25 protein-coding genes and 1 tRNA gene are annotated in these 52,401 nt (G+C 71.7%); 12 read left to right on the forward strand and 14 right to left on the reverse strand.

Annotated elements, in window-relative coordinates:
• The 4 genes from ACFV6I_RS02210 to ACFV6I_RS02225 all read right to left on the reverse strand — a co-directional run.
• The coding region (locus ACFV6I_RS02210) for an amino acid adenylation domain-containing protein (protein WP_380423299.1) at positions 1-11,055 on the reverse strand (11,055 nt) is incomplete at its 3' end.
• An 11-nt stretch (positions 11,056-11,066) separates the two neighbouring features.
• Entirely contained in the window at positions 11,067-20,735 is a 9,669-nt protein-coding gene (locus ACFV6I_RS02215) for an amino acid adenylation domain-containing protein (RefSeq protein WP_380423300.1), read from the reverse strand.
• Between the two features lie 124 nt (positions 20,736-20,859).
• A complete protein-coding gene (locus ACFV6I_RS02220) occupies positions 20,860-22,233 on the reverse strand; it encodes a serine hydrolase domain-containing protein (protein ID WP_380423301.1) in 1,374 nt (457 codons plus the stop codon).
• Between the two features lie 10 nt (positions 22,234-22,243).
• Positions 22,244-23,251 (reverse strand): SAM-dependent methyltransferase, encoded by a 1,008-nt coding sequence (locus tag ACFV6I_RS02225; protein ID WP_380423302.1) that lies wholly within the window; start codon positions 23,249-23,251, stop codon positions 22,244-22,246.
• A gap of 254 nt (positions 23,252-23,505) precedes the next feature.
• Here ACFV6I_RS02225 and ACFV6I_RS02230 point away from each other — a divergent pair, with 254 nt between their 5' ends.
• From ACFV6I_RS02230 to ACFV6I_RS02275, 10 genes are all read left to right on the forward strand, one after another.
• Positions 23,506-23,703, forward strand: coding sequence for an MbtH family protein (locus ACFV6I_RS02230; RefSeq protein ID WP_063348711.1), 198 nt, complete (start codon positions 23,506-23,508; stop codon positions 23,701-23,703).
• 43 nt (positions 23,704-23,746) lie between these two features.
• Entirely contained in the window at positions 23,747-24,709 is a 963-nt protein-coding gene (locus ACFV6I_RS02235; protein ID WP_380423303.1) for a TauD/TfdA family dioxygenase, read from the forward strand.
• Positions 24,710-24,973: 264 nt separating this feature from the next.
• Positions 24,974-25,738 (forward strand): DUF4097 family beta strand repeat-containing protein, encoded by a 765-nt coding sequence (locus ACFV6I_RS02240; protein ID WP_159398483.1) that lies wholly within the window; start codon positions 24,974-24,976, stop codon positions 25,736-25,738.
• Between the two features lie 3 nt (positions 25,739-25,741).
• A complete protein-coding gene (locus tag ACFV6I_RS02245) occupies positions 25,742-26,638 on the forward strand; it encodes an ABC transporter ATP-binding protein (RefSeq protein WP_063348709.1) in 897 nt (298 codons plus the stop codon).
• A complete protein-coding gene (locus tag ACFV6I_RS02250) occupies positions 26,638-28,242 on the forward strand; it encodes an ABC transporter permease (protein WP_380423304.1) in 1,605 nt (534 codons plus the stop codon). The genes ACFV6I_RS02245 and ACFV6I_RS02250 overlap by 1 nt, the downstream gene beginning before the upstream one ends.
• 207 nt (positions 28,243-28,449) lie before the next feature.
• Positions 28,450-29,703, forward strand: coding sequence for a sensor histidine kinase (locus ACFV6I_RS02255; protein WP_063348707.1), 1,254 nt, complete (start codon positions 28,450-28,452; stop codon positions 29,701-29,703).
• Positions 29,700-30,377 carry a response regulator transcription factor gene (locus ACFV6I_RS02260; RefSeq protein WP_063348706.1) on the forward strand — a complete coding sequence of 226 codons (678 nt, stop codon included), beginning with the start codon at positions 29,700-29,702 and terminating at the stop codon, positions 30,375-30,377. Before ACFV6I_RS02255 ends, ACFV6I_RS02260 begins: the two co-directional genes overlap by 4 nt.
• Before the next feature lie 242 nt (positions 30,378-30,619).
• Positions 30,620-31,615 carry an ArsR/SmtB family transcription factor gene (locus ACFV6I_RS02265; protein ID WP_380423305.1) on the forward strand — a complete coding sequence of 332 codons (996 nt, stop codon included), beginning with the start codon at positions 30,620-30,622 and terminating at the stop codon, positions 31,613-31,615.
• A 203-nt stretch (positions 31,616-31,818) separates the two neighbouring features.
• Complete coding sequence (locus ACFV6I_RS02270; RefSeq protein ID WP_380423306.1) at positions 31,819-32,775, forward strand: TauD/TfdA family dioxygenase; 957 nt, start codon at positions 31,819-31,821, stop codon at positions 32,773-32,775.
• Positions 32,776-33,375: 600 nt separating this feature from the next.
• Complete coding sequence (locus ACFV6I_RS02275) at positions 33,376-34,806, forward strand: hypothetical protein (protein ID WP_380423307.1); 1,431 nt, start codon at positions 33,376-33,378, stop codon at positions 34,804-34,806.
• A gap of 130 nt (positions 34,807-34,936) precedes the next feature.
• On the opposite strand, the gene ACFV6I_RS02280 is transcribed toward ACFV6I_RS02275, so the two are convergent.
• The 5 genes from ACFV6I_RS02280 to ACFV6I_RS02300 form a co-directional block, all read right to left on the reverse strand.
• On the reverse strand, positions 34,937-36,577 hold the full coding sequence (locus tag ACFV6I_RS02280) for a protein kinase (protein ID WP_380423308.1): 1,641 nt from the start codon (positions 36,575-36,577) through the stop codon (positions 34,937-34,939).
• A gap of 75 nt (positions 36,578-36,652) precedes the next feature.
• Positions 36,653-39,874, reverse strand: coding sequence for a type I restriction endonuclease subunit R (locus ACFV6I_RS02285; RefSeq protein WP_380423309.1), 3,222 nt, complete (start codon positions 39,872-39,874; stop codon positions 36,653-36,655).
• Positions 39,875-39,885: 11 nt separating this feature from the next.
• Positions 39,886-41,010, reverse strand: a complete 1,125-nt coding sequence (locus ACFV6I_RS02290) for a restriction endonuclease subunit S (RefSeq protein ID WP_380423310.1) — start codon at positions 41,008-41,010, stop codon at positions 39,886-39,888.
• 215 nt (positions 41,011-41,225) lie between these two features.
• Positions 41,226-43,256: an N-6 DNA methylase gene (locus ACFV6I_RS02295; RefSeq protein ID WP_380423311.1), complete on the reverse strand. Its 2,031-nt coding sequence runs from the start codon at positions 43,254-43,256 to the stop codon at positions 41,226-41,228.
• Positions 43,253-44,986, reverse strand: coding sequence for an N-6 DNA methylase (locus ACFV6I_RS02300; RefSeq protein ID WP_380423312.1), 1,734 nt, complete (start codon positions 44,984-44,986; stop codon positions 43,253-43,255). Before ACFV6I_RS02300 ends, ACFV6I_RS02295 begins: the two co-directional genes overlap by 4 nt.
• Before the next feature lie 169 nt (positions 44,987-45,155).
• Here ACFV6I_RS02300 and ACFV6I_RS02305 point away from each other — a divergent pair, with 169 nt between their 5' ends.
• Complete coding sequence (locus tag ACFV6I_RS02305) at positions 45,156-46,844, forward strand: DUF6119 family protein (protein ID WP_380423313.1); 1,689 nt, start codon at positions 45,156-45,158, stop codon at positions 46,842-46,844.
• 554 nt (positions 46,845-47,398) lie between these two features.
• On the opposite strand, the gene ACFV6I_RS02310 is transcribed toward ACFV6I_RS02305, so the two are convergent.
• Complete coding sequence (locus ACFV6I_RS02310; protein ID WP_380423314.1) at positions 47,399-48,208, reverse strand: hypothetical protein; 810 nt, start codon at positions 48,206-48,208, stop codon at positions 47,399-47,401.
• A 3-nt stretch (positions 48,209-48,211) separates the two neighbouring features.
• Complete coding sequence (locus ACFV6I_RS02315; protein ID WP_380423315.1) at positions 48,212-49,057, reverse strand: sigma-70 family RNA polymerase sigma factor; 846 nt, start codon at positions 49,055-49,057, stop codon at positions 48,212-48,214.
• A 107-nt stretch (positions 49,058-49,164) separates the two neighbouring features.
• Here ACFV6I_RS02315 and ACFV6I_RS02320 point away from each other — a divergent pair, with 107 nt between their 5' ends.
• Positions 49,165-49,647 carry a tyrosine-type recombinase/integrase gene (locus ACFV6I_RS02320; RefSeq protein ID WP_380423318.1) on the forward strand — a complete coding sequence of 161 codons (483 nt, stop codon included), beginning with the start codon at positions 49,165-49,167 and terminating at the stop codon, positions 49,645-49,647.
• Positions 49,648-49,694: 47 nt separating this feature from the next.
• Here the strand turns inward: ACFV6I_RS02320 and ACFV6I_RS02325 are convergent.
• The 3 genes from ACFV6I_RS02325 to ACFV6I_RS02335 all read right to left on the reverse strand — a co-directional run bounded on the left by ACFV6I_RS02325 (position 49,695) and on the right by ACFV6I_RS02335 (position 52,253).
• Positions 49,695-49,768 (reverse strand) — tRNA-Thr (locus ACFV6I_RS02325).
• A gap of 82 nt (positions 49,769-49,850) precedes the next feature.
• Positions 49,851-50,516 (reverse strand): leucine efflux protein LeuE, encoded by a 666-nt coding sequence (gene leuE, locus ACFV6I_RS02330; protein ID WP_380423316.1) that lies wholly within the window; start codon positions 50,514-50,516, stop codon positions 49,851-49,853.
• 84 nt (positions 50,517-50,600) lie between these two features.
• A complete protein-coding gene (locus tag ACFV6I_RS02335; protein ID WP_380423317.1) occupies positions 50,601-52,253 on the reverse strand; it encodes an alpha/beta hydrolase in 1,653 nt (550 codons plus the stop codon).
• Positions 52,254-52,401: the final 148 nt, after the last annotated feature.

Here is a 52,401-nt window from a genome sequence, read left to right on the forward strand (position 1 = left end):
TATCAGGGGGGCGAGGGGCGCGAGTCCGGCCACGGTCTGGTGCAGGAAGACGTCCTGGGCGTCCAGCCGCAGCCCGGCCCGGCGGGCCCGGGCGACCACCTGGATGCTGAGGATGGAGTCGCCGCCGAGGTCGAAGAAGCTGTCTTCGACGCCGACCCGCTCGATGCCGAGCGTCTGTGCCCAGATCCGGGCGAGCAGTTCCTCCTTCCGGCCGCGCGGCGCCACCCGGGCCGCCACGGCGGTGTCCGGTCCGGTCGGCGCCGGGAGCCTGCGCCGGTCCACCTTCCCGTTGGTGCCGACCGGGAGCTGGTCGAGCACCTGGACGGCGGCCGGCACCATGTAGCCGGGCAGGGCGCGGGCCACCGCGTCCCTGAGCACCGCGGGCGAGAGCTCGGAGGCGCCCGACCGGGCGCCCGGGGCCACGTACGCGGCCAGCAGCTCGCGGCCGCCCTCCGGCTTGAAGACCACCACGGCGGCGTCCCCGACGCCGGGCTCGCGCAGCAGCACGGCCTCGATCTCGGAGGGCTCGACCCGGTGGCCACGAACCTTGAACTGCGTGTCGGTGCGGCTGACGAACTCCAGCTCGCCGCCGGCCACCCGGCGGACCAGGTCGCCGGTGCGGTACATCCGGCTCCCGGGCCCGCCGAACGGGTTGGCGACGAACCGCCCGGCGGTCAGGCCGGGCTGTCCGGCGTAGCCGCGGCCGAGCCCGGGGCCGTCGATGTAGAGCTCGCCGGGCACGCCGTCCGGCACCGGCCGCAGGTGGCGGTCGAGGATGTGCAGGCCGACGCCGTTGAGCTCGGTGCCGACCGGCACGGGGGCGCCCGCGGGCAGCTCGCCCGGACTCCACAGGGTGGAGACCAGCGTGGCCTCGCTCGGCCCGTACACGTTGAAGAACTCCCGGCCCTGTGACCAGGTGCGCACCAGGTCGGGCGGGCAGACGTCGCCGGCGGCGGCGACGGTGGGCAGCCGGCCGCGCAGCCGCTCGGCGTCCATCACCGCCAGCAGCGCCGGGGGCAGCACCGCCACGGTGGCGCCGGTCCGGATGATCTCCCCGGCCGGGTCGGGCGCGGGGCGCGGGCTGGTGAGGCAGAGCGCGCCGCCTGCGGTGAGGGTGCAGAACAGGTCGCACACCCCGCCGTCGAAGCTGGCCGGCGCGTACTGCAGCACCCGGCTGTCGGCGGTGATGTCCCAGGCCTCGCGCAGCACCCGGGCGGTCCGGGCGATCGCGCCGTGGCTGATCACCACGGCCTTGGGGCGGCCGGTGGAACCGGAGGTGTGCACCACGTAGGCGACGTGGTCGGCCTCCACCCGGTACGGGGAGCCCGGCTCGCCGGGCAGCGCGGGGCCGGCCGGGGCCACCTCGCCGTCCGACCCGTCCGACCCGTCCGACCCGTCCGACCCGTCCATCCGCAGGACGGTGAACGGCCCCTCGGGGAGCCGCTCTGCCAGGTGCGCCTGGGTGAGCAGCAGCGGGACCGCGGTGCCGCTGATCATCGCGCCGATCCGGTCGGCCGGGTACTGCGGGTCCAACGGCACGTAGCCGCCGCCGGCCTTGAGCACCGCGAGCGCCGCCACCACCATCTCCACCCCGCGGTCGGCGAACACGCCGACCAGGGTGTCCGGGGTGACGCCCCCGGCGACCAGGCGGCGGGCCAGGCCCCCGGCCCGGGCGTCGAGTTCGCCGTACGAAACCTCGGTGCCGTCGTCGGCGACCACGGCCACCGCGTGCGGGCGCTCCTCGGCCCGCCGGCCCACCAGCTCGTGGGCGAGCACGCCGGCTTCCCCGTCCGGATCCCGGTGCCAGCGCCGGGGCTCCAGCACGAGCTCCTCGGCCGGGACGTAGGGGAGTTCGCGCAGCGGGTCGCCCGGGCGCTCGGAAATGCCGCCGAGTAGCAGGACCAGGGCGTCGGCCATCCGGCGGGCGGTGCTCCGGTCGAACAGGCCGACGCTGTACTGCAGGGCGGCGTCCAGGCCGCGGTCGGTCTCCTGGAACTGGAAGGTGAGGTCGAACGCGGCGCCGCCGGTGGGCAGGCCGAACTCCTCGGTGCGGGCGCCGTCGAGGCGCACCGGGCCGCCCGGGGCGTCCTGCAGGACCACCATGGCCTGGAACAGCGGGGTGCGGCTCGGGTCGCGCTCCGGCCGCAGCGCCTCGACCAACCGGTCGAAGGGCACGTCGGCGTGGGCGAAGGCGCCGTTGACGGACTCCCGCACCCGGCCGAGGAAGCCGTCGAAGCCCTCCTCCCAGTCCACCTCGGAACGCAGCACCAGGGTGTCCACGAAGAAGCCGACCACCTGCTCCAGTTCGGGCCGGTCGCGACCGGCCGAGACGGTGCCCACCGCGATGTCGTCCTGGCCCGACCAGTGCGCGAGCAGCAGCTGGGTCGCCGCGACCAGCACGGTGAACAGCGTCGCGCCGCGGTCCTGGGCGATCCGCTTGAGCCGCTTGGCGGTCTCCGCGTCCACGGCGAACTCCAGCTGCGCCCCCTCGCGGCCGCGCACCGGCGGCCGGGGCCGGTCGGTGGGCAGCTCCAGCGGCTCCAGGCCGGCCAGCCGCTCCCGCCACCAGTCGAGCCGGCCGCTCCCCGCGCGCTCCCAACGGGCACGCTGCCAGGCCGCGAAGTCGGCGTACTGGATGGGGAGTTCCGGCAGGTCGGCGGTACCGCCGTGCCGCCGGACGCGGTACAGCTCGGCGAGGTCGCGGACCAGCACGCCGGCCGAGCGGCCATCGGTGACGATGTGGTGCAGGACCAGGGTCAGCACGTGCTCGTCCTCGGCCAGCCGGACCAGGTGGGCCCGGAACAGCGGACCGGTGCGCAGGTCGAAGGGGGTGGCGCCGTCGGCGCCGATGGCCTCCCGCAGCCGGTCCTCGCGCTCGTGCGCGGGGTGGCCGGCCAGGTCGGTGCGGGCCAGCGCGAAGGGCCGCCCGGCCGGGGCGATCAACTGCCGCCCCTCGCCGTCGACCTGGCCGAAGAGCGTGCGCAACGACTCGTGCCGGTCCACCAGGTCGGCCAGCGCCAGTTCCAGTGCGTCGGCGTCCAACGGGCCGTGCACCCGCAGGCCCAGCGGCGAGTTGTACTCGGCACCGGTCCCGCCGAACTGCCCGAGGAACCAGAGCCGTTGCTGGCCGAAGGAGAGCGGCGGGGCACTTTCCCGGCCGACCGGCGCCAGCGCGTCGGCGGGCGCCTCCCGCTCGGCGGCGAGCAGCGCGGCCAGCGACCGGACGGTCGGCGCGCTGAACAGGGCGCGCGGGGAGATCCCGGAGGCCACGTGCTGCCGCAGCCGGGACACCACCCGGATGCTCAGCAGCGAATCGCCGCCCAGCTCGAAGAAGTTGTCCTCGGCCCCGATCCGCTCGACGCCCAGCACCTCCGCCCAGATCCCGGCCAGCAGGATTTCCGACGCGCCCTCGGGGGCCAGGTACTCGCCGCCGAGGGCGAGGTCCTCGGGCGGCTCGGGCAGCGCCCGGCGGTCGGTCTTGCCGTTGGGCAGCAGGGGGACGCGGTCCAGTCCGACGAAGGCCGAGGGCACCATCGCCTCGGTGAGGCCGACGGCCAGTCGGGCCCGCAGCCCGGCCGGGTCGATCCCGGCGCCGGGCACGGCGGGCACCACGTACGCCACCAGCCGGTCCCGGCCGCGGTCTCGGCGGGCCACCACGACCGCCTCGGCCACGTCGTCCAGCGCGGTGAGCGCCGCCTCGACCTCGGCGAGCTCGATCCGGAAGCCGCGGATCTTGACCTGGTGGTCGGCCCGGCCGAGGAACTCCAGGACGCCGTCGGCCGTCCAGCGGCCCAGGTCGCCCGGCCGGTACAGCCGGCCGCCCGGGGTGAACGGGTCGGACAGGAAGTGCTCGGCGGTCAGCTCGGGACGCCGCCAGTAGCCGGCACTCACGCCGTCCCCGCCGATGTGGATGTGGCCGGGCACGCCGACCGGCACCGGCTCGCCCCGCTCGTCGAGGACGTACACCCGGGTGTTGCCGATCGGGCTGCCGACCGGCACGTAGGCGGCGAGGCGGGCCAGCCGCTCGGGGGTGGGTACGAACACCGTGGAGTCGACGGTGGCCTCGGTCGCCCCGTAGGCGTTGACCACCATGGTGTCCGGGTGGGCGTGCTCCAGCAGCTCGCGGCAGTCGTCGACGCGCCAGCCCTCCGAGCCGACCGACATCACCTGGAAGGCCGGCAGCCGCTCGCCGCGCCCCCCGACCTCCTCGACCAGTGCCCTGGCAAGTGAGGGGACCAGTTCGATCGCGGTACCGCCGACCCGCTCGACCAGCGCGAGCAGCCGGGCAGGGTCGGTGACCAGGTCGGTCGGCACGACGAGCATCGAGCCGCCGAAGAAGACCGAGCGGAGCAGGTCGGCCAGGAAGAGGTCCACCGAGAGGCTGGTGATGGAGACGAAGCGCAACCTGCGTTCCGTCAGGTCGTACAGCTCGTCCCAGGCGCCGGCGATGTGGAGCAGGTTCCGGTGGGTCACCACCACGCCCTTGGGCCGGCCGGTGGAGCCGGAGGTGTACACCACGTACGCCGGGTCGTCCGGCCCGGCGGCGACCTCCGGCGGAGTGTCCGGGCCGGTGTCGGCGACGGACTCGACGGTGACCAGGGCACCGCCGTGGCCGGGCAGCCGGTCGGCGATCGCGGCGTGGCTCAGCACCACCGCCGGCTCGGCGTCCTCCAGCATGAACTCCAGCCGCTCGCGCGGGTACGCCGGATCCAGCGGCACGTAGGCGGCACCGGACTTCAGCACGGCGAGCACGGCGAGCACCATGTCGGTGGAGCGCTCCAGGTGCAGAGCCACCCGCTCGCCCGGCCGGGCGCCGGCGGCGACCAAGCGATGGGCGAGCCGGTTGGCCCGGCGGTCCAGCTCCCGGAAGGTCAGCGGAGCGCCGCCGTCCGCCTCCAGGACGGCCACCTCGTCCGGGCGGGCGACGACCTGGGCGTCGAACAGCTCCTGGACCAGCGCCTCGGTGCGGCGCGGGCGCGCGGTGTCGTTCCACTCGGCGAGCAGGGTGTACCGCTCCCGCTCCGTGAGCCAGGGCAGCGCGGTCGGCCCGCGGTGCGGGTCCGCGGCCACGCCCTCCAGCAGGGTGCGCAGCCGGCCGCCGATCCGCTCCACGGTGGCGGCGTCGAACAGCTCGGGATCGTAGGTGAGTTCGATCCGCAGCGCGGTGTCGGCGTGACTGCTGACGGTGAGCGGCACGGTGCTGCTGTCCGAGGAGCGCAGCACCTGGACGCCCACCCCGTCGCGGCCGGTGGCGCCCTCGGCGACCGGGTAGTTTTCGAAGACCACCACGCTGTCGAACAGCCGCTCCCCGGAGGCCAGTTCGGCGCAGCGCCGGACGTCGGAGAGGGCCAGGTAGTCGTGCGCGGTGCTCTCCGCCTGCGCCGCCTGCAGGGCGCGCAGCCAGGCCCCGAGGTCACCGTCCGCCTCCGGTCCGGCCACCCGGGCCCGGACCGGGACGGTGTTGACGAACATGCCGATGCCGCTCTCGATCCCCGGCACCTCGGGGGTGCGCCCGGAGACGACGGCACCGAAAACCACGTCCGGCTCGCCGGCGTGCCGCGACAGCAGGATCGCCCAGGCGCCCTGCATCAGGGTGTTGAGGGTGATCCGGTTCTCCCGGCACCAGTCGGCCAGCACCCCGGTGACCGCCGGATCCAGGGCGAGCTTGTGCGAGCCGGCGGCCCGGGCGCGGTGGTCGGCGGCGGGCTGGCGGTCCACCGGCAGCGCGGTGGGCTCGGCGAAGCCGGCCAGCACCTGCCGCCAGTGCGCCAGGGCGGCCTCGCGGTCCTGCCCGGCCAGCCACTCCAGGTACTCGCGGAACGGCGGCCGGCTGACCGGGAGGGCGGCCCGCCCCTCGACGGCGGCGACGTAGTGCTCCAGCACCTCCTCGAACAGCTGGGCGGTGCTCCAGCCGTCCAGCAGCAGGTGGCTGAACGTCCACAGCTGGTGGACGGTCCGGTCGTCGACCCGGGCCAGGACGATCCGCATCAGCGGCCCGGCGGTCAGATCGATGCCGCGCTCGCGCTCGGCCCGGACCAGCTCGTCCAGCCGCCGGCCGGGGTCGGGGTCCCCACGCCAGTCGAGCAGCTCGACCGGCAGTTCCAGGTCCGAGCGGATCAGCTGGACCGGCTCGGGCACGCCCTCCCAGCGGACGGTGGCGCGCAGCACGTCGGTGCGCCGGAACACCTCGCGCCAGGCCGCGGCCAGCGCCTCGGCGGCGACCACTCCCTCCAGCCGCAGGGCCAGCTGGTCGACGTAGGCGCCGCCGTCCGGGTCGGTCAGGGTGTGGAAGAGCATGCCGCCCTGCAACGGGGTGAGCGACAGGACGTCGTCCACGCCCCGGCCGTCGCCGACCAGCCGGTCGAGGGCCGCCTGGTCGAGCCGGGCCAACGGGTGGTCGGACGGCGTGCGGCCGCCGGCGCCGGGCTCGGCGCAGTGCGCGATGACGGCCCGCAGGTGCGCCAGCAGCGACTCGCCGAGCCGCCGGACGGTCTGCGGCCGGTGCAGTGCCCGGGAGGTGAACCAGGACAGCGTGAGCACCCCGTCGGAGACGGCGCCGACCACCTCGATCTGCGCGCTCCGCTCGTGGTCGCCGTCCCACTGCGGCCCGCCGTCGCCCAGGTGGGCGCGGTAGAGGGAGCGGGCGGCGAACGCGCCGTCCAGCTGCCCGTGGTAGTTGAAGGTCACGGCCGGCGCGGCAGCCGGGGTGAAGCCCGCCCGGTGGGCGGCCAGCGCACCGTGGCCGAAACCCTTGGCGGGGACGGCACGCAGTTGCTCCTTCACCGACTTCAGTCGCGCGGCGACCCCGTCACCGGCCGCCACCGTCAGCGCGACCGGGTGGACGGCGGTGAACCAGCCGACCGTGCGGGAGAGGTCGGCACCGGGCAGGACGTCCTCACGCCCGTGCCCCTCCAGGCCGACCAGCACCCGCTCGCGGCCGGTCCACTCGGCGAGCGCGCCGGCCAGGGCGGTGAGCAGCACGTCGTCCACCCTGGTCCGGTAGACCGGCGGGACGTCGCGCAGCAGCGCCTCGGTCTCCTCGGCGGTGAGGGCGAAGTCCGCGCGCTCCAGCGAGGCCGCCGTGTTGGGCCCCGCACCGTCGGTGGGCAGCTCGAAGGACTCCTCGGCGATCCGCCGCCAGTACGGGAGTTCGTCGTCCAGGCCACCGTCGCGGACGTACTCGGCGAGCCTGGCGGACCAGGCCGCGAACGGGGTGGTCGGGGTGCCGAGGTCGACCGGTCGGCCGGCCCGGGCCTGCTCGTAGCCGGTCGCGAGGTCGTCCAGCAGGATGCGCCAGGAGACGCCGTCGACCACCAGGTGGTGCGCCGTCAGCAGCAGCCGGGGGCCCGCCCCGGCACCCTCGTCGAACAGCACGGCGCGCAGCACCGGGCCGCGCTCCGGATCGAGGGCGCGGCGGGCCGACTCCGCCTCCTCGCGCAGCGCCGCCGCGCGCTCCGGCCCGCCCAGGCCGGCGGTGTCCCGGCGGCTCAGCAGCGGGCCGTCCTGGTGCGCCGCGGCCTCCTGCAGCCAGCCGCCGTCCGCGCGGCGCAACCGGGTGCGCAGCGCCGGGTGGTGGGCGACCAGGCCCTCCAGCGCCCGCGCCAGTGCGGCCGGGTCGGTGCCGGGAACCAGCTCCAGCAGCAGCGACATGGTGAACCGGGGGATGTCGACCGCACCGGCCAGCAGCCGGTGCTGCATCGGGGCCAGCGGTGCCGGCCCCTGGTGCTCGTACTGCTGGGCGGTGTCGGCCACGGTGGTGACGCCGGGGGCGATCCGGGCGATGGTCTGCTTGACCAGGATGTCCCTGGACTGGAGCAGGAACCCGGCGGCCCGGGCCCGGGAGACGGCCTGGATGCTGAGGATGGAGTCGCCGCCGAGGGAGAAGAAGTTGTCCTCGGTGCCGACCAGGTCGGCACCGAGCAGCTCGGCCCAGATCCCGGCCAGAGCCCGTTCGACCTCGGTGCGCGGCGGCACGTAGCCGGTCGCCGGCTCCGGCTCGACGGCGCTCTCCGGCAGGGCCCGGCGGTCGGTCTTGCCGCCGGCGGTGCGCGGCAGCGCCGTCAGGAAGGCGAAGGCGGCGGGGACGAGGTAGTCGGGCAGCAGGCCGTGCAGGTGGGCGCGGAGCGCGGCCGCGCCCGGCACTGCGGCGCTCGGCACCACGAAGGCCACCAGCCGCTGGACGCCGGCCCGGCCGACCCGGGGCACCACCGCGCAGTCGTCCACCGCGGGGTGGGAGCGCAGCGCCGCCTCGATCTCGCCCGGCTCCACCCGGACGCCGTTGATCTTGACCTGGTCGTCGCCGCGGCCGGCGAACTCCAGCCGCCCGTCCGGCGTGCGGCGGACCAGGTCGCCGGTGCGGTACATCCGGGTGCCCGCAGGGCCGAACGGGTCGGCGACGAAGCGCTCGGCGGTCAGTGCGGCCCGGTGCAGGTAGCCGCGCCCGACCGGCAGACCGGCCAGGTAGAGCTCGCCGCGCACGCCGGCCGGGACGGGGCGCAGGTGCGCGTCCAGCACATAGGCCCGGGTGCCGCGCACCGGCAGGCCGAGCTCCGGCGCGCGGGCGGTGTCCACCCGGGCGGCGAGGGTGTCGACGGTGCACTCGGCCGGCCCGTAGAAGTTGTGGGCGGTCAGCCCCGGGGTCGCGGCCAGCTCGCGCCACAGCTCCTCGCCGACCGCCTCGCCGCCGAGCACCAGCACTGCGGGCCGGTGCGGCGCGGCGGGGGCGAGCAGGCCGGCGTCGAGCACCGGGCGGGCGAAGGACGGCGTGAGCTGGAACAGGTCCACCTGCTCGCGCCGCGCGTAGGCCACCAGGTCGTCGGCGTTCAGCCGGGTCTCGCTGTCCACCAGGTGCAGGGTGTGGCCGTCGGCCACCGCCATCAGTGGGTTCCAGGACGCGTCGAAGGTCGGCACCGTGGTCAGCGCGACCCGCAGCGGGCGGCCGAGCAGGGCCGCCGCGGGCCGGAACAGCTCGTCCCGCTGGCGGGCGAACAGGTTGGCCAGCGAGCGGTGTTCGACCACCACGCCCTTGGGCCGGCCGGTGGAGCCCGAGGTGTGGATGACGTACGCGGCGTCCCCGGGGGCCGGGGCGGCCACGGGTTCGTCGTGCCCGTCCCGGGCGGCGACGGCGGCGACCACGGCGGGCTCGTCCAGCAGCAGCCGGGGCAGTTCGGCGGGCACCGCGCCGGCCAGCTCCCCGGTGCCGAGCACCAGCGCGGGCCGGATACCGCGCAGCAGGTCGGCGATCCGCTCGGCGGGCTCCTCGGAGTTCATCGGCACGTACACCGCGCCGGCCTTGAGCACCGCCCAGAGCGCGACCACGAAGTCGGTCGAGCGCGGCAGCACCAGTGCCACCAGGCTCTCCGCGCCGATCCCCAGGGCCCGCAGGTGGCGCGCCAACCGGTTGGCCCGGCCGTTGAGTTCGCCGAAGCCGAGCCGCTCGTCCCGGAACACCAGGGCGGGCGCGCCGGGGGTGGCGGCGGCCTGCCGCTCGAAGGCCTGGACCAGGGTGGCGGGGCCGTCGTCGGCGGTGGCGGCCGCCGCATCCCAGTCGCGGCGCAGCTCGGCCGCCTCCTCGGCGGAGACCAGCGGCAGCGCGCGCAGCGGGGTGTCCGGCTGCTCGCCGACCGCCTCGAACAGGGCGACCAGCCGCTCGCCGAGCGCCCGGACGGTCCGCTCGTCGAACAGCGCGGTGCTGTACGACAGGCCGAAGTCCAGCTCGCCGTCGCGCTCCTCGAACTCCAGCCCGAGGTCGACGGTGGCCTCCCAGCGCGGCAGCTCCAGCTGCTCGACGGCCACCCCGGGCAGAGCGAGCGGGGCTCCGAACGCGTTCTGCAGCACCATCATGGTCTGGAACACCGGGGTGCGGCTCGGGTCCCGGACCGGCTCCAGCCGTTCGACCAGCCGCTCGAACGGCACCTGGTCGTGCTCGAAGCCGTCCAGCACGCCGTCCCGCACCCGGGCGAGCAGCGCCGCGAACGGCTCCTCCTCGTCCACCGCGGTGCGCAGCGCGACGGTGTTGGCGTAGAAACCGACGGCACGCTCCAGTTCGGGCCGGCCGCGGCCGGTGGTGACGGTGCCGACGGTGACGTCCGGCTGCCCGGAGAGCCGGGCGAGCAGCAGCTGGTAGCCGGCCAGCAGCACCGGGAACAGCGTGGTGCCCTCGCGCCGGGCGAGGTCCTTGAGCCGAGCGGTCGACGCGGCGGGCACAGCCAGCCGCAGCACGGCGCCGGCCGTGCCGCGGACCGGCGGACGGGGGCGGTCGGTGGGCAGGCCGAGCGGCTCGGCGCCGCGCAGCCTGCTCTCCCAGTAGTCGAGCCCGGCCTTCACCCCGGGCCCGGTCAGCCACTCGCGTTGCCAGAGCGCGTAGTCCGCGTACTGGACCGCGACCGGCTCCGGGCGCGGCGTGCGACCGGCGGCGAACTCCGCGTACGCCGAGCCGAGTTCGTCGAAGAGCACACCCGAGGACCAGCCGTCGATGACGCTGTGGTGGGCGGTGATCAGCAGCACGTGCCGCTCCGGCGCGGACCTCAGCAGCAGGGCACGCAGCAGCGGACCCCGCGCGAGGTCGAAGGGCGTCGCGAGCTCGGCCCGTACGACGGCCGCAACACCGGGCTCCCCGGCATCAGGCTCCCCGGCATCGGCGGCGGGCTCGGCGAGGCGCAGCACCCCGGACGCCGCCGGGTGGACGACCTGGCGCACCCGGTCGCCCTCGACCCGGTAGCTGGTGCGCAACACCTCGTGCCGCTCCACCACCAGGTCCACCGCCCGGGCCAGCGCGTCCCGGTCGAGCGGACCGGTCAGCCGCAGGCCGAAGGCGCTGGTGTACTCGCTGCCCTCGGGGGCGAGGCTGCTGAGGAACCAGAGCCGCTGCTGGCCGGAGGAGAGCGGGACCTCCTCCGGGCGCGGGCCGGCGCCGATCGCGGCGTCCGCCGCGGCGGCGGGCGCTCCGGGCGCGTCCGGGGCCGCTCCCTGGCCGGCCAGCCGCCGCAGCAGCTTCTCGCGCAGCTCGGGCGGCAGCGCCGACAGTCGGTCGGGCCGGGACGTGGGACCGTTCATGCTCATGCTCCTCATGCCTCGCTGCTCGTGCCGGTGTCCGCCAGTCCCTCGGCGGCCAGGATGTCCGCCAGGACCTTGTCCTCGATGAGCGCCGCCAGCTCGGAGACGGTCCGGGCGGTCATGACCTCCCGCGGCGACAGGGAGATCCCGAACGCCCTGCGGACGCTCGCCATCACGCCCAGGCTCCGGATGGAGTCCCCGCCCAGGCCGATGAAGTCGTCGTGCGGGCCGACCTGCGCCACCCCCAGGACGTCCGACCAGATGCCCGCCAGGGCCTGCTCGGTGGGCGTCAGCGGCTCCTGCGGCTCCGGTGCTGCGGGCTCGGCGGGCTCGGTGGACCGTTCCGCGGGTCGGCCGAGCGCCGCCCGGTCGACCTTGCCGTTGGGGGTGAGGGGCAGCGCCGGGACGAAGGCGAAGCCCGCCGGGACCATGTGCTCGGGCAACAGCCCGGCCAGGAAGCGGCGCAGCTCGGCCGCGTCCGGCGCGTCCGGGCCGCCGGTGGTCACCACGTGCCCGCCGAGCACCCCGTCGGCGACCGTGGCAGCGGCCGCGGCGACGCCCGGGTGGCGGGTCAACGCACTCTCCACCTCACCGAGTTCGATCCGGAAGCCACGCACCTTCACCTGATCGTCGACCCTGCCCAGGTACTCGATCACGCCGTCGGCGCGGCGCCGGGCCAGGTCGCCGGTGCGGTAGAGCCGTCCGCCGGGCGCACCGAACGGGGCGGCGACGAACCGCTCGGCGGTCAGCGCCGGACGGCCCCGGTAACCGCGGGCCAGGCCGTCACCGCCGAGGTACAGCTCGCCGGTGACGCCGTCGGGCACCGGGCGCAGCGTGCCGTCGAGCAGGTAGGCCTGGGTGTTGCGGATCGGCCGGCCGATCGGGACGGCGCCCGGGGCGAGCGGCTGCCCGGGCTCGGCCCGGTACACGATGCAGCCCACGGTCGCCTCGGTCGGCCCGTACTCGTTGATCACCGCGCTGCCGGGGTGCCGGGCCCGCCAGCCGGCGAGGGTCTCGCCGAGCAATTGCTCGCCGCCGACCACCAGGTCGGCCGAGCCGGCCGCCACGTCGGGCAGGCGCTCCAGCAGCGGGAGGTGGCTGGGCGTCGCCTTGACGAAGCCCACCGCGGTGCCGGCGGCGGCCAGTTCGGCGAGCGCGTCCGGCTCCAGCGGGGACACCACGACCGTGCCGCCCAGGGTGAGCGGGGTCCACAGCGCGGTGACGGTGAGGTCGAAGGCGATCGAGGAGTGCAGCAGCGCCGAGGTGCGCAGGCCCGGGTACGCGTCGGCGGCGTGGGCCAGGTAGTGCGCCAGCGAGGCGTGCTCGACGACCACGCCCTTGGGGGTGCCGGTCGAACCGGAGGTGTAGAGCACGTACGCGGTGTCCGCCGGGGCGGGTCGGACGAGCCCGGTGTGGTCGTACGGGCCGGCCAGGCCCGCCAGGTCCACCAGGTCGACCGGGCAACCGGCCGGCGCCTCGCCGTCCAAGGCCGCTGCGCCCTCGGCGTCCGCCAGCAGCCGCACCGGACCGCACTCGGCGAGCAGGGCGCCGAGCCGCCGGGCCGGGTGCTGGAGGTCCAGCGGCACGTACCCGGCGCCGGCCTTCCACACCGCGAGCAGGGTCACCACCAGCAGCGCGGAGGGCCGCATGGCGACGGCCACCACGTCCTCGGTGCCGACCCCGGCGGCGCGCAGCCGGGCGGCCAGCGCGTCGGAGCGCGCGGCCAGGTCGGCGTAGTCGAGGCGGCCGTCGGGGCCGGTCAGCGCGAGCGCCGCGGGAGTGCGCCGGGCCTGGGCGGCGATCCGCTCCGGCACGGTGGTGCGGTCCACGGCGACCGCGGTGTCGTCGTGGCCGGTCAGGTGCCGCCGCAGCTCGTCCTCGGTCAGCCAGGGCAGGTCCACCAGCCGGGTCGGCGCGTCCCGCTCCGGCTCGGCCATGCCGCCCAGCAGCAGACCGAGCCGGTCGGCGAAGGTCCGCACCGTCCGCTCGTCGAACAGGGCGGGGTCGTAGGCGAACGAGAAGGTCAGCCGCTCGGTCGGGTAGACGCCCACCGTCACCGGGTAGTTGGTGGTCTCGGCGTCGGCGCTCACGTCGCGCAGGGCGAGGCCGCCGACGGTGAGCGCGGCGTCGTCCACCGGGTAGTTCTCGAAGACCAGCACGCTGTCGAAGAGCCTGGCCGGGGCGGCGATCCCGCTGCGGGCCTGGATCGCGGTGAGCGGCAGGTGCTCGTGCACGCGGGCCCGCACCTGCTCCTGCTGGAGCTCGCGCAGCCAGGGCCCGAGCTCGGCCTGCGGGTCCGCGAGGGCGCGGACCGGCAGGGTGCCGATGAACAGCCCGACCATGTCCGGCGCGCCGTCGAGGTCGTGGGGGCGGCCGGAGACGGTCGCGCCGAAGCAGACGTCGCCCTGCCCGGACAGCCGGGACAGCAGCAGCGCCCAGGCGCCCTGGACCACCGTGTTCACGGTGACCTGCCGGTCCCGCGCGGCCCGGTAGACCCGGGCGGACAGCTCGGCCGGCAGTTCCACCCGCAGCCGCGCGGAGGACCTGACCCGGTGCTCGCCGGTCGGCCTGCGGTCGAAGGGCAGCGGGGTGGCGGTGGTCAGGCTCGCCAGCCGCTCGGTGAAGTACCGCTGCGCCTCGTCGGTGTCCCGAGCGAGCTGCCAGGCCACGTAGTCGCGGAACGGCGGCCGCTCGACGGCGGCGGACGGCCGGCCGGCGCGCAGCGCCGCGTACTCGGCGAACAGGTCGGAGAGCACCTGGTAGAGGCTCCAGCCGTCCAGCAGCGCGTGGTGGAAGGTCCACAGCAGGTGGAGCGAGCCGCTGTCCAGCCGGGCCGCGGTGAGCCGGGTGAGCGGGCCGCCGGCCAGGTCCACGCCGAGCGCGCGGTCGGCGGCGAAGAGCCGCTCCAACGCCTCGGCCCGCCCGGCCTCGTCCAGTCCGCTCCAGTCCAGCACGGTCAGCGGGGTGGGGACGGTCCGCAGCACCCGCTGGACGAACCCGCCGGCCCCGGCGTCGGCGACCGTGGTGCGCAGCACCGGGGTTCGGTCGACGGTGCTGCGCCAGGCGCGTTCCAGCAGGTCGACGCGGTCCACGCCGTCCAGCACGAAGGCGAACTGGGCGAAGTAGGCGTCCTGACCGCCGGTCTCGGCGGCGGCCTCCAACGAGTGGAAGAGCATGCCGGCCTGCATCGCGGTGAGCGGGTAGAGGTCCACCACCGCTCGGCCGTCACCGGCCAGCCGGTCCACCGCGGCCTGGTCCAGCCGCAGCAGCGGGAAGTCCGAGGGGGTCCGGCCGCCGGCTCCGGGTTCGCCCGCGTGCGCGGCCAGCGCGCGCAGCGCGTCGGCGGTGGCCTCGGCGAGGCGCCGTACGGTGGCCTCCTCGTGCACCTGGTCGGAGTACTGCCAGAGCAGTTCCAGGGCGCCGCCGTCGCCGAGGACGGCGATGACGTCGAGCAGGTGGGGACGGACCGACTCCGGGGACTGCCGCAGCCACATCCGCGGCCGGGTGCCCGCCTCGAACGGGCCGCCCTCGGGCAGTTCCTCGAAGCGGCCGAGGTAGTTGAAGCTCACCTCGGGCGCGCGGTCGCGCTCGGTGCGGTGGGCGGCCGCGTCGCGCAGCGCGCCGTGGCCGAGGCCACCGCCGGGGACGTCCCGCAGCCGCTGCTTGACGGACTTGAGCACGGCCGGCCAGCCGGCGGCCGGGTCGGGCAGGTCGAGGGCGACGGGGTACACGGCGGTGAACCAGCCGACGGTGCGGGACAGGTCGGTGCCGTCCCGCTCGGCCCGGCCGTGGCCCTCCAGGTCCACCAGCACCTTCGGCAGGCCGGTCCAGGCGGCCAGTGCGGTGCCGAGCGCGCTCAGCAGGACGTCGTCCGGGCCGCCCCGGTAGCGGGCCGGGAGCTCCCGGAGCACCGCGTCCGTCTCGGCGGCGGTCAGCCGGACGGTCAGCGTGCGGGTCGAAGCCGCGGTGTTGGCACCTGCCCGGTCGCGCGGCAGCCGGGGCGTCGCCCGGTCCGGCACGCCGTCCCAGTACGCCCGCTCGGGCTCGAACTCGCCGGCGGCGGTGCGGGCTTCGAGGTCGAGCGCCCAGGCCCGGAACGAGGTGGTCTTGGCGCCGAGCCGCACCTCCCGGCCGACCGCGGCCTGCCGGTAGGCGTCGGCGAGGTCCTCCAGCAGGATGCGCCAGGAGACGCCGTCGACCACCAGGTGGTGGGCCGCCAGCACCAGCACGTCCGGCCGCTCGGTGTCGCCGCGCAGCAGGGTGGCGCCGAACAGCGGGCCCTCGGCGAGGTCGAACTCCTCGGCCCGCTCGGCCACGTCGTCGATCCGGCGGTCCTGCTCGTCGACCGGCAGGCCGGCCAGGTCGACGACGTGCAGCAGGGGGCCGACCTGGCCGGGCGCGTGGTGGCCGACGGTCCCGGTGAAGCGCAGCCGCAGCGCGTCGTGCTGCGCGAACAGGGCGCGCAGCGCCCGCTCCAGGGCCGACTGGTCGACTCCGGGGGCCAGTTCGACCCGGACGGTCTGGTCGAAGTGCCCGGGCCGGGCCGGGTCGGTGCCGTGGAACCAGCGCTGGATCGGGGTGAGCGGCAGCTCGCCCTCGACCGGGCCCTGTTCGGCGGCGGGCGCCTCGTCCCGGGCCCAGACCGCCACGGCGGCCAGCGCGGCGACGCTCTGATGCCGCATCACGTCGCCGGAGCGCAGGGAGAGCCCCTCGGCGCGGGCCCGGGCGGCGACCCGCATGGTGAGGATGGAGTCCCCGCCCAGCTCGAAGAAGTTGTCCTCGACACCGACCTGTTCCACGCCGAGCAGCCGGGCCCAGGTCTGCGCGAGCAGCCGCTCCTTCTCGTCGCGCGGCGCCAGGTAGGCCCGCCCGGCGTCGGCCTCGGGCACCGGCAGGGCGGCCCGGTCGAGCTTCCCGGCGGCGTTCAGCGGCAGCGCCGGCAGCGTGACGAAGGCGGACGGCACCATGTACGAGGGCAGGTGCTCCGCCAGTGCGGCGCGCACCCCGGCGGTGTCCGGGCGCTGCTCGGCGTCCCGGGGCACCAGGTAGCCGACCAGGCGCTTGGAGCCCGCGCTGTCCGGCAGTGCCAGGACGGCGGCGTCGGCCAGCTCCGGCAGCCGCAGCAGGGCGGCGACGATCTCGCCGGGCTCGATCCGGAAGCCGCGCACCTTGACCTGGTCGTCGGCCCGGCCGAGGAACTCCAGCACGCCCTCGGGCAGCATCCGGGCCAGGTCGCCGGTGCGGTAGAGCCGCTCGGCCGGGTCGAAGACCGCGGGGCCGAACCGCTCGGCGGTCAGCTCGGGCCGGCCGAGGTAGCCGATCGCCAGGCCGTCGCCGGCCAGGTACAGCTCGCCGGGCACGCCGTCCGCCACCGGCCGTCCGTCCTGGTCCAGCAGGTGGACCCGGGTGTTGGCCAGCGGGCGGCCGATCGGCACCGAGGCCCGCTCCAGGTCCCGCTCGGTGATCCGGTGGGTGGTGGCGAACACCATGGACTCCACCGGTCCGTAGCCGTTGACCAGGCGCAGCCCGGGGTGGCGGCGCAGCACCCGGCCGACGTGCTCGACCGAGACCGCCTCGCCGCCGGTCAGCACCTGGCGGAGCGTCCCGAAGATGCCCGGGTACTCCTCGACCATCACGTTGAACAGGCTGGAGGACAGCCACAGGGTGGTGACGCCGTGCCGCTCGACGAGCTCGGCGATCGCCTCCGGCTCGGGCGTGGGGGCCGGCTGGAGGACGCAGCGGGCGCCGTGCAGCAGCGCGCCGAACAGCTCCAGGGAGAACGCGTCCCAGGAGATCGGCGCCGTCTGCAGGACCACCTCGTCCGGCCCGAACCGGGCGTAGTCGGTGCCGACGAAGGTGCGCACGGTGGCGCGGTGGGCCGCCAGCACGCCCTTGGGCCGACCGGTGGAGCCGGAGGTGAACATCACCGTCGCCGGGTCCTCGGCGCTGCCCGGGACGGCCGGGTCAAAGCCGTCCTCGGCGTCGGTGGCCGGGTCGGTGAGCGACAGCAGGACCGGGTCGCCCGCGGCGGGCCAGGCCGCCCGGACGGTCGCCTCGGCGTCGGCCCCGACGAGCGCGACCGGCGCGGCCAGGTCCTCGATCATCAGCCGCAGCCGCTCGACCGGCAGGCCGGTGTCGAGCAGCGCGTAGGCGCCGCCGGCCTTGAGCACCGCCAGCAGCCCGACGACCATCCCGGGCGAGCGCCGGGCGCAGACCGGGACGAGCGTGCCGCGCCCGACCCCGGCGGCTGCCAGTCGGCGGGCCAGCCGGTTGGCCTGGGTGTTGAGCTCGCCGTAGCGGACGACGGTCTCCTCGTGCACCAGGGCGACGGCCTCCGGGCGGAGCCGGGCGACGCGCTCGAACAGCTCGTGGACCCGGGCCTCGCGCGGGTAGGTGACCTCGGTGTCGTGCCAGTCGGCCCGGGCCCGCCGGGCCCCGGCGTCCTCCGCGCCGACCAGGGCGAGCTCCCCGGCGGGCGCGCCGGCGTCGGCGACGGCCGACCGGAGCAGGCCGAGCAGGTGGTCCGCCAGCCGGGCGACCGTGGCAGCGGTGAACAGGTCGGTGCTGTACTCGATGCCGGCGCCGAGCGTGTCGCCGTGGTTCCAGAACTCGAAGAGCAGGTCGAACCGCGAGGAGGATCGCGGGAGTTCGGCCTCGGCCAGGTGGAGCCCGGCGGCCGCCGCCCCGGGGCGCAGCAGCGGTTCCTGGTAGGTGACGGCGGTCTGCACCAGCGGCATCCGGCCCGGTTCGCGGACCGGACGCAGCGCCTCGACCAGCCGGTCGAACGGCACCTCGCCGTGCTCGACCGCAACCAGGGTGGACTCCCTCACGGCGTCGACGAGTTCACCGAACGGCCGGGCGGGGTCGAGCGCGGTGCGCAACGGCACCAGGTTGGCGAAGAAGCCCTGGGTGTCGTCGTCCACGCCGTCACGACGGCCGGCGGTGGCGATGCCGAGGGCGAAGTCGCGCTGGCCGCTGTGCCGGGCCAGCAGGACGTGCACGGCGGCGGTCAGCGTCATGAAGACGGTGGCCCGACGGGCCCGGGACAGGGCGCGCAGCCCGGCGGCCAGCTCGGCCGGGACGCGGAACCGGTGCAGGGCGCCGGCGCCGGGGCGGGCCGCCGAGCGCGGCCGGTCAGCGGGCAGGTCGAGCGGCGGCAGGTCGGCGAGCCGCTCGCGCCAGTACGCGATGTCGGCGTCCCAAGCGCCGGCCCGGGCCCGGTCGCGCTGGTCGGCGGCGTGGCGGGCGAACTGGTCGGGCGCCGGCGCCACCGGGCCGAGCGGCCCGCGCACGGCCCGGCCGTAGAGCTCGAAGAGCTCCCGGAGCAGGGCGCGGGTGGACCAGCCGTCGGTGACGATGTGGTGCTGGTCCAGCACCAGCACGTGCCGCTGCCCGGGCAGATGGATCAGCAGGGTGCGCAGCAGCGGCCCGGCCACCAGGTCGAACGGACGGGCCGTCGCCTCGGCGAGCAGTCGCTCGTGCTCGTCCGCCGCCTTCCCGGCCGACAGCGCGGTGAGGTCGACCACGTCGAGCGCGGGCTCGCCGGGCTCGTGCACCACCTGCACGCCGCCGTGCTCGCCGGCCCGGAAGGTGGTGCGGAGCACCTCGTGCCGGGCGAGCACCGCGCCCAAGGCGGCGCGCAGCGCCTCGTCGTCCAGTTCGCCGGTCAGCTCGATGCCGACTGCGGCGCCGTACCCGGCCAGGGCCGGGGCGGCATCGTGGAGGAACCAGAGGCTCTCCTGGGCGAAGGACATCGGCACGGTGTCGCCGTGGCCACCCGGCGCGCCGTCGCGCGCGACGGCCCGGACCGGGGCGGGGGTGTGCCCGGCCGGTCCGACCAGGGCGGCGACCGCGCCCACGGTCGGCGCGGCGAACAGCTCGCGCAGACTCGGCGCGGTGCCGAACTCCGCCTTCAGCCGGGCCAGGACGCGGGCGCCCAGCAGCGAGTCGCCGCCGAGGTCGAAGAAGTCGTCGGTGGTCCCGACACCGGTGGTGCCGAGGGCCTCCTCCCAGATCCGGACCACAGCCTCCTCGACCGGGCCGTCCGCCGGCACGTGGGCGACCCCGCGGCCGGTCCGATCCGGCGCGGGCAGCTTGGCGCGGTCCACCTTTCCGGAGGGGTTGAGCGGGAAGTGCCCGACCGGGACCACCGCGGAGGGCAGCAGGTGCTCGGGCAGGGTGCGGCGCAGGTGTGCGGCGAGCTCGGCCCGGGTGGGCGCGGCCAGGCCCGCCTCCGCGCGGACGTGGACGACCAGTCGGCGGTGGCCGCGCTCGTCCTCGGGTGCTCCGGCGGCGGCCTCGGCGACGGCCGGGTGGGTCAGCACGGCGGCCTCGACCTCGCCCAGCTCGACCCGGAAGCCCCGGATCTTGACCTGGTCGTCGGTCCGGCCGCGGTAGCGCAGCACGCGGTCCGCGGTCCACTCGGCGAGGTCGCCGGTGCGGTAGAGGCGGCCGCCGGCCGGTCCGTACGGGTCGGCGACGAAGCGCTCGGCGGTCAGACCGGGGCGGCCCAGGTAGCCGAGCGCCAGCCCGTCTCCGGCCACGTACAGCTCGCCGACGGCGCCGGGGGCGACCGGCCGCAGCCGCTCGTCGAGAACGTGCACCCGGGTGCCGGTCACCGGGCGTCCGATGTCGGGGGCGGTGCCGTCCCCGGGGATCGGGTCGCTCATGGTGGCGCAGACGGTGGACTCGGTCGGCCCGTACCCGTTGACCATCAGCCGGCCGGGCGCCCAGCGGGCCGCGACCGCGGCGGAGCAGGCCTCGCCGGCCGTGACGACGGTGACGCCGGCCGGGACCGCCCCGTCCGGCAGGGTGGCGAGCACCGCCGGCGGCAGGGTGACGTGGGTGATCCGCAGTTCGGCCAGCAGGTCGCCGAAGGCCGGACCGGGTACCAGCCGCGCGGCGTCGGCCAGGACCAGCGTGCCGCCGGTGAGCAGCGCCATGGAGAGTTCGAACACCGAGGCGTCGAAACTGGGGCTGGCGAACTGCAGCACCCGGGAACCGGGGCCGGCCGCCAGCTGGGCGACGTGCTGGGCGGTGAGGGCGGCGAGGCCGTGGTGGGGCACGGCCACGCCCTTGGGGCGCCCGGTGGACCCGGAGGTGTAGATGACGTACGCGGCGTCCAGTGGGTGTCCCGGCCCGACCTTCCCGGCCGCGGCCGGGTCGGTGTCCGGGCAGCCCGCCAGCGCCTCGGCGACGGCCGGGTCGGCGAGGTCCAGCACGGCCGGCGGGCCGTCGGCGGCCCGGACCGAACCGGCGCCGTTGGTGAGCAGCAGCCGCGGCGAGGCGTCGGCGAGGACGTAGGCGACCCGCTCGGCCGGGTAGGCCGGATCGACCGGCAGGTAGGCGGCACCGGCCTTGGTGGTGGCGATGGCCGCCAGCACGAGATCCGCGCCGCGGGCCATGCCGAGCGCCACGATGCTGCCGGGGCCGACGCCCCGGTCGATCAGCAGGTGCGCCAGCCGGTTGGTCCGGCTGTCCAGCTCGGCGTACGAGAGGGTGCCGGCCCCGGACACCAGGGCGGGCGCCCTCGGGGCCCGCTCGACCTGCCGGCGCAGCAGCTCGGGCAGGGTGCCGGCGGCGGGCGCCGGCGGTCCCGCGTGCCACCCTGCCGCCTCCGCCGACGCCGGGTCGGTGCCAGTGATGAGCCGTGCGTCCGGGGAAGCCGCCTCGTGCGACATGGTTGTGTCTCCTGCCCTTCGGTCTGCTCTGCCCGTTCAGCCGGCCGTCCGGTCCGACGACGGCTTCGGACTCCCGCGGGTCGCGGGAGTCCGGAACACGCTGGTTACTGCCGTGTACCGCCGCTCACCACCGGGCCGCCAGGCGCCCGCCGACCTGCATGCGGTCGATCCGCCCGGTGTCCGGGTCCCGGTGGAAGCGGCCGGTGTAGCCGGTCCGCTCGGTGGTCAGCTCGACGACCGAGAACGCCAGGTCCGACCGGACGGCGAGCCGGGCGAACGGTCGGCCTCCCTGGTCGAGCCGCAGGCCGTCCGGGTCACGGACCAGGCGGTACTCGGTGGCGCCGTTGCGGTAGGTCCCCGCGCAGTCGGCGAGGAGGTGCTCGGGGGCCGGCGGCGCGTCGCCGCGCAGCCGGGTGAACGGGTGACTGCCGACCTCGATCCCGGCCTCGCCCAGTTCGGCCAGCAGGTCGTCCCAGAGCGCGAGTCCGGTGCCCGCGTTGGTGGTCAGCGCGACGACCGTGCCCTCCTGCGGGTCGACCCGCAGGTGGCAGGAGGTGCCGTCGCCGGTGCCGTCGTGACCGACCCAGGTCCGGCCGTCCGGGGCCAGGTGGTGCGCGAGGCCGAGGCCCCAGGCGTCGGCCAGGCCGAACGCGTCGGTGTTCGGCTCGATCCGGCGCATCGCCTCGGTGACCCGGGGCGGCGGCAGCAGCGGCCCGCGCGGGCGCACCGGTTCGTCCGCGAGCAGGGTGCCGAACCGCAGCAGGTCCGCGGCGGCGAGCGCGAGCGCGCCGGCCGGCGCCTCCACCGACGGCAGCAGCTGGGCCACCGGGCGGGCGGTACCGTACGCCGGCTGCGCGGCGTGCCCGGGGACGTGCCCGGCGGCGGCGCCCGAACCGGTGACGAAGGCCGCTCGAATGCCGAGCGGACGCAGCAGGACCGAGGTGACGGCCTCCTCCCACGGCATGCCGAGGGCCAGTTCGGCGACTCGGCCGGCCGCCACCAGCCCGACGTTGGAGTAGGAGAAGGCCGTGCCCGGCGGGCAGACCACGGTCGCCGCGGCCTCCCTGAGGTACTGGTCGCGGTCGGCCGGCGGTTGCTCGGCGGGGTGACTCCCGGGCAGTCCGCCGGTGTGGGTGAGCAGGTGCCGCAGCGTCAGTTCGCTTCCGAGCGCCCCGGGCAGCGCCGCGAACTCGCGGAACTGCTCGCCGAGCGGGGCGTCCTGGTCCACCTCGCCCTCACCCGCCAGGGTCGTCAGCAGCGCGGCGGTGAACGGCTTGGTGAGCGAGCCGACCGGGAACCGGGACTCCGCGACGACCGGCCGGCCGCTGTCGTGGCGCTCCTCCCCGGCCACCACCACCGAGGTCACGCCCCGGTGCAGGATGGCGAGTTGGGCTCCGGGGACGGTGTGCCGGCGGATCAGTCGATGCAGCAGCCGGCCGAGCCCGCCGGCGCTGGCCGGGTCGACGCTCCTGGTGGGGGTTGCCGAGGTGGTCGTCATGGTGTCGGGGTCACTCCAACTCGAAGACGACGGAGGCGGCGGGCGACTCGATCCGCTGCTCGCCGGCCAGCTTCCAGCCGGTCTCCTCGAAGACCCCGTACCACTCGTCCAGGGTGGGCACGTACACCCCCATCAGGTCGTGGGCGGACTCGAAGCCGAGGTTGAACAGCGGGATCCCGAGGTCCGGGTAGCCGACCGTGCGGGTGGTGTCGCCCAGCAGGAAGCGGCGCACGTTGGGGAACCGCTCGCGCAGGGTGCGCATCGACTTGACGGCGTTCTCGCGGGGCCAGAAGTCGTGGCCCATCATGAAGCAGGTGAGCAGCTCGACCTCCGCGAAGACGGGGTGCGGGGCCAGGTCGCGGGCGTCCGCCTGGAGAGCGGTGATGCGGTCGGACAGGCCGGCCCTGGCCACCTCACGGGTGGTCATCTCGACGGCCGGGAGGCCGATGTCGAGGCCGAGCCCGCGGGTGCCGGGGTAGCGGTTGGCGAGCTGGATGAGCCGCTCGCCGCTGCCGCAGCCGAGGTCGGCGGCGACCTTGAAGTCGAACGGCAGCCGATCCATCGCGGCCCAGAACGCCGGGTCGAACGAGAACGAGGACAGCTCGCGGCAGGCGTAGCCGATGGCCGCGCCGTCACGGTGGTGGAAGGAACCGACCCGGTTCTCTTTTCGGAGCACCGAGGGCATTTCGGTATAAAGACCGGAGCAGCCCCGGCTGAGCCAGTGGAAGTACGACCGGTAGGTGTTCACCTCGTCGAAGATCGGGCCGGGGCTGACGGTGCCGCCATCGCGGGTGACGACCCCGACCGAGGCGAGCGCCTGGAACATCCCGCGGGACGCGACCGGGTCCAGCCCGAGCTTTTCCGCCAGTTCCTCCGCATCCAGAGAGGCGGCGCCGTCCAGTTCGTCGAGCGCGCCCACCTCCCAGGCTGCGGCAATTGCCCAGGATGCCACCGCCGAGTTGTAGATGTCGGCCGATGTCAGTTTTGCCCCGGGTATCGCCACTTCAGTGATCGACATGGATGCCTCCTGTTCGGTTTCCGGCAGGTGCCATCAGTTTCGACCGGAACCAACAGCAGGCTCCAGCTCCTTAAGCAGGGCACGATAACCGCAGGTCAGCACGATATACCGGCCCGCCACAGGCATTCGGCGAAGCGAAGCCGAAGGGTCCGTTTTCTGATTTAAGGCCTGGCTTAACGAGCTTGTCAGCACGCCGAACCGATTCCCAGCATGAGCGGTGCCAGTGCCAGCCCCACCAGTTCAGGGAGAGACGAATGGGCAACCCGTTCGAGAACGCCGACGGCACCTTCCGGGTTTTGGTCAACCAGGCGAACCAGCACAGCCTCTGGCCGGATTTCCTCGACGTTCCAGACGGTTGGTCGTCGACGTACGGACCCGACTCCAGGGAGGAATGTCTGAATTACGTCGAGAGCAACTGGAACGACCTCCGCCCACGCTCCATCGCGTCCTGACCGGAAATCCCCAGGGCGCACCGACGCGAAAGAAAGGAAAGCGGTGTCCACGCTGCGGTTGCACGATGAAGAGCGCGACGAGATCGCGGTTCTCGCCGATGAATTCCTGGAGTCGCTGAACGGCGACCAGGACCCCTCGCGGATGTCCGCGGCCGCCACCGGCGCCGCCCAGCGGCTGCCCGAGCGGCTGCGGACCTTCCTCGCCGCGACGCGGACCGGCGGGGAGGCCATCACCGTGGTCTCCAACCTGCCGGTCCGGGCCGATCTGGAGCCCACCCCGCTCGGCTGGGAGCCGGCCGCCAAGCTCGGCGCGGGCTGGCACGAGGAGGGCGTGCTGGCCCTGGTCGGCGCCGGACTCGCCGAGCCGTTCGGCTGGACCAGCCAGCAGGCCGGCCGGCTGGTCCACGACGTCTGCCCCACCCCCGAGGACGACAACTCGCTGACCAGCGCCAGCAGCACCAGGGAGCTCAACTTCCACACCGAGGACGTCTTCCACCCCTGCCGCAGCGACTACGTGGCCCTGCTGTGCCTGCGCAACCCCACCCAGGTGGGCACCACCTACGTCCGCGCCGAGGCGCTCGACCTACCTCAGGACGTCCGCGAGGTGCTGTTCCAGGAGCGCTTCCTGTTCCTCCCGGACGACTCCCACAACCTCGGCTCGCTGCCCGACAGCGCCGGCGACGGCTCGCAGCTCGGCGCCGTGCTGTTCGGCCCCCCGAACACCCCCTACCTGCGCTTCGACATCGACTTCATGCGCCCGCTGCCCGGCGACGACGCGGCCGCCGAAGCCGTGGAGACCGTCCAGGCCGTCCTCGGCAAGCACGTGGAGCGGATCTCGCTCGCCCCCGGCGACCTGGTCTTCGTCGACAACTTCCGGGTGGTGCACGGCCGGGAGTCCTTCCGCTGCCGCTTCGACGGCACCGACCGCTGGCTCAAGCGGGTCAATCTCACCCGCGACGCCCGGCGAATCAGCGCCGTCACCGGAAAGCGGACCGTGCTGATCTGAGGCCGGAGCCGGCGGCCCGCGACAACCGCTTCCGAACACCCCTTCCCCGCCCGCCCGGCACGGCCTTCATCGGCCCGTGCCGGGCGGGCGCTCTTTCCCCGAGGAATTCGTATAGTGAACCCCCGGTCCACCCGAGTCCGTTCACCCGTGCCGCCCCGGCCGAAAGAACGAGAGCACGTCCTCGGCCAAAGGGACGAGGCGCCCCGCCGATCTCTCCCGAAAGGCGGATGTTGCCGCCCCGGCCCCGCCGGGAGCATGACGGGTATGAAAATGTCGACCGCCAAGCTGGCCTGGGTGGCCCCGATCTCCGCGCTGGCCATCGCACTCACGGGCTGCGGTGTGAGCGACGACCTGGACGCCCAACCCCGCAACGATTCCAAGGACTTCGGCTTCCAGGGCACGCACCTCACCGTGGACACCGACAAGGATGTGACCCTGGTGCCCGCCGACGGCACCACCCTCAGGGCCGACCGCAGGCTCGCCGGCCAGGCCGCGAAGGACGGCAACGCCGCCTGGACGCTGGAGGGCGAGACCCTCAAGCTGTCCGGCAAGTGCAGCGGCATCGTCCTCAACTGCAAGGCCCAGTACACCGTGCACGTCCCCAAGGGCGTGGCCGTGACCGTCCAGGGCAGCGGATCGGCCGGCGTCACCGCCAAGGGCGTCGACGGCAAGCTCGACGTGAAGACCGAGCAGGGCTCGGTGGACCTCGACGGCCTCGCCGCGCCGCTCACCGTCCGCACCGACAAGGGCAAGGTCGACGCGAGCGGCCTCTCCTCCACCGACGTGGACGTCGCCAACGAGAACGGCAGCGTGAAGCTGACCTTCGTCAAGGCGCCCGACAGGGTCAAGGCCGAGTCCGACACCGGCAGCATCACCGTGCGGGTCCCCGAGGACGGCACCCGCTACCACGTCGAGGCCAAGGCCGGCTCGTCCAACCCCCACGTGGAGGTCGGCGAGGACCCGAACTCCGCCCACGCCATCACCGTCGCCTCCAAGGTCGGCGTCGTCCGCGTCAACACGAAAGACTGAGCGATGGAACTCCAGATCACCGACCTGACCAAGGAGTACCGCGGCGGCAAGCGCGCGGTGGACTCCTTCTCGTTGACCCTGCGCCCCGGCGTGCTCGGCCTGCTCGGCTCCAACGGCGCCGGCAAGTCCAGCCTGATGCGGATCCTGGCCACCGTCACCAAGCCGACCTCCGGCCAGGTGTTCTGGAACGGCACCGACATCGCCGAGAACCCCGGCCCGCTGCGCCGCACCATCGGCTACCTGCCACAGGACTTCGGCGTCTACCCGCAGCTGACCGCCCGCGAGTTCCTCTCCTACCTGGCCTCGGCCAAGGGGCTGCAGGGCCGTTCCGCGAACGCCCGGATCACCGAGCTGCTCGACCTGGTCAACCTCTCCGGAGCCGCCAAGCAGCGGCTCGGCTCGATGTCCGGCGGCATGCGCCAGCGGGTCGGCATCGCCCAGGCGCTGCTCAACGACCCCCAGCTACTGATCGTCGACGAGCCGACCGTCGGCCTCGACCCGGAGGAGCGGATGCGGTTCAGCAACCTGCTCACCGGCCTCGGCTCCGAGCGGATCGTGATCCTCTCCACCCACATCGTCTCCGACGTGGCGGCCACCGCCGACCGGATCGCCATCATGGGCAAGGGCCGGCTGATCCACCACGGCACCCCGGAGGAGCTCCTGCGGCTCGCCGAGGGCTCGATCTGGGAGCTCACCGTGGCCTCCGACCAGATCCCGGCCCTGCGCTCGCGCTTCGTCCTCGGCGGCACCACGCGCACCCCGCAGGGCGTCCGCGCCCGGGTGATCTCCCCGCACGCGCCCGCCCAGCACGCCGAGCCGGTCCCGCCGCGGCTCGACGACGCCTACCTGCTGCTGACCTCCGCCCCGGCTCCGGCCGCCCCGCAGGCGGTGGTGCGCTGATGGCGGGCACCGTCACCGCGCTCGCCCTCGCCGACTTCCGGGAGCGCCGACGCCGCCCCGCCTACCTGGTGGTCCTGCTCGGCACGCTCGCCCTGGGCCTGCTGGCCGCCCCGGTCGGCTCCTCGACCTGGCAGGTCTTCCAGATCAGCGGCTACCGGGGCCTGTACACCAGCGGCTACGTCGGCACCGTCACCGCGCTCGGCGGCGCCGTCTGGCTGGCGCTGGCCGGCTTCAACATCACCCGCGGCACCGTCCCCAAGGACGAGCGCAACGGCGTCGGCCAGATCCTCGCGGCCACGCCGATGACCCGGCCCTCGTACCTGTTCGGCAAGTTCTGCAGCAACCTGCTGGTGCTCGGCTCGATGCTGCTCGCCCTCGCGGTGACCGCGTTCGGCGTGCAGCTGGTCAAGGGCGAGTCGTACCACGTCGACGTCGTGCGCCTGCTGCTGCCCTTCGTCCTGATCACGCTCCCGCTGCTGGCCCTCGTCGCCGCCTGCGCGGTGCTCTTCGACACCCTGCCGGGCCTGCGCGGCGGCATCGGCGCGCTGATCTGGTTCGTGGTCTGGCTGGTCGGCATCATGGCCTCCCAGGCCTCCGGCGCGTACGACCTGCTGAGCATGGAACGGATCAGCGAGTCGATGCGCCAGGCGATCTCGGCGGCCGGGCACCCGGCCGAGGCGGTGCGCTTCGGCGTCGGCCTCACCTCCGACGACAAGACCCCGGTCACCTTCGACTGGCAGGGCCTCGGTCTCGGCAACCTGGGCGGCGGTCTGCTGGCCAACGCCGCGCTGCTGGTGGCCGGTTCGCTGGTGGCCGCGCTGCTGTCGGTGCTCTGGTTCCGCCGCTTCGACCCGTCCGCCGCCATCGGCGCGGTCGGCGCGCTGGTCCCGGGCGCCAAGGGCGCGGCCGACCGGACCGGTGCCGAGCACGCGGACCACGCCGAGGAGCCGGCCGCCGGCGCGGGCACCTCCTTCGGCCTCGACCCGTCCCTGTTGACGCCGCCCCGGACGGGCTCGTCCTTCCTACCCACACTGGTCGGCGAGGTGCGCATCCTGCTCCAGGGCATGCGCTGGTGGTGGCTGGGCACGCTGGCCCTGGCCGTGCTCGCCGCGTTCGTCCCGAGCGGGAACGTCCTCCACCCGGTGCTGCCGCTCACCGTGCTCTGGCCGGTGCTCATCTGGTCCCGGATGGGCAACCACGCCGGCGCCGGGAGCATCGACGACCTGCTCGCCGCCTGCCCGGCCGCGGGCCGCCGGCTGCTGGCAGGACTGCTCGCCGGGATCGCCGTGGCGCTGGCCGTCACCGCGGTGCCGATCGTCCGGCTGATCGCCTCCGGCGACACCGACGCGGCGGTCGCCGCCCTGGTCGGCGCTCTGGTGGTGCCCGCCCTGGCGATGCTCTGCGGGATCGTCAGCCGCGGTCCCCGGCTGTTCCAGGCGCTCTACCCGCTGCTCTGGTACGCGATGTTCAACCGCATCCCCGAGGTCGACTTCCTCGGCGTGGCGGAGGGCAAGGGCCCGGGCACGGCCGCGGTGGCCGCCGCCGCGGCGCTACTGGCCGCCCTGGCCCTCGGCGTGGACTCCGTACGGCGCGCCAACCGCTGAACCACCGCCCTCCGAGACAGGCCCCGGCCCCCGGCGCCAGGCCCCGAGCGGCGCCCGGCACCCCCGTCCGGGCGCCGCTCCGGCCATCCCCGTCCAGCCGACGGCACCGACCGCCCGACCCGCCTCACCCGCCCCGCTCCCCCGCGACCTTCCGGCCTCCCGTTCCCTGATCGACCGTCCGACTCCACCGACCCGAAAGGCCGGCCCGTGCGGCTCCCCAGCCTCCGAGACCTCCTCGCCCACCCGGCCCCGGACGAGGCGTCCCCGGCGACGCCGGTGTCCACCCTGCCGCGCGCCGCCCGGGCCGCCCTGGCGGTCGGGTTCGGCGTGCTGTGGCTGCTGGACCTGGCCATGAGTCTGGACACCGCCGGACCGCTGCTGCCGCTCGCCGGGCTGGTCCCGGCCGCCCTGGTGCTGTTCGGCCCACGCGGCCGGCCCGAGCTGCGCGCCGGGGCGGCCGCGCTCTGGTCGCTGATCTGGTCCGCCGTGGGCTTCGTCCGCGGCACCGAGCAGGACTCCCCCGGGCTGATGGAGCTGCTCGCGCTGAGCCTCCTGCTGATCACCACCGCCCGGCACATCCGCGCCCGCGCCGCCGTCCTCGGCACCTGCACCGCCCTGGTGACCGCCCTACTGGGGCTGGCCGCACGGGTCTCCCGCAGCGCCTCCGGGACAGTGCTGACCGTCATGCTGCTGGCCATCGTCGCCGGCGCCGCGATCGCCCTCGGCTGCTACCTGCGCGCGGCCGACACCCGCCGGCTCCAGGCCGTGGAACAGGTTCGCCGCGACGAACTGATCGACCTCGCCAACGACCTCAACGACTTCGTCGCCCACCACGTCACCGGCATCATCGTGCTGGCCCAGGCCGGCCGGGCGATCTGGCAGACCGCGCCGCAGGAAGTCGTCCCGATCTTCGACGACATCGAGCAGGCCGGCAGCGAATCCCTGGAATCGATGCGGCAGTTGGTCGCCATGCTGCGCGAGGGAACCGACCTGGCCGCCGCCTCGCCGCTCTCGGGGCAGGGCATCGCGCACATACCCGTCATGGTGGAGTCCTTCCGCCGGGGCGGCACTCCGGTGGACCTGCAGCTGGACGAGGCCGCGCTCACCGCCCGGCTCGCGCCCGAGATCGTCACCACCGCGCACCGGGTGATCACCGAGGGCCTGAGCAACGTACGCCGGCACGCCCCGGACGCCACCGGGGTCACCGTACGGATAGGCCTCGGCCCGTCCACCCTGGAGGCCACCGTGCGCAACGGACCGCCACGCGGGGGAACGCCCCGCAAGGGTCTGCGTGTCCCCCACCTCGGACAGCAGGACCTCGGCCTCCTCGGGCTCCAGGAGCGCGTCCGGGCGGTCGGAGGAACGCTCACCGAGCGCCCGGACGATACGGGAGGATGGGAACTGACGGCCCTGCTCCCCGTGAGGAACACGGACCCCAGCACTCGGAGGATGCCGGCATGACCATCAAGGTGCTCATCGCGGACGACCAGGACATGGTCCGCACCGGCTTCCGGCTGATCCTCGACAGCCAGCCCGACATCGAGGTGCTCGGCGAGGCCGCCGACGGCGCCACCTGCGTCGAACTCGCCCGCCGGCTGAGGCCCGACGTCTGCCTGGTCGACATCAGCATGCCCCGGTTGAACGGCCTGCAGGTCACCCGGCTGCTGGCCGGCCCCGGGGTGAGCGACCCGCTGCGGGTGGTCGTGGTCACCACCTTCGACCTGGACGAGTACGTCTACGGCGCGCTGCGCGGCGGCGCCCAGGGCTTCCTGCTCAAGGACAGCGGATCGACCCTGCTGATCGAGGCGGTCCGCGCGGTCGCCGCCGGCGACGCGATGGTCTCCCCCGCCGTCACCGTGCGGCTGCTCAAGCGGCTCTCCGCCGCCGGGCCCGGAGCGGCCCAGGCCGCCGCGACGACGCTCTCCCCGACCGTCCTGACCGACCGGGAACTCGACGTGGCACGGCTGGTCGCCCGCGGCCGCACCAACCAGGAGATCGGCGAGACGCTGGCCATCTCCCTCTCCACCGTCAAATCCCATCTGGCCAGTGTCCAGACGAAGTTGAAGGTGCGCAACCGGGTCGAGATCGCCGCCTGGGCCTGGGAGGGCGGCACCATGCAGCGGGGTGGGGAATAGGGACGAAACCCGGGTGGAACACCCCCTGTTCGCCGCACCTCCACCGCCCCCACCCTTCCTGTCACCGTGTGCGACTCCTCGGCCCGCCCCTGCGGATCTCCCGAACGGGGGATACCCCGGCGCGCCGGCGAACGGCGATGATTGCCCCCAGTCGAATAGGGGGAGCTTCGGCCGAACGTCCGCGTGGCCAAGTTCTCTTCGGGGGAAGGGAAAACACGTTCGTGAGCCGCATCGTCTTTTCCATGGAGGATCTCGTCCGCGTCCGGGTCGCCGGACCACCGACAGCCGAGGCCGAGGCGGCGTTCGCCTTGGACAACTGGTCGAAGAACTCGGGTGGTTACTTCCGAAGATGGCATCAGACAGTCACCAACAGCGTACGGAGCCGAGAAGAGCTCCAACGCCTGATACACCGCTTCGACCTTTCCGGACGGACCATCTGGGATCTGCTCGGCGCTCCGCCGCCGCAGGTGGACGATCCGTCCGACCCGTTACCGCGACTTCCGACACGAACCGCCGGTGAGGACCTCTCCTCCGGACCGGACGGCCTGGTCCAGGAGTTCGGCACGATCGCCGTCCTCCCGTACTGGCAGGCCATCCACGCCCGGCTGGTCCGCGACACCGACGCCTACCGGCAGATCATGAGCGCCTCCGGGGTGGAGACGCTGCTCCAGGCCCTGCACCCGCGCGTCCACTGGCGGGCACCGGTCCTGGAGGTCGAGGACGACCGGGACCAGACCATCGAGCTCAGCGGCCGCGGCCTGCTCATCACGCCGTCGCTGTTCCTGACCGCGCCCGCCGTGGTCCCGCCGCACGCCACCGTGGTCAAGGCCGAACCGGCCCCGGCCCTGGTCTTCCCGATCCGCCCGGACTCCCGCGGGGACGCCGTGCTCGGCACCCGCGAGGCCGAGCGGCCGCTCGACTCCGCCCAGGGCGAGGCCCTCGCCAGCCTCGTCGGCAAGACCCGGGCCGCTCTGCTGGAGGCCCTGCTCAACGGCAGCACCAACGGCGAACTCGCCGACCGCGTCGGCGTGTCCAACGCCGCCGTCAGCCAGCACACCTCGGTCCTGCGGGCGGCCGGCCTGATCGCCACCCGTCGCACCCGCAACCTCGTCCTGCACACCGTGACGCCCCTGGGCCGTTCCCTGCTGAACGGCGGCACCCGCCTCCTGGCCCACCCCCCGGGCACGGCGCCGCACCGGAACGCGCCCCACGGCAGGTCCGTCCTGGCCGGCCGGTAGCCCTCGGCCCACCGCCGGGGCCCCGGCCCCGGCGCGGCCCCGGCCCCGGCCCCGGCCCCGCGTTCGCCAGACGTTTTCGGGCCTCTCTTAATCGCCTGTCCCCGGCGGCGGCCACGCCGCGAAGATGATGGCGTTCCCGATCCCCGCCACCACCGCACAGACGAGGTGAAGCCGCCGTGACGAGATCGCGTACGGACCTTGAAGTGTCCTTCCTCGAAGAGAGCGGGACGGTGCAGCCCGTCGCCACCGTTCCCGACCGGGCGGAGCGCGGCGAGTGGCTGCTCGCCCACCGCCCCGAACTACGCCGACTGACCCTGCGCCACGGCTCGCTGAGACTCGTCGGCGCCGCAGTCGCCTCCACCGACGAGCTGGCCGGGGTGGCCGCCGTCCTCGGCGGCGGCGCCCTGGAGTACACCGAGCGCTCCACCCCGCGCTCGCGGGTCGCCGGCAGCGTCTACACCTCCACCGAGTACCCGGCCGACCAGCGCATCCCCCAGCACAACGAGAGCTCCTACTCCTCGCGCTGGCCGGACCACCTCTTCTTCCTCGCCACCCGCACCCCGCGCACCGGCGGCCAGACCCCGGTCGCGGACAGCCGCACCGTCCTCACCGGACTCCCGGCCGAGCTGGTCGAGAAGTTCTCCGCCCTCGGCGTGCGCTACACCCGTGCCTACCACGACGGCATCGGCCTCTCCTGGCAGGAGGCCTTCCAGACCGAGGACCGCAGGCACATCGAGGCCTACTGCCGCGACAACGGCATCGCCTGGGAGTGGGAGGGTGACCTGCTGCGCACCAGCCAGGTCCGCCCGGCGCTCACCCGGCACCCGGTGACCGGCGAGACCGTCTGGTTCAACCAGGCCCACCTCTTCCACATCGGCTCGCTGCCCGCGAGGACCACCGAGGCGCTCCTCGCCGTCTTCCCCGAACAGAACCTGCCGCGCAACGCCTACTTCGGCGACGGCAGCCCCATCGACGCCGGCACCCTGGCCGAGATCCACGCCGCCTTCGACCGCACCACCCTCGCCCCCGACTGGACACAGGGCGACGTCATGGTCGTCGACAACATCCTCGCCAGCCACGGCCGAGCCCCTTACACGGGCGACCGCACCGTCCTGGTCACCATGACCTCCGCCGCCTGGGCCGACTGGCCCACCCCCTGACACGATCCCGGCACCCGCCGAAGTCCCCACCTACAGCGGACTGTTGGACCTGCTGACGACGCCCACCGGCTGCCGGACGATCGACCACGAGCCGGAGGGCAACACCGCACCCGCCGACGCCCCCCCCAGAACCCGCCGCCAACCCCATCGCCGTCTGACCCCACCCCACGCACGCAAAGCCCCAGGTCACGGCGAGTGAGTCCTGGGGCTTCTACAGAGCCGCCTGCGGGATTCGAACCCGCGACCTACGCATTACGAGATCACGAGGAGTCGTGCTACGTAGTACCGCCCCCTGCCGTCTCATGACGTTTGGGCCGGTCAGAGCACGTGCGGCAGGTTGTCCCGTGCCATCCCATGCAGCACCGTCCAAAGGCATCCGTCCACCGGCTGTCCACCGGAAGGGGTCCCTACCGACCAGACAGGGCGATCGTCAGGCCTTGTGGAGCTCCCACAAGCCCATCCAGGAGGCGCCTTCCACGCGAAGGGCTCCCAGCCGTGCACCAATCCGTCGACGCCAGGTCAGATCCGGCTGCTGCGCTGGCATGCTGCCAGCTTGCGGGTTCGGCACCAAAGAGATCGCTCGGCCACTACGCTCGGCGGGTGGTTTTCCTCGTAACCCTGAGCACCGATGATCTAGCTCGAAGCCAAGACGATCTCCGTCAGAACCTGAAGTTCACCAAAGCGATCCCTCCGGGCTACGGGCCAGAAGAGCCGGGCGCGCTGCCGCTGGTTCTGTTCCTCACTGATGGCCGGCCCACCAAGTCTCGCCTCCACCAGGCAGTCCGAGATCGAAGTCTCGTGTGGATCGGTAAGGTCGGGCGCTGGAACACGGTTGGTCCGGTGGACCGGAGCATCACGGTCCAGCCTCTGCGTGAATGCCTGCCACCCGTTCCCCTTCTCGGTACCAACGGGCTGCTTGAGCAGCTTCCGGAAGCGCATCGCGAGACGTTCGAGGCTCTCTCGAGTTCAGCCGGAGTCACGTACTGCCCCAAGGATGTCTGGACTGTCATCGAAGATGCGCTCCGAGCTCGCTCCTCCTCACTCGCCTCCCTTCTCGATTGGCTCATCGCGCAGATCAACGCCCCGGTCTTCAACAGCGAGCTTCCCGAAGATCGTGCTTGGCAGGAACAGCAGGAGGCAGCACGCTGTTCGAGGAGCATCTTTGGAGCACCTGCAGCCTTCGCTGCGTGGCTTCGCCCTAAGGACATCCACGCCCCCTACACCGCGGGGTTGATCCCAGAGCCCGTCGAGCACAGCATGATCGACCACGACGTGCGCATGACTGGACCGGCCCTCGGACTATTCAGCGACTGGACTGGACCGGGAGTCCTGCGCTCAGACATCCAAATCCTTCATGACGCCGAAGGGCGCCGCTTGGAGGTCGTGAATGTCAACGCAACCCCGGTCGAAGCCCGGTTGGGGACTGACCTCATCTACTATCACGAGGCAACTCGCAGCTTCGTCCTGGTGCAGTACAAGCGGCTGGACCCTCGCCGGAAATCGACCCAGGTAGATGAAAGACTTTTGAGACAGTTGGATCGACTGGAAGAGGTTGCTGCTCTCAGTCAAAGCCCAACCGCCCCCGACGACTGGCGGCTGAGCTCCGATCCATGTTACTTGAAGCTCGCCTACTGGCCGGAGAACGGCCTGCCTGACCACGGGCTTGCACCTGGAATGTACCTACCTGTCTCATATGTTCGACTTCTACTGGCAGACGACTGCACGCTCGGAGAGCGCGGCGGACGAGTACTCAGCTATAAGCATGTCAATCGGCACATGATTAACACTCAGTTCATTGAGCTGGTAAAGCATGGTTTCGCTGGCACGGTCGGCACAACCTTCGAGCAACTGGACGCCCTTGGTCGCGAGCGGATAAAGGCCAAACGTAGCGTGGTCATTGCCGTGGAACGCGCTACCGAGACTGTGAGGGAACGCGAGCAGAGAAACCATCGCCGCAGCCCAAAGAAGCAGGCCAAGCGCACCACGGCCCCAGGGCAGGGCATACTCTTCCCCATCGACGCTGAGGAGTAACGCCGAGACCCTCTACATATGACAGCCTGCGTCCACCCGCTTAGCTGACGTGTGTCGCTCGGCTCACCGGAGCTCCACGGCGACTCGCCAGACGGACCACGCGAACGCCGTCGGTATGCAGCTATAGAGGTCAGCCGAGATCCTGGCGAAGGCGGCGAAGATACACGTCGATCTGCACCAGCCCCGGCCAGTCGCTTCCCCGCAGCTGGGAGGTTTCCGACCGGAGACGGTCACCAACGTCCAGTGCCTGAGGAAGGTTCTCCGCCGCCGCGTAAAGGCTCATGAGTCGTGCGAGGGTATCCAGATGGCGATTGACGGCGTCCTCGTCGTCGGGAGCAGGCGTGTTCTCCGCGACGTGGTCGAAAGCCCGGATGGCGGCACTCGCCTCACCCAGTTCCATCCGGCATTGCGCGGCGTAGTACCAGCACAGCTGTGCTTGCTCGTCGTCGTCGCCGTAGCGGTTGGTGTATTCGTGGGCGAGTGGCTCGAACAGGGCGAGGGCCTCGCGGTGGCTTCCGGCCAGGAACTTCACTTGGGCGAGACTGAACTGCATGCCTTCCCTGAGTTCTGGATCCGTGGCCCTCGCGATGGCCTCATCCAGAGCGTCGCCGGCCTGGGTGAACTGGCCCTCCTGAGCTAGCCGAGCTGCACGGTCCGAGATCGCGTCCGCCTCCTTCTCGGTCAAGGCGGCGGTACCTGCCTGCGCCGCCCCGGCAGGGACTGCTAGTGGCGAGGGAACCACCACGGTGGGCGTGTAGGAGGCGGCGACGCCGGCACTGCGCGCCCGGCCACCGAAGGGGCGCAGGAACGGCAGTCGGGGGTCGAGGACACCATCGCCGGTCGCAGTGAGGGTTTTGGTGTTGACATGAACGAGAGGCAGGAGAGCGTCATAGACCTCTATCGCATCCATGCGCTGCTCGGATTCCTTGGTGAGCATCGCCAAGAGCAGCTTCTCGATGTCGGCCGGTACATCCGGGCGCAGGGATCGGATGGGAGGTGGCGGCGTGTGGACGTGGTGCCACATGTGGGAGCGGCTGTCATCGGGGGTGAAGGGTGGCTTCCCGGTCAGGAGTTCGTGGAGTACGCAGGCGAGGGCATAGACGTCGGCGGCGGGGCCTACCGCGTTGGCCAGGCTCTGCTCGGGTGACATGTAAGGCGGAGTTCCCACGGTCATGCCGACCTGGGTGAGCCGGGGCAGGGTGCCGACTCCGCGAAGGGCGGCGACGCCGAAGTCGAGGACCTTGACTACCCCTCCAGGAGTGATCATCAGGTTGGAGGGCTTGATGTCGCGGTGGACGACGTCGTGGTGGTGCACGGTGTCGAGGACGGAGGCGATCTGGGCACCGACGGCCGCGGCCCAGGAGACGGGGACCGTCTCGCTTTCGTAGTCGGTTTCGTCGATGAAGGTCTGCAGCTCGCGGCCCTGCAGGAGCTGCATGACCACGAACAGGCGTCCGCTGGCCTCATCCATGCCGGTGTCGTAGACAGCGGGAACACCGAGGTGTTCGATACCAGCGGTGATCTGGACTTCACGCAGGAAGCGGGCTCTGCGGGTCTGCAGGGTCTCTTCGAAAGCCGCGCCCTGGAATCCGGGCGGAACCGGGCTTTCGGCCAGCATCATCTTCACGGCTACCCGGCGGTCCAGACGTTCGTCGTACGCCCGCCAGACCTCGCCCATGCCGCCCGCACCGATGGGGGTATGCAGCCGGTACCGGCCCGCGATGACGCGGGCCGGTTCTCCGGGCTCGGAGGGCGGCGTGCCGTGCACCATGCGCGGTGCCTCTCTGCATGGGCGGAGCGTAACCACCCCGCCGTGCCTGTTACATGACGTACTGTCGGGCAAAGGTTATGCGGTCGGTGGCTCCGCGCGACGGCTTCCCGTGGACTTCAGTTCGGCGGCCCGCTGTTCGGTGGCCCGGCGCTCGGCTTCGCGCCGGACCGGGCGACGGATGAGCTGATACGCCTGCTGAGTCGCGACCTGCTTGAATAGGCGGTTGACATTGGCGTCATCGAAGTAGCGGACCATAAGCGCGTCGTTGGAAGCCGACTGGTCGATGACGATCCGGTCGAGGTCCTTCTCCAACTCCCCGCCGAAGACGTCCTGATCCTGGTGCAGCGCGATGGCCCGCAGTTCGGGATCTTCGCTGACGGCGACCACCAGCTGGCCGAGCAGGATCTGGTCGGTGGTGGAAAGCCCAGTTCCGTATTCCTCGTTGACGGACTGGATCACCTCGGCCAGCGACATCTCCTCCGGCTCGGCCACTGCTCCGCCAGCTTCGGGCACCAAGCCTGGCAGGAGCTGTGCGCCGGCTGCCTCCAGGCGAAGTTCGGGGGTGCCGGTCTGGGTGATGCGCATGTGACTCGGCACTGCGGCACCGATGTCTGCACCAGCGCTGCGCACGGGTGCGGGCAGGCGGCGCAGCAGGAAGCGCCCGTACTGGTAGAGCCGTTCCAGCTCCAGGTTCTCGAAGCCAATGACATGGGAGAGCCAGCCGTACGCCTTGGTGTAGGACTCCAGGGCGCGGCGGAACTCGGCCGCGGTGTCGGGTTCGGTGGCGTTGAGGGCGTTGAAGCGGTCCAGGGCCGGCTGGAGGTAGCCGTAGAGCCGGGCGTGGGCCTTCATGATGGCCGTGTCGGTCGCCTTGCCGCCCTGGAAGGCGGCGAAGTAAGCCGTGACGAACGCGTCCATCTCAGCTTGCACCAGGAGCTGGTAGGCCATGACCTCGCGTTCGCGGTCGAACAGCAGGTTGGGGTCGGTGGGCTCGCTGATCGACGCCTCGTAGTACTGCTGGAACGCCTGTTGGATGTCCTCGGGGCGGTTGGCGAAGTCGAGGATGAACAGGTCCTCGGTCGTCTTGAGGGCGTGGGTGCGGTTCAGTCGGGACAGAGTCTGTACTGCGGCCAACTTCACCAGGATCTTGTCGACGTACATGGTGGTCAGCAGCGGCTGGTCAAAGCCGGTCTGGTACTTCTCCGCGACGACGAGGATGCGGTGTTCGGGCTTGGGAACAGACGGCGGGTTCGGGTCGTCAGCGCGGGTGTAGCCGAAGCGGGCAGGCAGTTCACGTTCGGGGAAGCCGTTGAGCTTGGGTTCGGTGTACTCGATCCCGTCGAGGGTCAGTGCCCCGGAGAACGCGACGAGGGTGCCGCAGTCGGTGAAGCCGCGCTGGTCGATGTAGGTGCGCATGGCCTGGTAGAGCCGCACGGCGTGCTCTCGGCTGGAGGTGACCACCATCGCCTTGGCCCGGCCGCCGAGGCGCGGGCTGGAATGTGAGCGGAAGTGGTCGACGATGATCTTCGCGCGGGAGGCCATCGACGCTTCCGACATTAGCGCGGCCCTCACCAGCTTGGAGCGGGCCTTACGCGGATCCACCTGCTGCTCGGCCGCGTCGGCGGCGGCCTCCTGGAGCTTGAAGTAGGTGGCGTAGGTGATGTAGTTGCCGAGCACGTCGAGGATGAAGCCCTCTTCGATGGCCTGCCGCATCGAGTAGACGTGGAACGGTCCCTTCTCCTGCTCCCCCGAGCCGGCATTGGGGTAAGGGGTGCCGAACAGGTCGATCGTCTTCGCCTTGGGGGTGGCCGTGAAAGCGAAGAAGGACAGGTTCGGCTGCTTGCCACGGGCCAGGGCCGCAGCCGTCAACGGGTCGCCGTCTTCGTCAACCACGTCCGAGCCGAGACGACCTAGCGCCTTCTTCAGTGCCGCTGCGCTCTCCCCTCCCTGCGAGGAGTGCGCCTCGTCGATGATCACCGCGTAGCGCTGTCCACCCAGCCCCGCGACCTTGTCCAGGACGAAGGGGAACTTCTGCACTGTGGTGATGACGATTCGGGCGGTCGGTCCGGTCAGCGCGTCCGCGAGCTGCTGGGAGTTCTCATCGATCCGCACGACCACGCCGGCCTTGTGGTCGAACTGGTAGATCGTGTCCTGGAGCTGCTTGTCCAGCACCCGCCGGTCAGTGATCACGATGACCTTGTCGAAGACCAGCTTGTTCGCCCCCAGACCCGAGGCGAGTGCGGCCGGCGCGATCAGCCCAGGGTCGTGGGAGGTGTGCAGGCTGGACAGGTGGTGAGCCAGCCAGGCGATGGTGTTGGACTTGCCCGAACCGGCGGAGTGCTGGATCAGGTAGTTCTCCCCCGCGCCGTTGCGGGCCGCGTGCGCGATGAGCTTGCGCACCGCGTCCCACTGGTGGAACCGCGGAAAGATCAACGGCTGCGTGTGCGCGCTGCCGGGCTTGTGCGAAGGCGCCCGGCCGGCCTTCGCTGCGGCGTCCTCCACGTGCAGGAAGCGCTGCAGCAGCTCCAGCCAGTTGTCCCTCGCCCATACCCCATCGAAAAGGTAGGAGGTGGGGTACGACCCGTCTGTAAGTGCTGGGACGTTGCCTGACCCGCCGATCTGACCGGGGCCACCAGAGCCGGTATTGAAGGGCAGAAAGCGAGTCGCGTCCCCGGCCAAGCGGGTCGTCAGAAATGCCAGCGTCGGATCGACCGCGAAGTGCACCAGGCTTCGTTTCGCGAAGAACAGCTCCTTCGGGTCTCGGTCCTCCCGGTACTGCCGCTTGGCGTCCTCGACGGTCTTGCCGGTCAGTCCATTCTTCAGCTCCACCGAGGCAACGGGCAGTCCGTTGAGGAAGAACGCCATGTCGAGGATGTCGGACGGGCGCGAGGCCGAGTAGTGGAACTGGCGCACGAAAGTGAGCTGGTTGGCGTCGTACTCGTCCAAGGCATCGCTAGCGAGAGTGTGCGCGGGACGGAAGTACGCGAGCTGGATCTTTACGTTCCGGTCGTTCACACCCCGCCGCAGGACATCCAGCAGCCCTCGCGAATCGATCTCCCTCGCCACCCGCTTCGCGAACCGGCCGATGGCCTGCTGCTCCTCCTCGCCATAGGCGGCCTGTAGCGCAAGCCACGCGTCGTTCTGTGAGGCCCCGAGGAACGTGGCCAACTCGGACGTGTCGATCCCAAGATCCCGGTCATAGGTGTTCGACAGCCCGCGCTGCCACCCGCTGCGCAGCAGCGCCGCCTCAACAGCGTTCTCGAAGGCCTTCTCGGTGTACACGCGGGCGTCGTTCATCTGAATCCCCCTCAGAGGTCGCGGTCGTGCGCGGGGCGGGCGGTGGTGGCGTCGAGCTGGCCGGTGACAGCGGCGGTGACGAGCGCTTGGCGGCGTTCGCCCAGGAGTGCAATCTGGCGCTTAACGGCGTCAGCTAGTCGGTCAATACGTTGGTTCTGATCGTGAATCTTCTTCAAGACCCGGCGCTGTTCCGCCAGGTCGGGAAGAGGAATGCGCAGCATCTGAAGGTCAGGTACATAAATGGTCTTGTGGGTGGAGCCCATGGCAAGGCGCCCGAGGAGGTCTTGACGCATGGCGCGCAGGCACCACAGGAGGTAGTACGGATCCAGGAGCGGACCACAAATCCAAGTAGCGAAGTCCTGGCTGGTCGCCATTTCTTCCCCCATGACAGCCGAGTAGCCCGCCGATGCGGTTCGACAGAGAACTACCGTCCCGGCGGGGCAGAGCTCCGCGGAGCTGTTTTCCAAGCCAAGCTTGCTGATCCTTTCGCGGGTTTCAGTAATCTCCTCACGCCGATCGTCGCGAACCTGACTCACTTCACCCGTAGTGATCCACGGAATAGTGCAGTCGACCCACCACTCAGGACGCGACCTGCTCGGAGTGTGACCGCTACCCATGCGTGCTACCAAGCCCAATCTCACTTCGCTCCAGTGGGCGGGCAGATTGTCTGCCCACGCAAGCGCGGACGTTCGCCGATCGGGATGATGATCCCCGGTGACTGCGGCGATCACCCCGGCGGTTCTCCGCTCAATCAACGTGGCAGAAAGCCGCTGCTGGGCTTCGACTAGCCGGTCAATCCGCCCAGTTTCAACGTCAAGGAAGTCAGCAATGCGGCGCTGCTCATCAAATCCCGGATACGCCCAGGAAGAGGAAAAGAACGCCCCAGAATCCAGGTTCTGAATACCGGTGGTCTGCTTGATTGCACTTTGCGTGAGGCCCTGCGCATAAGCAGTAGCCAGGGCGTAGGACAGAAATCGCGAATCCGTACGCTCGGCCGGAGTAACTCGAGCACAGAAATTAGAGCAAACGGCAGGCTCTGCTCCCGTGAACAGTACGGCCATCCCTACAGGCTGCTTTTCTCCACCCCCAGACTTCTCCAGAATCAGGTCGCCCTCGCGAAGCAAGTTCTTGCGCAACGATTTTGCATCGACGCTACGTAGGGGAGCACCGTCAAGCAAAGCCAGGCGTGCAGACCGATCAAAGTCCGCGGCCCGAATGCAGCGCACATCCGTACCGTCGCCCGCTGGATCGTCGCCCCACGTACCGTTCGTGGTCGAGCTCGTGAGATTCTTAATCCGGCCTCGCGTCCAGTGCGACGGAGACTTGCCGACCCACTCTGCAACAGAACTTGTCACTGTGTGATCTCCCCCAGCAATGCCTGGATCTCGAACTCCAGCCCCTTCAGTTCCGCGTCGATTTCCACGAGTGGCCTCGGTGGCGTGTAGACGTAGAAATGGCGTGTGAAGGGGATCTCATACCCCAGCTTGAACCGCTCCGTCTCTTTCGTCTTGGGGTTGCGGGTCTCCGCGATCCAGGCGTCCGGGACGTGGGGTAGCACCTCGCGGGCGAGGTATTCGTCGATGTCCTCGCCGAGCGGGACGTTCTCGTTGTCGCGCAGGTCGGGGTCGGGCTCGGGCTTGCCCTTAACAAGCTGGACCTCGCCTTCCGGATCGGTCACTCCCACGGCATCACGCAAAGCCTTCTGGAACGGCGCGGCGGAGGGCCACAGCACGCCTCCGGCCACCATCGCCTTCCGCAGGGCGTCCCATGCCTCGGCCTTGGTGGACCACTGCGACCCGAGCAGCGGCTTGAGCGCGTCCAGCAGCAGCTCGACCGCCGCCTCGCCCCCGACCGCCTTCTTCACGGCGGCCGACGCGCCGAGCTGAGCAAGGCTGTCATCGGTCAGCTCGAAGCGGAGCTTGAGCGGCCGGTCCACGGTGATGCGCTGGTAGCCGAAGTCTCGGTTGGCGAAGACCTTCACCCGCGCGTGATCCGGATGGCCTTCGTCGCCAGCGATGCTGAGCCCGTCGCGGTAGGTCGCGCAGATGTGCCCGATCTGGACCCGAGTCATCCTCTTGCGCTTCTCACCAAGGGACTTGCGCATCTTGGTCCACTGGTCGCGGGCGTCGAGCAAGATCACGCGGCCCTTGCGATCCGCGGGCTTGCGGTTGGTGACGATCCAGAAGTACGTGGAGATGCCGGTGTTGTAGAAGAGCTGGTCCGGGAGGGCGACGATCGCCTCCAGGTAGTCGTGCTCGATGATCCACCGGCGGATCTCTGACTCGCCAGACCCAGCGCCACCGGTGAACAACGGGGAGCCGTTGAAGACGATGGCAAGGCGGGTACCGCCGACCTCATCGCCTGCCGCGTCCTTCTTGAGCGGCTGCATCTTGCTCATCATGTGCTGCAGGAACAGCAGCGAACCGTCATTGATCCGGGGCAGGCCAGCGCCGAAGCGACCGTCGTATCCCCGCTCCTCGTGCTCCTGACGGACGACCTTCTCGACCTTCTTCCACTCCACTCCAAAGGGCGGGTTGGCGAGCATGTAGTTGAAGGTCTCGCCCTCGTGGCCATCCTGGCTAAAGGAGTTGCCGAAGCGGATGTTCTTGGCGGTATGGCCCTTGAGCAGCATGTCGGAGCGGCAGATGGCGTACGACTCGGCGTTGAGCTCCTGTCCGAACAGGTTGACGCGCACCCTCGGGTTCAGCTTGCGGATGTGCTCCTCGGCCGCCGATAGCATGCCTCCGGTGCCGCAGGCCGGGTCGAGGATTTTGACGACCTGGCCCTCTCCGTTCAGCCGGTCGTCGTCCGGGGCGAGCAGAAGCTCGACCATCAACTCGATGACCTCGCGCGGGGTGAAGTGCTCGCCAGCGGTCTCGTTGGAGGCGTCGGCGAACTTGCGGATCAGTTCCTCGAAGACGTAGCCCATGTCGTGGTTGTCCACAGCCTCGAAGCTCAGATCTAGACCTGCGAACCTCCGCACCACCTGGTAGAGCAGGTCAGCGTTGTCCAGCCGGTCGATCTGGAGGTGGAACTCATAGCGATTGATGATCTCGGTGGCCTCCAAGGAGAAGCCCCGGATGTAGTCCTTGAGGTTCTTCGCCACGTTGGCCGCGTCGCTGCTGATGGTGTCGAAGGTCTGCTCGGAGAGGTTGTAGAACTTGAGCTTGGACGCCGCCAGCAGCAGCCCGTCCTTGTTCTCCCCGGTGTATGAGGCGGCCCGATCCCATACCGCCTGCCTGGTCGGCTCCATGACGCAGTCCAGTCGGCGCAGCACGGTCAGCGGCAGGATGACCTTGCCGTACTCGGAGCGCTTGTAGTCTCCGCGCAGCAGGTCGGCCACCGACCAGATGAAGTCAGCCAGTTCTTGGTTCTTGCTCAAAGCGTCCTGCCCTCTTCCCGCCGCACTGCGTCGTGTCCGTCGGTCGTCGTGATCTGCTGCTTGGTGTCGCCAGAGTCTCGCGCGGGCTCTGGGTCGAGCGCGCCGCTGGTGAGGCCATCGCGGGCGAGTTGCGCGGCTCGGTCGCCTATCTTGGCGAGTTCGGCGAGTTCGCGCTGGAACATGCCCAACAAGCGAAAGGCGCTTCCGTAACGCTGTTGCGCCTCAATGTCCATACGCGGCAAGCGCGCTGAGCGAAGGTCCGCTCGGAACGTACCCGAGGACGAGGTACCACGGCGGGTGTTCGCCGGACTGGCTGCGAAGCCCCGCACATAGTCCGGGTCCAGCTGGTCGTTGGTGGAGGCGAGTTCCTCGCCGTCGAGGGTGACCAGGCCAGCGGCCAGGAGGTCGCTCACCGCTACTGGTACGCCCTCGTCCAAGTTGCTCGCGTCGGCCCGTGCCACCAAATCCGGTAGAAGGTTCCGCAGCTTACTCAGATGCAGGTCGAGTTCGGCCCGTAGCGCGACGTACTCTGCCGCGTAGTCAGGTTCTGGCTCGCGGACATAGCGGCCGGGTGTGAGGTCCACGTCATCGTCCAGCAGATCGATCAGCGGCACCTCGACCTCCTGGTGCGGCTTCGGTTGCCACGGTCCGTCTGGGCTGCTGGCGCTGAGGTCCACCATGCGTACCGTCATCGCGCTGTTTCCGGGGGCGGAAGGCCGGCTCAGCATCCACACGTGCAGCGGGAGGGCGTGGCTGGCCGCGAGGCCCGGCGGTAGAGCCACCACTGCGGTGACGCAGCCGCGACGCACCAGTTCCGCGCGAATGCGCCGACCGGATCGGCGGTGGGCGACCGACGCTGGCAAGACGACCACGGCCCTCCCCCCAGGGGCTGTGTGGTGGTAGCAGTGCTGGAGCCAGGCGAGTTCGCTCTCACCGCGCGAGGGCACGCCGGCTTCCCACCGCGGATCGACAAGCAGCTGCTCACGACCCCAGTCAGCCACGGCAGTTGGCGGCTCGCACGCGACCAGGTCCGCGCGGAGGTCTGGATAGGCGTCTGCCCGAAGCGAGTCGCCCGCCGCCAGTCGAGAGGGTGTCGCCCCTGAGGCGATCGACAGGTCCGTTCGCACCTGGGCCAGACGAACCGCGTCCGCCTGCATGTCCTGGCCCAGCCTGCTGCGCACCTTGTCGCCGCCCACTGCAACCAGGAGGGATCCGATACCGCAGGCCGGATCGAAGACGGCGCCGGTGGTCTCGCCCGCAAGCTCCCCCACAGCTCGGGCGAGTTGCAGCGTCGAGGCTCCGTCCAACGCGGCGCGGGCAGTGGAATCCAAGAGACGGGCGACAAGTCCATCCATCACCTCTGCAGGAGTCCGCTCCGCGAGCAGTCTTTCCATCGCCTCGCGCGCAGAGCGGTCCTTCAGCCCGGGGCCCTCCCCGAGGAGATACTCGCCAACGGCCGCCAGCGCTCCAACCATCTCGGCACCGAAGGCGGTGCGAAGCGCCTGCCACAACCGGACTTCGCTGTTGGCCTCCCGGCCTTCGCGCTGTCCGTCCAACCACCGCTGCACCTCAACGAGCGAGAACAACGGGCTGGCCGCCGTGCCGCCGACAGGCGCCGGGAAGTCCGGGCGACGCCTGCGCCAGTTGGAGACCGCGGCGCGCGTCACCCCGGCCAACCGTGCGATCTCCGCAGCGGTGGCCGTGGGGTCGGGGACGTCGTCTTCAAGCATGGCTTCACCGTACACCATGGCCAGCCTGCTTGAAGTTACATCCTGTTGACAGCGCCAACAGACTCTGGCTACTTTCATTATCGACGCACTGCTGCTGCCATTCGACCGGTCAGCGCGCAGGAGGCAGTGCAGCTCATGTCCGCTGAAGGCGAGAGACAAGGAGCACCACGTGGATGCCAAGCAGCAGAACACCGGAACCCGGAAGTCCACCCTGCACCGGCTCACCGTTCCCGATGGGCGGCCGGTAGACCTCCGGGCCCTCGTGCGCCCCCGCTACCTCAGCCGTCCGGGCTACCAGGTCCGCAACTTCTCCCGAGAGGGCGTCACTGGACTACTGGTGAACGGAGGGATCCCCCGGGACCGCGCTGACTGGTGCCCGGCCGTGGAACGGATCACCGGCCTGGAGGTCAACGAGCGCAACCACTCCGCCGCCGGCCTCGTCCTGATGCGGACCGAGCGCGGCCTGTACGCCCTGAGCTACGGCGTCGGCCAGCACATGCTCGACCCCTATTACCGGGACGACGAGTTCGGGCTGGAGTTCGCTACCCGATGCCTGGACGAGGACGGCATCATCAAGGTCCGCAATCAGATCATGGACGGCCGCGGGCGTGTTGATGAGTACTCCGTCGCCCGCGGCGAGCGCATCGACGGCTTCGGGCTCGACCGATTCGGCGCGGTCGTCCGCCGCATCTGCGGAACGGTCAGCGGCATTGCGTTGACTTCGCTGCCTTCCGGGACCTCCAAGCACGTCCGGGTCGAGTGCTCGGAGTCAACCATCAAGCTGCCGCTGGCCACCACTCCGGAGGAGTTCCTCAGCGACCTGCGCGCGATTGAAGAGGTGTGCGCCCGAGCCGACCCGCTGCCCGAGCTGCGCTTCGTGGACCGACTGCACACCCTGGACAACCGAAGCCGCAAGGCAGTGGACGCCCAGGCCGCCTTGGAGGCCATGCTGGCTGACGCCAGCCACCCCCGGCTGACGTTGGGAGTTCCCGAAGCCTGCCAAGAGGGCTTCGGCTCTGCACAGGCATTCCGCATCACCCTGGGTAGCCATAGCAACGATGTCTTCGACCTCGACCTCCCTGTCCTCCTCCAGTTCGTCTCGGACAAGGCCGAAGGTGATCGCATGAAGGCGCTTAGCCAGGTGCGCGTCGTCATGTTCAGCGACGACGACCTGAAGACGCCAGCCGGCGCGGCTACCAGCGGCAAGGAGTGGCTCATCGCGGACGTCCCCGTCGGAACGACGCGGTACTTTTATGGCCATGGAAAGTGGTACGAGGTGGGTGCCAGATTCCTTGAGACGCTCGAGGACGAGCTGCGGCAGTTGCTCGACAAGCCGTCGAGTGTCCAACTGCCGACGTGGCCGAAGGGCGCACCGAACAGCAAGCGGCAGGACTCTCACGACGAGGACTGGTACAACAGGCGAGCAGCCGATCAAGACGGCTACCTTCTCTTCGACAAGAAGAACGTCGTCACCGACAAGTTCAACGGCGGCGGGCTGGAGATCTGCGATGTCCTGGGCCCGGACAACCAGCTGATCTGTGTCAAGAAGGCCAGCAGCAGTGCTGGCACCGCGCCGCTGAACCACCTCTTCGCTCAGGCCGTGACCGCCGTCGAAACCCTGCGCAGTGACGAAGCCATCCGCAGGGACTTCCTCCGGCAGGTTGCGGACCGTACGCCCGACCACCGTCTCCTGAGCGACTTCGGCACTTTGAAGGTTGTCCTCGCCATCCTCCTCAAAGACGGGAAGGAGATCACCATCGACTCCCTCTTCGCCTTCGCTCAGGTCTCACTCCTTCAGTCAGCCCGACGGCTGCGGGCGATGAACGCAGAGGTCGAGGTCTTGGCGATCCGGCGCTGAGCGCGTCGGCCCTCGGGGCTGCATCGCGAACCCGTAGCTCGATTGTCGGAACAGCACAGTTCCAGCGCCGGCCTTCCCACGGCACCCAAGGGGGCGAAAGAGCTGCTGACGGAGCATCACGCACGGCTGTCCACCGGCTGTCCACCGGCCCGCATCGATCACTTGCCACAGTTTCGCGCCATGCCTCACAAACCGCAGGTCAGCGGCCCAGTCGCGGCTAGCCAGCAACACTGAGTGAACCTTGGGCCTGCGCATTGCGATGCGCAGACCGCACCTGCCCGATTAGCCCGAATTCCAAGGCCACCCAAAAGAAGAAACCCCAGGTCAGAGGCCTGACCCGGGGTTCACTATGGAGCCGCCTGCGGGATTCGAACCCGCGACCTACGCATTACGAGTTTGCCCAATCACTGTCCGCGACCGTCCACGTTCGTCCGCATGGCTGGTCAGCGGACTACGCGGGACGGTCGCGGATCGCCACGGACGCAGTGGACTGAGACCCGAACTGAGACCAGCGCCCGCCCAGCCCCGACAACCGCAGGAAAGAACGTGTGTCGCTACGGCAGTTGGCAGAACGCCACGGTCGCATCGTCGCCCGACTTGAAGCGTGGCCAACGGCGCCCATCTGGGTCAGTGGCCTCCGTCTTTCGAACCTCCGAGATCAGACCGTCTGCGCCAGCCTCCCGGAGCGTTGCGAACGCATCCGCCCACGAGGCCGTCTGGTACTCGGTCACGAGCCGTGAGACCCCATCAGACAGGACGGCCGCCGCCCGAATCCCAGCGATCGGTACCGCGCCGATCAGTGAATGGTGCGCCGCTTCACCGCTTGAAGCGGCCACCCAGTAGCCGTTCGTGGTGTTTCGGGTGAGCCGTTGGGCCTCAACCATTCGGCGGACGCTCTCAGTGTGCTCTGGCGTGCCCGTGGCGAAGCACTCCGTCTCCGCGCGGAGTTCCGGCACCACGGTGTCCACTCGCAGATCAGTGACTACCTGGTAGCCATTGGCCTGCTCGAAGACGATGGGTGAGTCCGCGAGAACGAGGTAGTCGAACCGGTCGACGCCGGCCCGCAGGATCGACACCGTTGCGGACGGCGTCCCGGGATCGCCGAGATCGCACCTGGGGTGGAGCGCCGCCACCTGTTCCAGTGCTTCCGCCAACCCGTCAGCCAGCGGCCGGCCGGGCTCTGCCAGTGCGGCCACCAGGTGGCCGCCGAGCTGGGAGACGTACCACGGGACGCCGTGCCGACAACCGGTGTCCAGCCCGGCCGTACTCAGACCGTCCAGGACGACGGCGAGCATGGGCGTGGCCGCCACCCAGTCCTCATTGGGGTTCATGCCACCGGGTGCGGTGGCGATGGAGACGCGCATCTTTCAGCCCTCGTGTCGGTAGATCGGGGTGATCCTGCTGCTCTCCAGAACTTCAAGGGTCTTCGGGTCGTAACGGCAGGAGATGAGCGTGGAGAAACGCTTCGTCCGAACCTCGCGGTACAGCTCGCCGAGGTGGTTCTCCAGGTAGTGCACTACGCCGTTCGCGCCGATCGCGTGGATGCCCGCGATGTAGAGGAAGGTGCCCTTGCCGTCGAGGCGGGGCAGCCGGGCGAGGTAACCGACATCCCCAACCGCGCCGTCCGCATCGAGCGGGGACCGGTGCTCGGTCTCGGTGCGCAGGTCCACCAAGTGCCAGGCCGTGTCCTTGCGGAACCGCAGGTTGTCGTCACCTTCGAGTACCTGAGCCACGATCGGGGAGAGCCGCGGCCCGCAGATGACAACCAGGTGTTCGCGGTTGAGGTTCACGATGCCGGACGGCGGGATGACCTCGCAATCGGAGTCGAGCTTCAGGCCCGTGAAGAGCTTGCGCAGGTGCTCGTAGTTGTTCAGGTCTTCCCTGGTCACGACCTGACTCGGGTTCTCGTCCAGGGACTTCCCCGCCTCGTACTTGCCGCCGACCGCCACGGTCATCGGTCCCAGGCCGAAGAACGCACGCTCCGGCGCGGGGCCGGCCGACGCGAGCTGACCGACGCGCCCACGGCTTACGCCGAGCAGAGCAGCGATCTCGGTCTGCGACATGCCCGACGCCGACGCCTCTTCGATGGCCTCCCGACGGACGCGGGACAGCTCGACCACCCGGTTCTGGTAGTCCGCCATCAGGGCAATCGCCGCCTTGGCCCGGTCGATCGGGACGGCCACATTGGCCACCCGCTCAAGCTCCTCGCGCATCGTGATCCCTTCACTGCCTAGGGGGGCAAAGCAAGGGTACCGCGAGGGGGGCTTGACGCCTAGGCGAATGCCCGAAGCGAAATGGCGGCGGCCTCGCGTTCACCCGTCTGAAGACCAAGGGCAGTCGCCGCACGACCCCCCTGCTTCCGCCGCTGATCCCGCTCCTTCGCGCGCAGCGCCAGCAGCAGGAGGAGTGGAGGACGGCGGCCGGCGAGGAGTGGCAGGACTACGGCCTCGTGACCTGCCGTCCCGACGGACAGCCGGTCGACCCCCACGCCGACTGGGAGGAGTTCAAGGAGCTGCTGGCCGAAGCCGGGATCGAGGACCGGCGCCAGCACGACGGCAGCCGCCACTCGGCCGGGACGATCCTCAACGAGTTGGGCGTGGACCCGTTCACGATCATGGAGATCCTCGGCCACTCGCAGATCAGCATGACGCGCCGCTACGTCAAGACGACCACCCCGACGACCCGGGAAGCGGCACGGCGGATGGGCAACGCGCTCTGGCCTCAACCGGCCGGAAGTGAGACCACAACTGAGACCGCGAACACGAGGGCGGCCCGCGCGCGACGGCGGCGACGGATGCAGTAAAGGCAAAAGCCCCAGGTCACGGCGAGTGAGTCCTGGGGCTTCTACAGAGCCGCCTGCGGGATTCGAACCCGCGACCTACGCATTACGAGTGCGTTGCTCTGGCCAGCTGAGCTAAGGCGGCACCGTTGTCACGCGTGGTGGCAACGCGGGCCAGTCTACACAGGTTTCGCGGGTGATCCACACCCGGTTGGCGGGGGTGGGGGTCAGGCGGAGGAGACGGCGAGTTTGGCGGCGAAGCCGGCGAAGAGGACGGCGACGCCGCTGGTGAGGGTGGCGGAGAGGCGCCTGCGGCGGCGGAAGGTGGCGGCGAGGGTGGTGCCGGCGAAGATCAGCAGGGAGAGGTAGAGCACGCTGAAGGTCTGGAGGATGCCGCCGAGCAGGCCGAAGGAGAGGGCCGGCTGACCGTAGGCCGGGTCGACGAACTGGGTGAAGAAGGAGAGCAGGAAGAGGATCGCCTTCGGGTTCAGCAGGCTGATCACCAGGGCGCGGCGGAACGGGCGCTCGACGGGTTCGGCGGCCGGTTCGACGGTGGCGGCGGGGTTGTCGGGGTTGTCGGCGGTCCGGCGTTCGCGCCAGAGCTGGCGGGCGGCGCGGAGCATGCCGTAGCCGATCCAGAGCAGGTAGGCGGCGCCGCCGAGCTTGACCACGGCGAAGACGGCCGGGTTGGCCTTGAGGAGGGAGGCGGCGCCCAGCGAGGTGAGGCTGATCAGGGTGAGGTCGCCGACGAAGACGCCGGCGGCGGCCTGGTAGCCGGTCCGGATGCCCTTGCGGGCGGCGACGGACAGCACGTACAGGGAGTTGGGGCCGGGCAGTAGGACGATGACGAGGGCGCCGAGGACGTACGTCGCCAGGTCGTTGACTCCGAGCACGGTGCGCTCCGGGGAGGGGATGAGGGCGGGGGGCGCTCATCGTAACGTCGCACCGGCGGTCGGTTGAAGCGGAAACCATCCCGCCTACCGGGCGCAGCGCTTGCCCGGCTCCGGTGCCTCACCCGCCAGCAGGTAGCGGTTGACCACGCCGTCCACGCAGGCGTCGTGGTGCCCGTACGCGGTGTGGCCGTCCCCGTCGTAGGTGAGCAGGCGTCCGGACTCCAGTTGCCCGGCCAGCGCCTGGGCCCACGCGTACGGGGTGGCCGGGTCGCGGGTGGTGCCGACGACGACGATGGGGGCGGCGCCGGCGGCCCGGATGGTGTGCGCCGTGCCGGTGGCCCGGACCGGCCAGTAGGTGCAGGCCAGCGCCATCCACGCCATGTCGCGGCCGAAGTGCGGCGAGGCCTGTTCGAAGTCCGGCACGGCGCGCTGGACGTCCTCCGGCCCGGCGAACGGGGCGGGCAGGTCGAGGCAGTTCACCGCCGTGTTGGCGAACATCAGGTTGGGGTACGAGCCGTCCGCCTCGCGCCCGTAGTAGGAGTCGGAGAGCCTCAGCAGGCTGGTGCCGTCGCCGGCCTTGGCGTCGGTGAGCGCGGTGCGCAGCTTGGGCCAGAGGAAGTCGGCGTACATGGCCTGGATGACGCCGGTGGTCGCCTGGGCCGCGGTGAGTCGGCGGCCGTGGTCGGTGCTGGGCAGCGGGTGGGCCTGGACGGTGGCGAGCAGGGCGGTGAGCTGATCGCCGATCTGCTGTTCGGTGCGGCCGAGCGGGCAGTCCTCGTGCTTGGCGCAGTCCTTGGCGAAGGCGGCCCAGGCGGTCTCGAAGCCGCCGGCCTGGGTGCGGTTGCCGGTGACCGAGTCGAGCGACGGGTCCACCGCGCCGTCCAGCACCAGCCGCCCGACTCGGCCGGGGAAGAGCCCGGCGTAGGTGGCGCCGAGGAAGGTGCCGTAGGACTTGCCGACGTAGTTCAGCCGCTCGTCGCCGAGCAGGGCGCGCAGCACGTCCATGTCGCGGGCGGCCTCGACGGTGCCGAGGTGGCCGAGCGCCGCCCCGGCGCGCTGCCGGCAGCCCTCGGCGAACTCCTTGTCGGCGGCGATCAGCGCGTCGATTCCGTGCTGGTCGCCGGGGGTGAGGTCGACGGCGGTGTAGGCGTCCATCCGGTCGCCGCTCAGGCAGGTGACCGGGTTGCTGCGGCCGACTCCGCGCGGGTCGAGGCCGACCAGGTCGTACCGGGCGCGCACGCCGCTGTCGTACGTCCGGGCGGCGGCCTCCAGGTACTCGACCGCCGAGCCGCCGGGCCCGCCGGGGTTGAGCAGCAGCGAGCCGAGCCGGCCGCCCCCGGCCCCCTCCGCGGAACCCGAACCCGAACCCGAGCCCGCTGGGACGGCGGTGGCGCGGGCCGCCACCAGGGTGAGGTCGCCGTCGCCGGGGCGGTCGTAGTCCAGCGGCACCCGGAAGGCTGTGCACTCGAACCCGCCGTCGCACGACTGCCAGTCGAGCCGTTGCGCGTAGTACGGGGCCAGCCCGGCCGGGACGGCGGCGGGCAGCGGCTCCAGCGGCGTGACCCCGGGCGGGGCCGGGGTGGACGACCCGGCGCCCCCCGCCCCGGACGAACCCGCTGAGCCCGCTGAGCCGTCTGAACCCGACGAGCTCGACGAACCCGACGAACCCGCACCGCACCCGCCCGCCAGCAGCCCGACGGCGAGCGCCGCGGCCAGTACCCGCCCGGTGGCCCTCATCCGACCCCTCGCGATCATCCGAGCCCTCTCGATCGTCACCCAGGGTCGTCGCCCGGCGACCCGCCTCGCATTGCACCACAGCGCGCCGCCCCGCCCCCCCCCCGGGCCCCGGGCGGCGACGCCCCCGCCACACCCGGTGAGGTCGCCG

The sequence above is a fragment of the Kitasatospora sp. NPDC059803 genome (genome assembly GCF_042732255.1).
In the GTDB taxonomy this organism is placed as follows: domain Bacteria; phylum Actinomycetota; class Actinomycetes; order Streptomycetales; family Streptomycetaceae; genus Kitasatospora.

Bases quoted from the DNA above. Each gene is read 5' to 3' on its own strand.
- ACFV6I_RS02315 (WP_380423315.1), bottom strand. From the start codon at position 49,057: ATGCGCGAGGAGCTTGAGCGGGTGGCCAATGTGGCCGTCCCGATCGAC.
- ACFV6I_RS02215 (WP_380423300.1), bottom strand. From the start codon at position 20,735: ATGTCGCACGAGGCGGCTTCCCCGGACGCACGGCTCATCACTGGCACC.
- ACFV6I_RS02285 (WP_380423309.1), bottom strand. From the start codon at position 39,874: ATGAACGACGCCCGCGTGTACACCGAGAAGGCCTTCGAGAACGCTGTT.
- ACFV6I_RS02220 (WP_380423301.1), bottom strand. From the start codon at position 22,233: ATGACGACCACCTCGGCAACCCCCACCAGGAGCGTCGACCCGGCCAGC.
- ACFV6I_RS02335 (WP_380423317.1), bottom strand. From the start codon at position 52,253: ATGAGGGCCACCGGGCGGGTACTGGCCGCGGCGCTCGCCGTCGGGCTG.
- ACFV6I_RS02265 (WP_380423305.1), top strand. From the start codon at position 30,620: ATGGAGGATCTCGTCCGCGTCCGGGTCGCCGGACCACCGACAGCCGAG.
- ACFV6I_RS02280 (WP_380423308.1), bottom strand. From the start codon at position 36,577: ATGGTGCACGGCACGCCGCCCTCCGAGCCCGGAGAACCGGCCCGCGTC.
- ACFV6I_RS02300 (WP_380423312.1), bottom strand. From the start codon at position 44,986: ATGCTTGAAGACGACGTCCCCGACCCCACGGCCACCGCTGCGGAGATC.
- ACFV6I_RS02230 (WP_063348711.1), top strand. From the start codon at position 23,506: ATGGGCAACCCGTTCGAGAACGCCGACGGCACCTTCCGGGTTTTGGTC.
- ACFV6I_RS02310 (WP_380423314.1), bottom strand. From the start codon at position 48,208: ATGCGCGTCTCCATCGCCACCGCACCCGGTGGCATGAACCCCAATGAG.
- ACFV6I_RS02260 (WP_063348706.1), top strand. From the start codon at position 29,700: ATGACCATCAAGGTGCTCATCGCGGACGACCAGGACATGGTCCGCACC.
- ACFV6I_RS02250 (WP_380423304.1), top strand. From the start codon at position 26,638: ATGGCGGGCACCGTCACCGCGCTCGCCCTCGCCGACTTCCGGGAGCGC.
- ACFV6I_RS02225 (WP_380423302.1), bottom strand. From the start codon at position 23,251: ATGTCGATCACTGAAGTGGCGATACCCGGGGCAAAACTGACATCGGCC.
- ACFV6I_RS02245 (WP_063348709.1), top strand. From the start codon at position 25,742: ATGGAACTCCAGATCACCGACCTGACCAAGGAGTACCGCGGCGGCAAG.
- ACFV6I_RS02240 (WP_159398483.1), top strand. From the start codon at position 24,974: ATGAAAATGTCGACCGCCAAGCTGGCCTGGGTGGCCCCGATCTCCGCG.